Source organism: Nocardia anaemiae NBRC 100462 (assembly GCF_001612725.1).
GTDB lineage: Bacteria > Actinomycetota > Actinomycetes > Mycobacteriales > Mycobacteriaceae > Nocardia > Nocardia anaemiae.
The window spans coordinates 113,746-170,840 of sequence record NZ_BDAZ01000024.1; the positions used below are offsets into that span (position 1 = coordinate 113,746).

Below are 57,095 nucleotides of genomic sequence, written 5' to 3' on the forward strand. Positions count from 1 at the left end.
CGTTCGGCGCAGTTCACCGCGATCGTCGTGATTGCCGGTAACCCACACGATCGGCGCACGCAACTTGCGCGCGAACGGTTCTACTATTGCGCGGAGCTTCTCGTACGCGTCCGGCTCGCCCTGATCGGTGAGGTCACCGGTGAAGATCAGCGCGGTCGGGCGGATGCGGCTGGCCGCGGCCTGATCGAGCAACTGTCGAAGACGCTGATCCGCGTCCACGTCGCCGTACAGCGCGCCGTCGCCGATCAAATGGGTGTCGCTGAAATGGAACAGCACATGATTCGGTCGCGGGTGCTCCGCGACTCTGCTGGTGGGCACCGAACCGAACGTCCTTCCCCGGCGGATTCGCCCGCCATTGGCTTCGGGTTCCATCGCCAGGATAGCGAAGACCTATTGACAGACTGCCCGCCGCACGGTGACAACATGCTTGCGGGAAGGTGAGAGTTCGGTGTCATCGCACCGACCCGCCATATCACTACGCTCGGCGAGCTGCCGGAGGCGCGGCGCTAGCTGCCGAGGGTGTCGGCGGTGCGGAGGGCGTCCAAGACCATGGGGGTGTCGACGGTGAAGGGTTCGTTGTGGATGGTTTCGCCGGGGGCGGTGGCGCGTTCGGCGATGGCGGTCAGGGTTCGGTTGTCGGGATCGGTCAGCCCGAGTGCGGCGAAGGTGGTCGGCAGTCCGACCGAAGCGCAGAATTCGAGGACCGTCGAAATCTCTGCGGCGGCAGCGCCTTCCAGCACCAGCTGGGTGAGGACGCCGAAGGCTACCTTTTCGCCGTGTAGGTACGGGTGCGTTTGCGGGGCGGCGGTCAGGCCGTTGTGAATGGCGTGGGCGGCGGCCAGGCCGGAGGATTCGAAGCCGAGGCCGGAGAGCAGCGTGTTGGCTTCGACGATGCGCTCGAGTGCCGGGGTGACGGTGTGGTTGCGGACCGCGGCGAGGGCCTGGGTTCCGTCGGCGAGCAGAGTCTGGTAGCAGAGTTCGGCCAATGCGGTGGCGCTGCGGGTCGAGGCGCCGCCGCGCATATTGCGGACCCGCGCGGCACTGCAGGTCCGCGCCTCGAACCAGGTCGCGAGCGCGTCGCCCATACCCGCGGTGAGCAGCCGCACCGGAGCCTGCGCGATAGCGGACGTATCGACCAGCACCAATGCCGGATTCCGCCGAACCAGCTGATAGGCCTCGAATTCCCCAGCATCGGTATAGATCACCGACAACGCACTGCACGGCGCGTCACTGGACGCCGTCGTCGGACAACTGATCATCGGCAGCTCCAGATCATCGGCCACCGCGCGCGCCGTATCGAGCACCTTGCCCCCACCGGCGCCCAACACCACCGTGCTCCCACTCTCCTGCACGGCCGCGGTCACCCGCGCGATCTCCGCCCGACTGCACTCACCCCCGGACCGGTGCACCGAATACTCGATCTTCGCCTCGGTGAGCGAGTCCCGCCACGTCTGCGCCAACAACCGATACGCACTCGCCCCCGCCACAATCATCACCGGCCCCCCGATCCCCAACCGCGTCATCTCCGCCCCGAGCGCCGCCGTCGCATCCCGGCCCTGCACATAATGCCCCGGCGAAGAAAACACACTCAGCATCTGCCACCTCCCGATCCCGGGCACCGCCGATTCGCCCACACCGCCGCCCGACAGCCGACTCCGTACCCAAACGCTACGCGTCCGCCGCACCCTCCGACCACCACCCCGCGCGGCCTCGCCGAGGCGGTGGGGCGACGGCACGTCATCAAGCGACCGCACAAGCGCCTTCTCAGTGCGCACCCGCGATCGGGCATCTGCCGTGGTGAACAGAGGTGGTCACGACCGTGCGTCAATGGGTGGCGCTACGGCCAGTACTTGCGCCAATCGGCGGCCGACAGCGGCCCGCGCTCGCCGCGGGCAGCTTCGGCGGCATCCTCGGTGGCGCGGATTTCCGATGCGAAGGACAACGTGGCCTTGCGGAGGCGTTCTTCGGCGCTGTCTTCGCCGCCCAGCGCGACGGTGCGGAGGCTGTCGGGGATCAGGTCTTCGGGCAGGCCCGCTTTGAGGCTGCGGGAGCGGATCTTCTCGGCCAGTGCGAGGGCGGGTTGAGCCATGGCTATGCCGTCCAGGCAGGAGCGGCGGGACTTTTCCGCGGATTTGCGTTCCTCCCAGGCCTTTTCCTGGGCGGCGATTTTCTCCGCGACGGTGGCCGACGGGTCGATGGGTTCGTCGGCGAGATGCGGGCTGCGGTTGACGAGTTTGGCGACCAGTGCGGCGGCGACATCGTCGACGGTGAATTCGCCTGCGGCCTGGGCGATTCGGGAGTGGAACAGCACCTGCAGCAGTAGGTCGCCGAGTTCTTCCTTGATGGTTTCGGCGTCGTTGTGCTGGATGGCGTCGAGCAGTTCGTAGGTTTCCTCGAGCAGGTACGGGCGCAGCGAGTCGTGGGTTTGCGTCACCTCCCAGCCGCCGAAGTTCCACAGCCGGTCCATCACCTCGACCGCCCCGGTCAGACCCGCCGCCACCACGGCGGTATCGGTTCGGCCGGATTCGGCCGCAGCAGGTCCGGGTTCGAACACCGGATGATCGTCGGCACCATTGGCCCGCCCCGCCTCCGCCGCCGCATGCCGAGCGGCGCGCAGCACGGCTTCGTCGCGGTCCGAACTCATCGAGCCGCCGTGGCTTCGGTCGCGACCCGCAGCTCGACGAAACCTTTCGGCTTGCCATCCAACTGCAGCAACAGGTCGGCAACGAATTGCAACAGGACGACGTCGCGCACCCGGTCGGCACCCACACTGTCTTCCACCCGGGGCAGTGGCAGTTGCACAACACCACTTGCCGCGCGGTAGCCCGCGCTCGGGTACAGACGCTTCAACCGCATCTGCTTGGAGTCGGGCAGACTCATCGGCGAAACCTTCAATGTGGTTCCGGTGACCGCGATTTCGGTGACGTCGTATTCGCGCGCCAGCAGACGCAGCTTCGCAACCGACACCAACCTGCCGACCTCGACGGGCAGCGGCCCGTACCGGTCGACGAGTTCCTCGACGACCGATTCCAGTGCCGGATCATCTTGCGCCGCAGCGAGTTTGCGGTAGGCCTCCAACCGGAGCCGATCGCTGGTGATGTAGTCGGGCGGGATATGCGCATCCACCGGGAGGTCGATGCGAACCTCCTTGACCTCCTCGGTGGTAATCGGCTTACCGTCGGCGGCCGCCCGATACGCCTCCACCGCCTCACCGACCAGCCGCACATACAGGTCGAAGCCGACACCGGCCACATGCCCGGACTGCTCGGCGCCCAGCACATTTCCGGCACCACGGATTTCGAGGTCTTTCATGGCGACCGCCATACCCGCGCCCAGATCGGAGTTCTGGGAAATGGTGGCGAGCCGGTCGTAGGCCGTCTCGGTGAGCGGCTTCTCCGGCGGATAGAGGAAATACGCGTACCCACGCTCACGACTGCGGCCGACGCGCCCGCGCAACTGGTGCAGCTGCGAAAGACCCAGAGCGTCCGCGCGTTCCACGATCAACGTATTCGCATTGGAGATATCCAGCCCGGTCTCGATGATGGTGGTACAGACGAGCACATCGAATTCGCGCTCCCAGAACCCCTGCACGGTCTGTTCGAGCACGTCCTCGTTCATCTGGCCGTGCGCGACCACCACCCGCGCCTCGGGCACCAGATCCCGAATGCGCTTGGCGGCCTTATCGATCGACGAGACCCGGTTGTGCACGTAGAAGACCTGGCCGTCCCGCAGCAGCTCACGCCGAATGGCCGCGGTGACCTGCTTGTCGTTGTACCCGCCGACATAGGTGAGCACCGGATGCCGCTCCTCCGGCGGCGTGAGGATGGTCGACATCTCCCGAATGCCCGCCAGACTCATCTCCAAGGTGCGCGGAATCGGCGTTGCGGACATGGTCAGCACATCGACGTGCGTGCGTAGCGCCTTGATGTGCTCCTTGTGCTCGACACCGAAACGCTGTTCCTCGTCGACGACGACCAGGCCGAGATCCTTCCACCGCACACCGGTCTGCAGCAGCCGATGCGTACCGACCACGATATCGACCGAACCGTCGGCCATCCCCTCGAGCACGGCGCGGGATTCGGCCGGATCGGTGAAGCGGGACAGCCCCTTGACGGTCACCGGGAATCCGGCGACGCGTTCGGTGAAGGTCTGCAGATGCTGTTGCGCCAGCAGGGTTGTCGGCACCAGCACGACGACCTGCTTACCGTCCTGTACCGCCTTGAACGCGGCGCGCACGGCGATCTCGGTCTTGCCGTAGCCGACATCACCACAGACCACACGGTCCATCGGGACCGCCTTCTCCATATCGGCCTTCACCTCGGCGATGGCGGTCATCTGGTCGACGGTTTCGGTGAACGCGAACGCGTCCTCCATCTCCTTCTGCCACGGACTGTCCGGACCGAACGCGTGACCGGGCGCGGCCTGGCGCGCCGCGTACAGCTGCACCAGCTCACCGGCGATCTCGCGAACCGCCTTGCGCGCCTTGCGTTTCGTATTCGCCCAGTCCGAGCCGCCGAGCTTGGACAGACTCGGCATTTCACCACCGACATAGCGCGAGAGCTGATCCAGCGACTCCATCGGCACGAACAGCCGGTCACCGGGCTGACCGCGCTTACCGGGCGCATATTCGATGACCAGGTATTCCCGCCGCGCCCCGCCGACGGTGCGCTCGATCATCTCCACGAACCGGCCGATGCCGTGCTGATCGTGCACAACCATGTCACCGGCGTTCAGTGCCAGCGGGTCGACTTGATTGCGACGCTTGGCCGGTAGCCGCTTACCCTCCGCCGGTGCGGTGACCCGATTGCCGGTGAGGTCGGATTCGGCGACAACCACCAGACCGGCGTCATCGAAGACCAAGCCGTCGTGCAGCGAACCGCACAGCACACCGACCAGTCCGGGCGTCGGTTCGGCACCCGACGCCAAGAGCGCCGCGGGCACGTCGGCATCGGAGAGTCGTTCCAGAATGCGTTGCGCCGTACCGTGTCCCGCCACGACCACCACCGCGCGGCCACCGGTCAGCACATGTGCGCGCAATGACGCGAAGATCGTCGCCACCAGCTCATCGGATCCGCGCGCGGCCGGACCGGGCAGCACCGGCAGCACGACCTCGGCGGGATCACCCGAAGTCAGCGGGCTCAGCGTCCACCACGGCAGACCGTGTGCGTTTGCGCTGTCATGGATTTGGGGCAGCGCGCGGTACCCGGAGGCGGCGAGGTCGAGTCCGTGCCCGCCGAGCGGTGCCGCACCGCCGAACGAGGCGGCGGTCCACGATGCCTCCAGGAACTCCTCACCCGTGCGCACCAAATCGGCCGCACGCGTGCGGATCTTCTCCGGATCGCACAGCAATAACTGGGTGCCCTCCGGCAAAACCTCGGTGAGCAGCCGCAGTTCGCCGGGCTGCAGCACCGGCAGCAGGGCCTCCATGCCCTCGACCGGAATGCCCTCGGCCAGCTTCTCCAACATCTCGACCAGCGCCGCATCGGCGGCATTGGCCACCGCGACCTCGGCGGCGCGATCGCGAACGGCCTCGGTGAGCAACAGTTCCCGACACGGCGGCGCGACGACCACATCCACTGTCACATCGGTCAGCGAGCGCTGATCGGCGACCGCGAAGGGCCGCAGCTCGGTCACCTCATCGCCCCAGAACTCCACGCGCACCGGATGATCCGCGGTCGGCGGGAACAGATCGAGAATGCCGCCGCGCACCGCGAACTCGCCGCGCTTACCGACCATATCGACGCGGGTGTAGGCGAATTCGATCAGGCGCAAGAGCAATTCGTCGAAATCGAACTCCGCGCCGACGCGCAGCACAATCGGTTCGATATCGCCGAGGCTCGCGGCCATCGGCTGCATCAGGGAGCGAACGGTCGTCACCACGACCCGCAGCGGTTCCGGGAATACCGGATCTTCCGGATGCGCCAGCCGCCGCAGCACCTCCAGCCTGCGGCCCACGGTGTCGGCACCCGGCGACAACCGCTCATGCGGCAGTGTCTCCCACGACGGGAACTGCGCGACCGCCGCGCCGAGGATTTCCTCCAGTTCGACCGTCAGATCATCGGCTTCCCGCCCGGTCGCCGTCACCACCACCAGTGGCCGCTGGGCCGCGATCGTCGCCGCGACGAACGGCCGCACCGCCGACGGCCCGACCAATTCGACCGGCGACTTACCGACCAGGTCGGCGACGGTCCGCAGGGCCGAATCGGCCCCGGCCACCGCGGCCAGTCCGGCAAGGGGTGGACGGTGGGTGGACATCAAACACTCCTGAGCTCAGGCGGGCTTTTTAGTTCGGCGAACCGAGTCTAGCCACCACTACCGACACCCGAACTCCCCGCACTGGGCTCCCGCACATCTCGCAATGCCGTCGCATATCCAGTGGGTACGTCGCACAAGCTATGCCCTATGCGAGGCAGTCACACGCTATGCGTCAACTCGCCGAGCCGAAGGCTCGGGGCTAGGGGACGTAGCGGCGTAGACGGCGGGCGGCGAATTCGCGGAAGTAGGAGAGTTTTTCCGGTGGGACGATCGAGGGCAAGAAGAAGTACCAGGCGCGCTCCATGCGGGTCGCCATCTGATCGATCGAATCGGTGCCGACCGCGGTGATGTGCACGCCCGCGGTCATTTCCTGCAGCAGCAGGCCGATCACCTCGGCGTCCAGATCGGCCTCTAGGTCGCCCTGGGCGATGGCCCGCTCGGCTAGTACACGGTAGGTATCGCCCCAGGTCTTGGCGATATTGTCGCCCTGGGCGCCGCGATAGTCGCCGATCTGATGGGTCAGCTTGAGCATCGCGCCGACCATCGGATCGTTCATGGATAGGTCCGCGACGACATAGGTGATCCCGATGCATGCCTCGAGCGCGGGCACTCTGGGATCGAAGAAACCCTGGCACGAACTGACCAAGCGCTCATTGCCCTGGTCGACCACGGCGCGCGCTAGCTCTTCCTTCGAACCGAAGTGAAAGTACAAGGCGCCCTTGGTCACGTTCGACTGCGCGATGATCTCGCTCAGGCTCGCATTCGCATATCCCAAGCGCAGAAAGACATCGGCAGCGCCCGCCAGGACGGAATCGCGGGTGATCTCCGCGCGCGCTTGCCTAGCCATCAGATCCGCCTGTCATCCTAAAACCAGCCATCCTGAAGTAGACCGACATCCCGAAGTAGACCGACTTACCGCTCGAACAGCACCCTGAGGATGGGTGAACCGTACCACCAGGCGAGCGCCCGCCCGGGAATTCGAGCATTCGGACGGGCACACCGCGCAATTCACTGGCTACCAATGCGATCAGTCCCCAGTACCGGCGGGCCATTCCGAGCTCAGCTGCGGGTGGGCTTCCAAATGACTGAGTCCGTTCCAGCAGAGGTTCACCAAATGCGCCGCCACAACCTCTTTCGACGGTTCGCGCTCGTCCAACCACCAGGTCGCGGCGGTCGAGACCATGCCAACCAATGCCTGCGCGTACAAACCGGTCAGACTGGTATCGAAACCGCGGCGCTCGAAATCGCCGCCGAGAATATGCGCGACCTGGTTGGTGGCCTCGTTCAGCAGGCTCGAGTAGCGACCCTCCGCAGTGGCTGCGGGCTGGTCGCGCACCAGGATTCGGAAGCCGTCGGTGCGTTCCTCGATATAGGTCAGCAGTGCCAGCGCGACCCGTTCGAGCCGGATCCGGGACCGGTTCTGGGTGAGCGAGGAGGTGATCATGTCCAGCAGCATCGACATCTCGCGGTCCACGACCACCGCGTAGAGCCCCTCCTTGCCGCCGAAGTGTTCGTACACCACGGGTTTGGAGACCTGGGCCCGCTGTGCGATCTCCTCGATCGAGGTCGCGTCGTAGCCACGCTCGGCGAACAATGCGCGACCGATCTCGATCAACTGCTGCCGCCGCTGAGTTCCGGTCATCCGCGGCCGGGAGACCTTGGGCGGCTCACCCGAAGACACCGTCCCGCCTCCTCGCGCATGCCAATAGTCGTCGGCCCCAACTGTTCCAGACAGCTCCGGCTCCCCTGTCGTCACCCCCGTCTGGGGAGCATTCGCCCAGATAACGCGATCGGTGTGCAGAGATCGCGGTGACGGGTACCCCCTAATTCGCCGAAGCAGTTCGACTAACCGGAGGTCTTCATGCGAGGATTCATGCCGTGCCGCTGGCACAGCGGCGGATTTCGCAGATCCGCCGGTGTGACAATCCGCCGTAGTGTAATGGCAGCACCTCTGATTTTGGTTCAGATAGTTCAGGTTCGAGTCCTGGCGGCGGAGCACATCGGCACGATGGCTTATCGTTGGCCGCGCACATCGCTGAACAAGCACGACGACAGCGCTGACCAAGCACGACGACAGCCCCAAGCACGATGACAGGCAGCCGAGGGAGATCCATGCCACAGCAGACCGCCGTCGTCGTTCTCGCAGCCGGTGCCGGGACGCGAATGCGGTCTAAGACTCCTAAGGTGCTGCATTCGCTGGCCGGTCGAAGCATGCTCGCGCACGCGCTGCATGCGGCCAACGAGATCGACCCCGCGTTCCTCATCACCGTGGTAGGACACGATCGGGAACAAGTCGGCGCCGCGGTCGCCGCCGTCGCCGCCGACCTCGGCCGCGACATCGGCACCGCCATCCAGGAAGAACAGCTCGGAACCGGCCACGCGGTGCAGTGCGCGCTCGCGGCGGTTCCCGAAGATTTCACCGGTGACCTGCTGGTCACCTCCGCCGACGTGCCGCTGCTCGACGGGCACACACTGTCCGCGCTGCTCGACGAGCACCGCAGCTACGCCGAACGCTCCGCGGTCACCGTGCTGACCTTCGTACCGGACGATCCGAACGGCTACGGCCGCATCGTCCGCGACGCCGACGGGCAGGTCACCGAAATCGTCGAACATGCCGACGCTACCCCGGCGCAATCGGCGATCACCGAGGTCAACTCGGGTGTCTACGCCTTCGACGCGACCGTGCTGCGCACCATGATCGGACGCCTGTCCACCGCCAACGCCCAGCACGAGCTGTACCTGACCGATGTGCTGCGGCTGGCCCGCGAGGCCGGACATCCCGTGCACGGCGCACGGCTGCTCGATTCGGCCAAGGTCACCGGCGTCAACGACCGGGTGCAGATGTCGCAGGCAGCGCGCACCCTCAACCGCTACATTCTCGAACGGCATATGCGCGCCGGGGTCACGATCATCGATCCCGCGACCACCTGGGTGGACGCGAGCGTGAAAATCGCCAGGGATGCCGAAATCCGGCCGGGTGTGCAATTGCTCGGCGGCACCGTCATCGGTGAGGACGCGGTGATCGGACCGGATTCCACGCTCACCGATGTCATCGTCGGCACCGGCGCGCACGTTGTCCGCACCCATGGTGATCAGGCCGTGATCGGTCCCGGCGCGAATATCGGGCCGTTCAGCTATCTGCGCCCGGGCACCGTTGTCGGCGATTCCGGCAAGCTCGGCGCATTCGTCGAAACCAAGAACGCATCGATCGGCGCGCACTCCAAAGTGCCGCACCTCACTTATGTCGGCGATGCCACCATCGGCGAACACAGCAACATCGGCGCCTCCAGTGTTTTCGTCAATTACGACGGTGTGAAAAAGCATCACACCGTGGTCGGCTCGCACGTGCGGACCGGCAGCGACACCATGTTCGTCGCACCGGTGACGGTGGGTGACGGCGCGTATACGGCGGCAGGTACTGTGCTGCGTAGAAGCGTTCCGCCGGGGGCACTCGCGGTTTCAGGTGGGCCACAGAAAAACATTGAGGGCTGGGTGCAGCGCAACCGTCCGGGGACGGACGCGGCACGGGCGGCGGCGGAAGCCATCGCGAGCAAAGAGATGTCGGGTCAGGCAATCGAGCAAAAGGATGGCAAACAGCAGTGACCGCGTCATGGATCGACAACCAGAAGAACCTGATGCTCTTCTCGGGACGCGCCCATCCTGAGCTGGCCGAGCAGGTGGCCAAGGAACTCGACGTCCACGTCACCCCGCAGACCGCGCGCGATTTCGCCAACGGCGAGATCTTCGTCCGGTTCGAGGAGTCCGTGCGCGGCTCGGATGCCTTTGTGCTGCAGAGCTTTCCGGCTCCGCTGAACCAGTGGCTGATGGAACAGCTGATCATGATCGACGCGCTCAAGCGCGGGTCGGCCAAGCGGATCACCGCGGTGCTGCCGTTCTACCCGTACGCCCGTCAGGACAAGAAGCACCGCGGCCGCGAGCCCATCTCCGCCCGCCTGGTCGCCGATCTGCTCAAGACCGCGGGCGCGGACCGCATCATCACCGTCGATCTGCACACCGATCAGATCCAGGGCTTCTTCGACGGTCCGGTCGATCACATGCACGCGCAACTGCAGCTGGCCGAGTACGTGCGCAACAACTACAGCCTCGAGCACATCACCGTGGTCTCGCCCGATTCCGGTCGCGTGCGCGTCGCGGAGAAGTGGGCCGACTCGCTGGGCGGCTCGCCGCTGGCGTTCATCCACAAGACCCGCGACCCGCTGGTGCCGAACCAGATCAAGGCAAACCGCGTGGTCGGTGAGGTCGAGGGCCGCACCTGCATCCTGATCGACGACATGATCGACACCGGTGGCACCATCGCGGGCGCGGTCAAGGTGCTCGAGGCGGCGGGCGCCGGTGATGTGGTCATCGCGGCGACGCACGGCGTGCTGAGCGATCCGGCCGCCGAGCGCCTGGCCACCTGTGGCGCCAAGGAGGTCGTGGTCACCAATACCCTGCCGATCAGCGAGGAGAAAAAGTTCCCGCAGCTGACCGTGCTTTCGATCGCGCCGCTGCTGGCACGCACGATCCGCGAGGTCTTCGAGAACGGTTCGGTCACCGGCCTCTTCAACGGCAACGCCTAGACCGCACACTTCGTCGCGGCCCGGATTCGGATCCGGGCCGCGACGTTTCTGTTTGTGAGCCCGACTGCGGCGTGGTACCCATGGCGGATAAGGATCACCAACAGGGGGCGTGGCATGTCGGATTCGGAACCGCATATCAATCTCGGTAAGGCGCAGAACACACCGCCTGCCGAACCGCCGCAGGACAATGTGGACGCGACCAAGGTCTGGTCGCCGCAGCCGGGCAGCGATCCGGCACCGACTTATCAACCGGGACAACAGTTCTCGCCGGAAACCGCCGCACCATATACTCCGCCCGCCGGTTATCAGCAGCCCACTGCCTACCCGCCGCCCCCGTATCCGCCGAGCTACCCGCAAGCCGGTCCGTACGTCGGACCACCCGGCTATTCGCAAGCGCCCGGTGCTTACCCCGGTTATCCGTATCAGCCCTACATACCGCCACGGCAATCCGAGGTTCCGATCTTCTCGATCATCAGCTTCTCGTGTCTGGCGGCGACCGTACTGTCGGTGGTGATGTTCTGCGGGCTGCCGATCGTGGTCACCGGACCGGCGGGCATCGTCCTCGGCATCATCGGCCACAACAAGGGCGAATCGCTGGGCAAGTGGGCGGCAATCGCCAATGGCGCGGTGCTGGCGATCGCGGTCATCCTGGTGATCGCCTTCGTCGGGTTCATCGGAGGCTTCAGCTGAGCGGTTTCGCACGCCTCGGATCCCGTTTGCCGCCGACGTCGAGGGGGATACTGGGGGTATGGACCGAGACCCGCTTGATATGGACATGGGGGACGACGACCAGGAAGACGAGATCCGCGCATACCGGCGAAATGTCGAGGATCCGCCCAAAGACCTGCGCATTCGCTATCACGAAAACGAGGATGACGGCCGACTCGGCATCGGCGATGAACTCCAGCAGGAGTGGACCCGTCATCGCAAGGCCGCCGAACTCGCCGAAGAGGACGAACGCTCGGCCGAGGTCGCCGCGATCGAGATCGTCGACGATTCCGACCTATAGCCCGCTCCCCACCGACAGGAGAGTTCGATGAGCACGCCGCAGCAGGGATCCGAGCGAGGCGATGCGTCGCCCGAGAAACCGGTCGGCGAATCCGAGCCGGTCGAATCCTCGGATACGGACACTCCGGCCGCCAGCGGACCGTGGGAGTCGGAGCCGGTCGAACCTGCCGCGCAGACACCGCCCCAGCGGGCGGCCGCCGAAACCGCACCAGATCTGGTCGTACAACCGTCGCCGCCGGAGTCGGAGCAACAGGAACCGTGGAATGACACGGCCGCGGCACGCTACGACCAGGATCGGCCCGGCACCGTCTATCCGCCGATCACCGACGCCACCCCGCAAACCCCAGAGGGCGGCTATCCCGCCTACCCCGAACGCCCCGACATGACGCCGGAGCCGCGATCGGGATCGCAGACCCTGTCGATTATCGGCTTCGTCTGTGCGGGCATCTCATTGCTGTTCTGCCCCTACCTATTCGGCCCGGTCGGCATCGTCCTCGGCATCATCGGCCACAAAAAGGGCGAATCCCTCGGCAAATGGGCTGCCATCGCATCCGCCATTTCCCTGGTCATCGGCCTCATCCTCGTCTACGCCGTATTCAGCGGCAGCATGATCCCGGACTCCGAATGACGGTGGGTAAGGCTAGCGTGATCGGCATGAGTCGATTCGGTGGGTTCCCACTCGCGGGGCTGGACTTTTACGAAGATCTGGAAGCCGATAATTCGAAGGCATTCTGGACCGCGCACAAGGATGTCTACGAGGAGTCGGTCAAGGCGCCGATGGTCGCGCTGACCGCGGAATTGGAGGCGGACTTCGGAACCGCCAAGATTTTCCGGCCGTACCGGGATGTGCGCTTCGCCAAGGACAAGGCGCCCTACAAGACGGCGCAGGGCGCGGTGGTCAGCGTGGCTCCGGGTACGGGCTGGTATGTGCAGATCAGTGCGGCCGGACTCTTCGTCGGCGGCGGATTCTACGCGGGCTCCCCCGCCCAGATCGCCCAGTTGCGCGCCACCATCGATGACGAGGTCCGCGGCCCGGAGCTGGAGGCCATCCTGGCCAAGCTCACCAAGGCCGGATTCACCATCGGCGGCGAGCAGCTGAAGACCAGGCCGAAGGGTTACGACGCCGACCATCCGCGCATCGATCTGCTGCGGCACAAATCGCTGACCTGCAGTAAGGAATACGGCGCGCCCGCCTGGTTGGATAAACCCCGCGCCGCGAAGGAGGTCCGCACCGCCTGGGAGACGATGCGGCCCTTCATCGAATGGTTGGGCGCGGTGGTCAGTGGTGCGCCCGCTCGCGCTTAACGGCGGGCGGCGAGGACCAGGGCGAAGCGGTCGTCCGGATCGGTCCAGACCTGTTCGGTCTCGAATCCGGCGGCGGCCAGTTCGGCGTCGAGTCCGTCGATGCGGAATTTGGCCGAGATCTCGGTGCGCATCTGCTCGCCGCGCGCGAACTGGACGGTGAGGTCCAGTTCGCGGACCGTCACGGTCATATCCTCGGTGGCCTCCAGGCGCATTTCGATCCACTCGTGTTCGGTATCCCAGATGGCGACGTGCTCGAACTTATCCGGCTCGAAATCGGCGTCGAGGCGACCGTTCAAGACATGCAATACATTTCGGTTGAATTCGGCGGTGACACCGGCCGCGTCGTCATAGGCGGGCACCAGTACGGCCGGATCGATGACCAGGCCCGCGCCGAGCAGCAGCTGCTCACCTGGCTCGAGCACCTCGTGGATGCTGGACAGGAATTCGGCCCGCTCGGCGGGAACGAGATTGCCGATGGTGCCGCCGAGGAAGGCGATCATCCGGCGCCCGCCACCCGGCAGATTGTGCAGGGTGTCGGTGAAATCGCTGACCACGCCATGCACCGCGAGGCCGGGAAACTCCGCCGCGATCTGCTCGGCGGCGGCCCGCAGCGCCGAGGACGAGACATCCTGCGGAACATAGGTTTTCAGCGGTCCCTCGGCGGTCAGCGCGGAGAGCAGCAGCCGGGTCTTGGCGGCCGAGCCCGACCCTAGTTCGACCAGGACCTGCGCCTGCGCGGTGCGGGCGATCTCGCCGACGACCCGCTCCAGCAACGCGCGTTCGGTGCGGGTCGGGTAGTACTCGGGCAGTTCGGTGATCTGCTCGAACAGTTCACTGCCTCGGGCGTCGTAGAACCACTTGGGCGGCAACCACTTCGGGTCGGCGGTGAGGCCGAGCCCGGCATCCGTGCGCAACGCCGAGGTGAGGTCGTCTTCGGATAGATGGATCTCCAGCGTCGGTGCGGTCATAGCAGTGAGCCTTTCGTGCTTGGAACGTCGAGGAGGGGGGTGACGGACAACGCGCCGGGACGTGCGCTGACCAGCTGGCGATCCGGAATCGGCTGCCAGCGCGGGTCATCGTCGAAGGGTTCCGAGGACAGGATGGCGAAATCCTCGGTGACCAGGGCGGATAGCGAGTGGTAGACGGTGGTCGCCCACAGCTGCTTGCCGTCACCGAGCAGGAAGTTCAGTCGGGCGCCCGGTGCCTGGGCCAGTACGGCCGCGACCAGCAGACTCAATGCCGCCGGTGCCGCCGCCCACGAACCGTCGGGAGTGTCGGTCGAGAGCAGACTGCGCAGCAGCACCCAGAGCGTCGCCGAATCGGTCGCGGATTCGGCCTCCAGCAATCGCACCGAGTCGAACAGTTGGTCCGCGCCCAGTTCGGTTGCGGTGGAGCCGAATTCGTCGGCGACCGCGCTGAGCGCCCGCCGCCAGTCGGGCACCACGCCGTTATGGCTGAATGCCCACCGACCGTGTGTGAAGGGTGCACAGGCAGTCCGCTCGACCGGCATGCCTATGGTCGCCGAGCGCACCGCCGCCACTACCGCCCACGACTCCAGTTGCGGCAGTACCTCTTCCACCGCGGGATCGGTCCAGATGGGTGCGCAGTTGCGATACCGGCTGACGGTAACGCCATCCTGGTCACGCCACCAGGCCACCCCGAACCCATCCGCATTGATCGTCCCGCCCCCGCGCATATCCTTGGGCGCCCACGCCTGAGTCCGCAGGGAATGCGAACCGAGCGTCAACATGTCGCCCACGCGTACCGATGGGCCGACGTACCCGAGTTGACGGCACATCAGCGCCCACCTCCGCCGAGCACACGCCGGGCCGGTTGTGGCACTGCGGCCGACTGCCCGCCGATCGGATTCGGCGCGGCCACCGTCGATACCCTCACTCGCCCTCGCCTTTTCGCAGGTCGCGGGCCAGGCGGAAGCCGGAGAAGATCTGGCGGCGGATGGGATGGTCCCAGTTGCGGAAGGTGCTGCGGCAGGCGACCGGGTCGGTGCCGAAGGAGCCGCCGCGCAGAACTCGGTAGTCGCCGCCGAAGAACACATCGGAGTATTCGGCGTACGGGAAGGCCCGGAAGCCCGGATAAGCCTCGAACCCCGATGCGGTCCATTCCCAAACGTCGCCGATGAGCTGGTGCACACCGGCCGGGGAGGCACCGGCCGGATACGCACCGACCTCGGCGGGTTCCAGGTGCCGCTGACCGAGATTCGCGGTGCTGGAATCGGGTTCGGTATCGCCCCACGGATAGCGGCGGGATGCGCCGGTCTCCGGATCGAAGCGCGCCGCCTTCTCCCATTCGGCCTCGGTGGGCAGGCGCTTGCCAGCCCAGTTGGCGTATGCCTCGGCCTCGAACCAGCAGACGTGCACCACCGGCTGCTGCGCACGCACCGGCGTCATCACGCCGAATCCCCGACGCCACCAGTGCCCGGCCGGATCGCACTCCCAGAACTGCGGTGCCACCAGGTCGGCCTGCTGTCGGTGCGCCCAACCGCGCTCGGACCACAGCTCGGGCCGCTGGTAGCCGCCGTCGGCGATGAAGGCCTGGTATTGCGCATTGGTGATCGGTGCGACGTCGATGGCGAAGGCGGGCACGTGCACCGGATGCGCCGGGCGCTCATTGTCCAGTGCCCATGGGTCGGTCGAGGTACCCATGACGAATTCGCCTGCGGGAATGACGACTTCGCCACCGACCGGAGCCGTCGCCGATGGCGCGTCGGGTGCGGAGAGCACGGCGGGACCGGTGCGCAACTGATGGGTGGCGAGCATGGTTTCGTCGTGCTGCTGCTCGTGCTGAGCGATCATGCCGAATGCGAAACCGCCGTCGACCAGCGGGTCACCGCGTAAAGCGTTGGTTTCCAATACATCCCATACCTTGTCGCGCACGGCGCCGACATAGCCGCGGGCCTGGGTGGGATTGAGCAGCGGCAGTTCGGGGCGATTGGCGCGAGCGTGTTTGAAGGCGTCGTACAGCTCGTCGATATCGGCGCGCACCGCTTCGCGGCGGCCGACATCGCGGACCAGCCAGAGCTCTTCCTGATTGCCGATATGGGCGAGATCCCAGACGAGCGGGCTCATCAGTCGCGAATGCTGGGCGACCAGCTCTGCTTCGTCGAGGGTGGTGAGGCCGGTGGTGCGATCCCTTGCGCGGGTGAGCACTTCGGCGATCCGGTCACGCAATTGTTCGGTGCCGGAATTATCCGTTGCGGGGTGCTGAATGGTCACGATGGGTATCTCCCGAACTCGTTCTGGTCGGCGACTCGCGGCTGCGGCGCCGCGGTCACGGATGGTCCTCGGGCTGATCCGCACTGCGCGAAACGAGTTCATCGGTCGGGGTGCGACCGCTGCGACATCGTTCGGCCGCGGATTCGATCTCGCGCGCGGCCGCCGGACTCGTCGCATGTGCTGCGGCCAGTTCCAGCAATTCGACCGCGACAGAACGGATCTCCGGATCGGCCAGCCCGCAGCGCGCCGCATCGAGCCAGCGGCCCGCGAGTGGCGCGGCGAGCGCCGTCGCCTCTGCGACGACCGCGGGGGAAGACAGCAGGGCATCGAAGACATGGATCGGGACGGTCCAGTCGTTATCGGGTTGAGCGTCCAGATAGCGGACCTCGAGGTGTCCGGCAGCACGCACCGGCGGGAACAGCGTGGTCAGGTGATAGTCGAGATCGCCGACATCGGGCCGTCGGCCGATCTCGTCGTCCAGCGCACCGGACAACCAGTCCGCGAAGGTCGCCTCGGGCGGCGCTGACCAACCGACATCGCTGCCATTGCCGGATACGCCATCGGGGCGGCGAACGCACAGCAGCGGGACATCCAGGGCCCAGCGCGCGTAGCCGGTGACCGGATCCGGCCAGGACTCCACCGCGGGACGGGTGCGTGCGTGATCGAGACGCAACCAGGTGCGCATGCGCTGGGATGCCCACGCGCCCACCGGCGCGCCGTGCAACTCGGGTGAGCAGGCGAAGGCGGCCAATAGCGCGGGACCGATCGCGTATAGCGCGTTCCACCGGGCGGTGACCTCGGCACGGTCCGCACCGGCATCGACGCTGACCTGCGTCGCGGCGGTATTGCACATCATCAATTTGCCGAACGGGCCGATACCGCCGAAAGACTGTTCCATGGCGCGATAGCGCGGTAACCGCAGCACCCGTTTCGGGCGGCGATCCGCATCGGCGGCGGCGGAAACGGTGCGGATGGATCGGGATTCGAGCAGATCCCGCAGCATCCGAGCATCGGCGTGCAAACCCTCGCACAACTGCGCGGCAGCGGCGAACGGGGCGCTGGAGAGTTCGATCTGACCGCCGGGTTCGAGGGTGACCCGGCTGCCCCCTGGCAACGGAAGTGCCGGTGAATCGGGGGCGATGGACCGCGGCGCATAGGGTCCGAGTGCATCTGCGAGTGCAGCCAGTTGCGGGCGGGGGGCGGCCAATCGGCCGGACGACGAACACTCACCCTGCACGGTGAGCCACTCCAGTTCGGCGCCGATGAGCGTCGGTGGCCCCAGCTTGAAGCAGATTTTTTCGAGATAGGCCTCGGCCGCGGCCCGTGAGGACAGCTCGCCGTGCGCAAGCGCTATCACCCGCTCCGGATGTTCGAGCGTGACCGCCATACCAACCTCCACCGTGTGAAACCGGGTAACCGTAGCTATTGCTGTGTATGCGCTGCCGGTCGTTGTTCGGATAGTTCTGTATCGCCATCGATGCCGGTCGTATTCCAGTGCAACGACCCAAACCAGCGTAGCGAGGGGCACCGACAAGAAATGTGACAAGAATCTGAATTCGTGGTCATGCACAGCGGTGACTCGCGCAGCACGGCCCGGGACCTGCGTCGACTCGTGCGACGGCCCAATGCGCCGATTTCGGCGATACTGTCGATGCCATGCTCGACGAGAATCGCGTACGTGCCGACACACCGGGCTACGACACCGGGTCCGATCTGGTCTTCCTCGACAGCGCGGGCTCATCGTTACCGCCCCGAGTCGTCGTCGATACCGTTGTGGCGCATCTGCGACGCGAGGCCGAAATCGGCGGCTACCGCGCGGCAAACGAGCGACTCGGCGATCTCGCCGCGGTGAAAACCGATATCGGCCAGCTCATCAATGCCGATCCGGCCAGCATCGCGCTCAGCGATAGCGCGACCCGCGCCTGGGCCGACTTCTTCTATTCGGTCCCACTCGCACCCGGCGACCGCATCCTCATCTCCGGCGCCGACTATGCGAGCAATGCCATTGCGGCGCTACAGCGGGCCAGGGCGACCGGTGCGGTGGTCGAACAGATTCCCAGCGACGGCAGCGGACAGATCGACCTCGACGCGCTCGCCGATATGGTCGACGAACGGGTCAAGTTGGTGTCGGTGCTGCACGCCCCGACCAATGGCGGTCTGGTCAACCCGGCCGCCGACGCCACCAGGATCGCGCATTCGGTCGGCGCGCTGGTGCTGCTCGATGCCTGTCAGTCGGCCGGACAGCTGCCGATCGATGTCGCCGAACTCGATGTCGACGCGCTCTCGGTCACCGGCCGCAAATGGCTGCGCGGGCCGCGCGGCACCGGATTCCTCTATGTGCGGCCGGAATTGGCCGCCTCGATGGAGCCGCAGCGGCTGGACCTGCACAGTGCGCAGTGGACCGGCCCGCAGGAATTCGACCTCGTGCCCGACGCGAGTCGCTTCGAGTTCTGGGAGTGCGATGTCGCGGCGCGACTGGGTCTCGGTGCGGCTGTGCGCTATCTGCTCGAGCTCGGCCCGGAGGATGTCTACGAAGCGATCGCGGTCCGCGCGGAACATCTGCGCAAGTCACTGCCGGAGATCGACGGGGTCACCGTGCGCGACATCGGGATCCGGCACAGCGGCATCGTTTCCTTCACCGTCGACGGGAAATCCGCCGTCGAGGTGCGCGACCGCCTTGCGGCACAGAATATTACGGTGACGGCCAGCCATGCCAGCTCTACGCTGCTGGATATGACCGCCCGTGGCCTGGATTCGGTGGTGCGCGCCTCGCCGCACTGCTTTGTGAGTTTCGAGGAGCTGGACCGGTTCGTCGGCGCGGTCGCGGCGCTGTAGATGTCACCCCGCGAACTGGTCGTCCTCGGCACCGCGAGTCAGGTTCCGACCAAGCAGCGCAACCACAATGGATATCTGCTGCGCTGGGGTGCGGAAGGCATTCTCTTCGATCCGGGCGAAGGCACGCAGCGGCAGATGACGCACGCGGGCGTGTCGGTCACCGATATCACCCGGATCGCGGTGACGCATTTCCACGGCGACCACTGCCTCGGACTACCCGGAATCATTCAGCGGATCAATCTGGACAAGGTCGCCCATCCGGTCGACGTGTACTACCCCGCCTCGGGCGAGGTGTTCTTCGACCGGCTGAGCAATGCCAGCTCGTTCTATCGCACCGTCGAGCTCCGGCCGCATCCGATCGCCGATTCCGGTGTCATGGACGCACCCGGCGCACCGTTCGTCCTCGAAGCGGTCGCGCTATCGCATCCGGTCGACACCTTCGGCTATCGGCTCACCGAACCGAGCGGCGTGCGCATCCTGCCGGAGCGGCTCGCCGCATTCGGCCTGCACGGCCCGGCGGTCGGACAACTGCAGCGCACGGGCGGTATCGAATTCGACGGGCGCGCAATAACACTGGCCGATGTCAGCGAGCCGAGGCCCGGTCAGAGCTTCGCATTCGTGATGGACACCCGGCTGTGTCCAGGCGTGCTATCGCTCGCATCCGGCGTGGACATGTTGGTGATCGAGGCGACCTTCCTGGACACCGATGCCCAGCTCGCCGAGGAATACGGCCACCTGACCGCGGGCCAAGCCGCCCGCGTCGCCGCCGAAGCCGGTGTCCGCACCCTGGTCCTGACCCACTTCTCCCAGCGCTACCGCGACCTCGACACCCACCTAGCCGAAGCGGCGAAGTACTTCACCGGCGAGATCGCCATCGCCACGGACCTGGCGCGAATCCCCCTCCCGCCCCGCCACTGAGGCTCGCATCGCATAAGTAGTGGCTATGTCGCACAGGGTATTTGGTATGCGAGGTAGGCAGAAACTGTGCGCGATCGCTGATGTCGAGTCGATTGCGAGGGTGCGGGCGGGCCGATCGCCCCCGCCGCCGAGCGGACCTACGGCTTTCAGGCCAGGTGCAGTGCAAGAACCTGCGAGACGAGAGCGGGCGTCGCGGTCGCCGGGCCGACGAGGCGCAGACTGCGGTTGGCCTGGAGGGCCGCGATGCCATGCAAGTTGGTCCACAGCGCGATGGCGACGGCCCTCCGGTCGATCGCGGTCGGCGCGGCCGCAGCGACCAGCGCGGCGAAGCGCTCGAACAGCGGCAGGGTGATCCCGCGGAGATTCTCGCCGGAGCCCTCGAGCAGGTCGTGGCGGAACATCAGGGTGAACATTTCCGGGCGCTCGCCCGCGAATTCGACGTATTCGGCGGCCATCCGTTCCAGATGTTCCCTCGGTGTGCTCGCGCCCACCTCCACCTTCGCGAACCGCTCGATGAGATCGGCGAAACCGCGTGCGGCGATGGCGGCCAACAGTGCGCGGTGCGTCGGAAAATGCCTGCGCGGCGCACCGTGGGAGACCCCGGCCGCACGGGTGATCGCCCGCAGACCCAACTGGGCCGCGCCGACCTCTTCGAGCATGTCTACCCCGGCGCCGACCAAACGTTCCCGCAACGGCTCGCTCATGGAGACATTGTCTACGGCGCTCATGGCTCACTTCTTCCCGACTGCGTCACATAACTAGAAATTCTCTACCGACCACAGTAGACAATGTCTACGCTGCTTTGGTAGACATTGTCTACGGCGACTTTCTCGGAGGCTCATGTGTGGTACCGGTTGTTCAAGTACGTTCTGCTCGGCCCACTGCTGCGGCTGCTCGGCCGCCCCGAGGTGGAAGGGCTGCGGCACGTACCACGCACCGGACCGGTGATCATCGCGGCCAACCATCTCGCGATGCTCGACTCGATGTATCTCGCGCTGGCGCTGCCGCGTCGGGTCACCTTCCTGGCCAAGCAGGAGTACTTCACCGGGACCGGATTCAAGGGCCGGTTCAAGCGCTGGTTCTTCACCGTCGCGGGTCAGGTCCCGGTGAACCGCACCGGCGGCACCGCGGCCGCGGACGCACTGGCCGCCGCCACGAGAATCCTGGAATCCGGTGACGTCTGGGCAATCCATCCCGAGGGCACCCGCTCCCCCGACGGCCGCATCTACCGCGGCCGCACCGGCGCACTGCGAGTGGCCATGGCCACCGGCGCACCGGTTGTCCCAGCGGTGCTCTCCGGCACCAACAAGGTGAATCCGCGCGGCCGTCGATTGCCGCGCTTCGGCAAAGTGCGCATCAGCTTCGGCACTCCGCGCTACTACCCCGAGCTCACTCCGACCCACCCGGCACCCGACACATGCCAGGTTCGCGCCGCGACCGACGAACTGATGCGGGAATTGGCCGACCGCTCCGGCCGACACTACGTCGATCGCTACGCGGCCACCTTCTCGAATCGCCCATAACGCCACCGCGACACGGACACGGTCCTCGGAATGGTTAACACGGGGACGAATTGGCGGGATAGTTGGGAAGCAGGCCGGTGCACCCATGTCCGGCCACCGCATCGGGGTGACAAGGGAGTTGGACTTTGAGCAGGTTCACTGACGAGATGTACGCAACGGCACAAACCTCGAGTCGCGGATTGGTGACCGGGGAGCCCAACGCGCCGTTTCGGCAGACCTGGGGTGAGATCCATCGCATCGCACGACGAATGGCGGGCGGACTCGCCGAAGCCGGTATCGACCACGGTGACGCCGTCGGTGTGCTGGCCGGGATGCCGGTCGATATCGCACCGACCTGTCAGGGCATCTGGATGCGCGGCGCGTCGATCACCATGCTGCATCAGCCCACTCCGCGCACGGATCTGGTGGTCTGGGCCCGCGATACCGAGACCGTGCTGACGATGATCGAGGCGCGCGCGGTGGTACTCGGCGCACCCTTCGAGGCCGCCGAACCGCTGCTGCGCGAGCGCGGCATCACCGTGGTGCGCATCGATCAGCTGCGCGAGAGCCCGGAGACCGATCCGGTGCCGACCGTCGAGGCCGATATCGCCTTGCAGCAGTTGACATCCGGTTCGACCGGATCGCCGAAGGCGGTGCGGATCACGCACGGGAACTTCTACACCAACGCCTATGCCATGTTCGATCGAGTGAAGTTCCAGCTCGATGACGATGTGATGGTCAGCTGGCTGCCCCTGTTCCACGATATGGGAATGGTCGGATTCCTCAGCGTGCCGATGCAATTCGGCGCCGAAGTGGTCTGCGTGACGCCGATCGACTTCCTGATGCGTCCACTGCTGTGGGCCGAGCTGATCGACAAGTACCGCGGCACCGTCACCGCGGCACCGAATTTCGCCTACTCGCTGCTGGCCCGCCGACTCAAGCAGGCCGAGGACGGCGCCTACGATCTCAGCAGCGTTCGCTATATGTGGAACGGCGCCGAACCGGTCGATCCGGACACCATGGAGGCCCTGGCCGCGGCGGGCAAACGCTTCCGGCTCAATCCGATGGCGCTGACTCCGGTCTACGGCATGGCCGAAACCACACTGGCCGTATCGATTCCGGATCCCGGACACGGACAGATCCTCGATGTCATCGATGCCGATCTGCTGGAAGCGCTCGGCAAGGCCGTGCCCGCCCACGATCACCACGGCAATATCCGGCGGATGCCGACGCTCGGCTATCTGGTCGACAATCTGGAGGGTCGCGTCGTCGATGCCGAGCGCCAGCCGCTGCCGACCCGTTCCGTCGGCGTGATCGAACTGCGCGGTCCCGCGGTCACTTCCGGCTATGTCACGGTGAACGGGTTCCGCCCGGCACAGGATGCGGACGGCTGGCTGGATACCGGCGATATCGGCTACTTCACCGACGAGGGTCTGATCGTGGTGTGCGGCCGGATCAAGGACGTCATCATCATGGGCGGCCGCAATATCTATCCGACCGATATCGAGCGTGCCGCCATGCGCGTGCCCGGTGTGCGTCCCGGCAATGCCGTCGCGGTCCGCTTGGACGCGGGTGAGAAACGCGAAAGCTTCGCCGTCGTGGTGGAAAGCAATGACCACCAGAACGCCGACGAGGTCAAGCGCATCGAACGCGAAATCGTGCACGCGGTGTTCTCCGAGGTCGGCGCCCGTCCCCGCACCGTCGCCGTGCTCGGCCCCGGCGCCCTGCCCAAAACCTCCTCGGGCAAGCTGCGCCGCTCCGCCACCGCGATCCACCTGCGCTGAGCCGCAGTCGAATTCGGCCTAGTGCAGTTGGTTCTGTGCCGGTTCGAGCCCGACGCGCAGTAGCAGTTCCACCGCATCCGCGGCCTGTTCGACGATCACCGGCACTTCCTTGCGCTCCACCGACGAAAACGGTTTGAGCACATAGTCCGCCGGGTCCTGGCGACCCGGCGGACGGCCGATGCCGATGCGGGTGCGCAGATAGTCCTTGGTGGTCAGGGCACTGGAAACCGAACGCAATCCGTTGTGCCCACCCTCACCGCCGCCGCGCTTGAGCCGGACCTGACCGAACGGCAGATCGAGTTCGTCGTGCACGACGATCACCTCGGTCGGCGGCACCGAGAAGAATTTCGCCAGGGCAGCGACCGGACGCCCGGACAGATTCATGAACGAGCGCGGCTTGGCGATCAATACCTGACGCCCGTCCAGCCGGGCCTGCAGCAGATCCGCACCGGACTTCTTGTGCACAGCAAAACGGCCGCCGACGCGCTGTGCGAGCACGTCGGCGACCAGAAAACCGATATTGTGCCGGGTGCGCTCGTACTCGGGACCTGGGTTGCCAAGTCCGACCACGAGCGCGGGCCCGGTCGAGGATTCGGTCATCGACCAGATCCGGAGTTCTTACTCGGCGCTCTCGGCCTCGGCGGCGGCCGCGGCCTCCTCGGTCTCCTGCGCGGAGGCCGGGGCGGCGATGATGTTGACGATCAGCGCCTCCGGGTCACCGGCCAGCGTGGCGCCCTTCGGCAGCGTGATCGCGCCCGCGGTGATCTGGGTGCCCGCCTCGACGCCCTCGATCGAGACCTCGATGGCCTCCGGGATGTTGAGTGCGTCGGCCTCGATGGACAGCGTGGTGGATTCCTGGGTGACCAGGGTGCCCGGCCCGGCCTCACCGGTCAGCGTGATGTTCACGTCGGCGGTGACCTTCTCGCCGCGCTTGACGATCAGCAGGTCGGCGTGCTCGATGTAGCGGCGAATCGGGTGCACCACAACGGATTTGGTCAGCGCGAGCTGCTTCTTGCCGTCGATGACGAGGTTCAGCACCGCATTGGTGCCGTGCTCGCGCAGGATGGCGGCGAAGGCCTGGGCGTTGAGCGAGAGGTGCTGCGGGTCGGCGGCGTGGCCGTACAGCACGGCGGGTACGTTGCCCGCGCGACGGGTACGGCGGGCGGCGCCCTTGCCGAACTCCGTGCGGACGGCGGCTTCGAGAAGGTTGGCGTCGGACATGACTGGATCTACTCCCTACGGCTCTTCCGGGCTGTCAACAGTGCGCCAGGGACGGTTCCCCCCTGGCAAATGGTTGGTCTACTCGTCGGGCGAAGACCGAACGAGGACGGCCGAGAGCCGAGCCGCGTCGATCACGGTGAACGCATTACGTCTGCGGTCACCCTCGCCGAGACAACCCGAACACCATAGCGCAAGTGTTTATGTCCAGCTGAATCGGGTGGTCGGACTGGCCGGATCGCCGTCATACCGGTCGCGTACGCTGGATCGGTTGCCGATCGGCCGTGAAGAAAGGTTGTTGCAGTTGACCGCCTCCACTGAGGGTGTCGTCACGCCCGCCCCGCGTGGGTTGCCCGCCGAGGTCGCCCGGCGACGCACATTCGCGGTGATCTCCCACCCCGACGCGGGCAAGTCGACGCTCACCGAGGCGCTGGCATTGCACGCCAGAATGATCTCCGAGGCGGGCGCGATCCACGGCAAGGCCGGGCGCAAGTCCACTGTGTCGGACTGGATGGAAATGGAAAAGGCGCGCGGTATCTCCGTGAGCTCGACCGCATTGCAGTTCAACTACCGCGCCGCGGGCTCGGAGATCGATCACGTCATCAACCTGGTCGACACCCCCGGCCACTCGGATTTCTCCGAGGACACCTACCGCGTGCTCACCGCCGTCGACGCCGCGGTCATGCTCATCGACGCCGCCAAAGGCCTGGAGCCGCAGACGCTGAAGCTGTTCCAGGTGTGTCGCCATCGCGGCATTCCGGTCATCACCGTGATCAACAAATGGGACCGTCCCGGCCGCGCGCCGCTGGAACTGCTCGACGAGATCAGCGAGCGGATCGGTCTCACCCCCACGCCGCTATTCCTACCGGTCGGCATCGCCGGTGACTTCCGCGGTCTGCTGCGTCGCGGTCCGGACGGCGTGGCCGTCGAATACATCCACTTCACCCGGACCGCAGGTGGCGCGACCATCGCGCCGGAGGAATCGATCGACCCGGAATCGGCCGAGGCCCGCGAGGGTGCGGCATGGACGACCGCCGCCGAGGAGAGCGAACTGCTCTCCGCCACCGGGCAGGACCACGATCAGGAAATGTTCCTGGCCGGGCAGACCTCCCCGGTCATCTACGCCTCCGCGATGCTGAATTTCGGTGTGCGCCAACTGCTGGAGACGCTGGTCGCATTGGCACCGGCACCGGGCTCGCGCGCCGATATCGGCGGCACGCCGCGCAACACCACCGATCCGTTCAGCGCGGTCGTATTCAAGGTGCAGGCCGGAATGGACGCGGCACACCGGGATCGGCTCGCCTTCATGCGGATCGTCTCCGGTGAATTCGAGCGCGGGATGGTGGTCACGCACGCCCAGACCGGTCGGCCGTTCGCGACCAAATACGCGCTCACTGTTTTCGGCCGGGAACGCTCGACTGTCGACACCGCCTACCCGGGCGATGTGGTCGGCTTGGTGAATGCCACCGCGCTGGCGCCGGGGCACACGCTGTTCGTGGACAAGAAGGTGGAGTTCCCGCCCATCCCCTCGTTCGCACCGGAGCATTTCGCGGTGCTGCGGGCGCAGAGTGCGGGTAAGTACAAGCAGTTCCGCAAGGCCATCGACCAACTCGATTCCGAAGGCGTTGTGCAGGTTTTGCGCAATGACGCGCGCGGTGATGCCTCGCCGGTGCTCGCGGCGGTCGGTCCGATGCAGTTCGAGGTGGTCACCGCGCGGATGCTCGCCGAGTTCAATGTCGAGACGCATATGGAGCACCTGCCCTACACGCTGGCCCGGCGCACCGATGCGGAGTCGATGGCCGAACTCGATCGACAGCGTGGGGTCGAGGTGTTCACCCGCTCCGACGGGGCGCTGTTGGCGCTGTTCAGCGACAAGTGGCGGTTGCAGTACATCGAGAAGGAGCATCCGAAGCTCACGCTCGAGCCGCTGGTCGCGGCCGCGGACTAGCCGGAGTCGATGCTCGCGCCGGTGCGCTCACCCGGCCTCGGGCTCGGCCGCCTCCGGCACGGACTCCGGCTGCGGCGGGGCGGTGCCGGGATTGCGTTCCACCGACGCGATGCCGTCTTCGCGCGCGATCAGCCCCCAGCGACTCGATGTCAACCGCAGGCTCGGCAGATCGCTGAGCGAGAGCACCACCTCATAGGTGCGCTCGTATCCGGTATGCGCGATGCGCCAGCGTCCGTCCGTGCAGCGAACGTAGCGATCGGTATAGAACGCCGCGCCGCGCAGCAGCATATTGTGTGCCGGTATCAGCACGGTGTCGGCGAGATACCAAGTGCCGGTGGCGGTATCGCCTTCCACATCGATCTCCGGATGGTCGCATCGATGCTCGGTGATGACGTGCGGACCGAGGGTGTTGCGCATGAACGCCAGGAACGCGTCCCGCGACTCGAACTGCAGGTATTCGCTGTAGGTGGCGGTCGCCTCCGGGATCATGGTGTCCGCGAATTCGTCCCACGACTTGGTGTCGAGGGTGCGCAGATACCTGAACTTCAGGCGACTGATCGCTGACACAGCATCCCGGTCCATAACTCAACAATCCCATTCGAAGTCGCCGCGCTACAGAGATTGGGAGATTTGTATCAGATTGCTATCACTTCGAGCCGAAATCGGCGGTCCCGGCGTACGGGTCAGTTCCCGATGGTGAAGCAGGTGTTGCAGAAGTCGCTGCCGAATTCGGTCAGCCGCAGACTCTTGCGCACGATCTTGGGCGCGCGTCCGGCCTTCTTCAGCGCCGCCTCGACCACCGGCTGCACCTCGAGCACCATGTACCGACTGAGCACCACCGGATCATCGGAAACCTGGGTCAGGCCGAGGCGATTGAGGTTGATCAGATAGGTGCGGGCGCGGTCCGGATAACGCACACCGGCCTGTTCCGGTACCGATGTGAGATCACCGGTCACCAATTCCGAGCCGATGCCGAGCGGACGGTTGGTGCGCACATCGACCGACGGCTGCGGACCGTTCAATGCCATGAACCGCAGAATGCGCGCCTCGTCCGGAGCCAACTCGTCGAGGATCCGGTCGTAGGCCGGGTGCACGTCCTCGGTGAAGTAGACATCGGCCGAGCGGGCGAGCAGCGCATCACCGCGGCGGCGCAACTCTTCGCTGCTGGCCGAGTGCAGCGGCGCGCCGATGCCGATCGCCGTCGGCTGCGCCGCGCCGTTGGAAGTCGGTACGTAGCTGACGATTTCGCGCACCGACCCCTCGGTGACGCCGAGCGCGCTGCGCGCGATGGAGCGCAACGCGTTGCCGGTGCGCTCGGCGATATCCGCCGACGACTCACCGTCGAGTGCGGCCTGGGTGATCTCCTTGGTCACCTCATAGGTCGTCTCGACGGCCCACTGACTGCCGCGCACCACGGTGCCCGCCGCGAGCCCCGCCGCTCGGAACACACCGCGAATCAGCCTCGCCTCATTGCTGATCTGCCGCTGTTCGACATCCGAGCTGCGCTCCACCGAGCGGGAACCGGCCCGGGCTATGTCCTGTCCGGTCCTGTCGTCTGTCACGTTCTCTCCGATGTATTGCCAAGTGAACGAATACGCCCACAGATTATTGCCCGCCAGCCTTCCAGGTCTGCCTTACCGTGAGCCGATTGGGCCGGCAACACGCCGACCCCTGCTGTCGGACGCGTGATGGTCGCCATTGTCTCCGCCGCTGGTTGACACTACGACATTCTGGACACACAGTGTGACTGATGTCTCAGACAATCCGTCCTGGCCCAGGAACTCGCGAGACTCTCGACCGCACAGTAGGGTCCGTCTGCCGACCGGGTGCTAGTTTGGGTTGCCGGTGAGGCGGCGGTCACCGGTATATCGGCAGGAGGGTGTCGTGTTGGAGAGTGTTTTCGGTATTCATCCGACGGTCCTCCTGGAGTTAGTGACTATCCCCCTTTTCACTGGCGTCATCGGTTACATCACCAACTGGACCGGCATCCTGATGTTGTTCAAGCCGGTCGCCTTCCACGGTATTCGTTTACCCGGATTGCGTGCGCTGTTTCCCTTCCTGCCCAAGCGAATTCAGGTGCTGCCGCTGCTGAGCTACGACGGCCGAATCGGCTGGCAGGGCATCGTGCCCTCGCGCGCGGACAAAATGGCGAGCATCGCGGTCGACAAGGGCCTGGCGAAACTCGGCAGCGTCGCCGACTTCTATCGCGAACTGGAACCGGACAAGCTCGCCGAACACCTCGCCACTATCGCCGACGCGCAGATCAAGGACATAGTCGAAGAAATCCTGCGGCGCGAACATCCACAACTCTGGTACAACCTGCCGACCGGGGTGCGCGACATGATTCACGCGCGAGTCCGCCAGCAGCTGCCCGATATTCTGCGCGAGCTGACCGAGGAATTGGGCGCAAATATCGATCAGCTGCTCGACGTCAAGCAGATGGTCATCCGTTATTTCCAGGCGCGTCCGCATCTGCTGAACACCCTTTTCCAGGTGCTCGGCGCCAAGGAACTGCGTTTCATGCAGAACTTCGGTTTCTACTTCGGCGCGCCGATGGGTGTGGTGCTGGTCGCCGTTTTGCATGCGACCGGCTGGTCGACGCTGGTGGTGCTGCCGGTCGGCGGCGTCATCATCGGCTGGGTGGTCAACTGGATCGGCCTGAATATGATCTTCGCGCCCGCGTACCCGAAGTGGTGGTGCCCGTGGCGGCAGGGTCTGCTGATCAAGCGGCAGCTCGAAATCACCGACGGCTACGCGGAATTGGTGTCCAGTCAGGTGATGACCGTGGCCAATATCGGTGACGAGCTGCTGAACGGGCCGCGCTCGGACCGGACCATGCAGATGCTCGAGGACACGCTGCGCCCCGCCGCGGACCGGGCGCTCGGCCCGGCGCGACCGGCGGTGAAGTTCGTGCTCGGCAGCCGGGAGTACGACTCGCTGCAATCGACGCTGACCACCGAGGCGATGTCCATCGCGCCGATCGCCTTCGCGGATCCGGACTTCAACGTCCAGCAGGGTAGGCAGATCAACGACTACATCGCCAAACAGATGTCGGCGCTATCGCCCCCCGACTTCGTGGATATGCTGCGATCGGCCATCAAACAGGACGAATGGCTCCTTTTTCTGCATGGCGGCGTGTTGGGGCTCTTCGCCGGATACGCTCACATCCTGATCTTCGGAACGGGAGTGGCGACAACATGGCTATGACGGAAGCTGGCGGCGACGATCTGCGGGCCACCGGGCAGGGCTCCGAGCAAACCGAGCAGTCCGAAGTGGCCGAAAACGCAAGAACTTCCGAGTCATCCGAGATCGCGCGGCTGCCGGTCAGCGCGGTCGAGCCGAAGCGGCAGCCCAGCTCCGTACGCAAGACGGTTCGGGCGACCACCGGAGTCGCCCGGGTCGCGGTAAGCGCCGCGGCCGGAGTCACCGCCTGGGGCATCGACACCGCCCTCGGCGTCGGGGCCACCGTGGTGCGCGGCAGTATCGCCGGAAATCCCCCGCGTGAGGTGCTTGCCGAGGCGGAGGCCGAGGTTCGTGACGCGGTGCGGCGGGCATTGCGGCTGCCCGCCACGCCCGAACAGCCCACCCCGGATGCCGTTCCCACCTTGCGTGAGCAGGGCGCGGCGCTGCTGCGACTGTCGGCGAGCACACAGGGCGAGCACCACGAAACCCATCCGGCCTTCGCGCGCATGCTCGAAGAGCTGACCCCCGATGAGGCGCGCATCCTGCGCTTCCTGCACCTCGACGGCCCGCAGCCCTCGATCGATATCCGCGCCGGACGACCGCGCGGCATCGGAGTCGAGCGAATCATCTCCGGCCTCAACCTGATCGGTGAGCACGCGGGCCTGCGCTTCCCCAACCGCATCCAGCAGTACCTGCCCAACCTGCGCCGCCTCGGCCTGATCGAATTCGTCAAGGAACCGGTGGGCAACCCGAACCGCTACCAACTCCTCGAGGCCCAATCCCCGGTCCGAGAAGTGTTGAAGCGCTCCGGATTCGGCACCAAGGTCTACTACCGCAGCATCGCACTCACCGGCTTCGGCGCGGACTTCGTGCAGACCTGCCTGCCGGTCGTCGTCCAGGACGGGCGCGTCTCCGGCACCAGCTGATCAGGCGCCATCGGCCAGCTCCAGCCAGCGCTCTTCGGCGGATTCCTTTTCGGCCAGAATCTGTTTCAGCTCCGCGCCCAGCGTGATGAGTTTGTCCGGATCGGTTGCGGCATCGGCCAGGGCGGTGTGCAGGCGCTGCTCGCGTTCGGTGAGTTTGTCGATGGTGCGCTCGAGTTTGGCCAGCTCCTTGCGGGCGGCGCGGTAGGCGGCCGAGTCAGTGGCGGGCGCCTCGGCGGGCTTGGCGTCGGTGGATCGCATTGTGGCGGAGCTCGATGCGGCGCGCTTCTTCAGGTATTCGTCGATGCCGCCGGGCAGATTGGTGAGCTTTCCGTCGCCGAACAGGGCCCAGGTGGAGTCGCAGATGCGCTCGATCAGATAGCGGTCGTGGCTGATCACGACCAGCGTGCCCGCCCAGTTGTCGAGCAGGTCTTCCAGTTGTTGCAGGGTGTCGATGTCCAGGTCGTTGGTCGGCTCGTCGAGGAGCAGGACATTCGGTTCCGACATCAGGATTCGGGTCAGTTGCAGCCTGCGGCGCTCACCACCGGATAGGTCGCCGACCGGAGTGCGCTGACGGGCCGGGGTGAAGCCGAGGCGCTCGGCCAGCTGGCCCGCGGAGATTTCCTTATCGCCCAGCATGATTCGCTGCGCGATCTGCTGTACTGCCTCCAGCACCCGCAAGTCGGTAGGTAGGTCGTCGAGTTCCTGGCGTAGCCAACCGATCTGGACCGTCTGGCCCTGAATACGTTTGCCCGCAGCGGGTTCGACGGCACCGGCCAGTGTGCGTAGCAGGGTCGTCTTGCCGGAGCCGTTCACACCGACCAGACCGACTCGCTCCCCCGGCGCCAGGCGCCAGGTCAAGTCGCGCACCAACTCTCGACCATCCGGGGTGGTGAGGGTGGCGTCCTCGAGCTCGATGACAACACGGCCCAGGCGCTTTCGCGCGAAGGCGGCCAGCGAGACGCTATCGCGCGGCGGCGGGACATCGGCGATCAGCGCCTCGGCCGCCTCCACCCGATAGCGCGGCTTGGAGGTGCGCGCCTTCGCACCGCGACGCAACCAGGCCAACTCCTTGCGCGCCAGATTCGCGCGCCTGGCCTCGGAGGCGTCAGCCTGCCGCGCCCGCTCGGCGCGGGCGAAAATCCAGTCGCCGTAACCGCCCTCATAACTTTCGACCTTGCCGCCCACGACCTCCCAGGTGTCGGTGGCGACGGTGTCGAGGAACCAGCGATCGTGGGTGACCACCACCAGCGCGCTGCGGCGCTCGAGCAGATGCCGGGCCAGCCACTGCACACCCTCGACATCGAGATGGTTGGTCGGCTCGTCGAGGACGAGCAGATCAAGGTCGCGAACCAGTGCGGCGGCGAGTGCGACGCGGCGGCGCTCGCCACCGGAGAGATTGTCGACGGAAGTATCCAGGCCGAGGCCCGCGATCCCGATGCCTTCCATCACCGAACGGATGCGGGAATCCGAGGCCCATTCGTGTTCGGCCACATCGTCGGTCATCGCATCATCGGCCAGTCCGGCCAGCACAACGGATCCGACCGTCGCGCCGACGGGAAGTACGCCACGCTGGGTCACCACCGCCATGCGCAGCCCGCCGACCCTGCTCACCCGGCCGCTGTCGGGCGGTTCCAGGCCGGTCAGCACCTCCAACAGGGTGGTTTTGCCGCCGCCGTTCAGGCCGACGACACCGATCCGCTCGCCCGCGTGGATGCCGAGCGAAACATTGTCCAGGAGCGGTTTGATGCCGAAGCTCTTGGAGACCTGTTCGAGATTGATCAGGTTGGACATGGATCCTTCCGAGTCATGCGCCGGGCGAGCACTCGCCCCGCGCAAGCGTACCGAGCACGCCGAACCCGCCGTCGCCCCACCGAACGCGCCCCGCCCATGTGCTGTTGTCCCGGGGCGCGCCAGAGTGCCACCGACCAGCGCGGTCGTCCGCAGCCCCCGGGTCCACCGTCGGGTCCTGCGCGCGCCCATCCGCGTGGGCACGCCGCTACTTGCGCGACGAACGGCGTTCGTTTACAGTCATCACAGCGAACACCGTTCGTTACGAACGATGTTATGGCGCTCCTCAGACACAGCCGCAGAATGGGAGCCCACCTCGAGTCCGAGGCGAGTGGGGCGGCACGGTTCACCTACCCCTACCTGGAGGTTCTCATGCACGTCGGACTGGGTCTGCCCATCTCCGATCCCGCCGCCCTGCTCGACTGGGCCCGCCGCGCCGATGCGGGTCCGTTCTCCACGCTCGGCCTGCTCGACCGGCTCGTCTACGACAATCCCGAACCCCTGGTCGCGCTCGGCATGATCGCCGGTGCCACCAGCCGCATCAAGGTGCAGACCGAGGTGCTGATCGCGCCGCTGCGCGAGCCGACGCTGCTCGCCAAGCAGGCCGCCACCCTCGATCGCTTGTCGGGCGGCCGCCTGGTGCTCGGTCTCGGCGTCGGCGGTCGCGCGGACGATCACATCGCCTCCGGCACCGAGTTGCGCTCGCGCGGCCGTCGCCTGGACGAACAATTGGCGATCATGCGCCGCCTGTGGTCCGGCCAGCCGTACAGCACCGACTGCGGACCGATCGGTCCCGCGCCGCTGCGTCCCGAGGGGCCCGAACTGCTCTTCGGTGGATTCCAGCCCGCCGCCATCGATCGCGTGGGCCGTTGGGGCGGCGGCTTTCTCGCCGCCGCCGCACCCTCGTGGGCCGGTGGCCTCTTCGATACCGCTCGCCGCTCATGGAAGGAACACGGCCACGACGGCGAGCCCCGCATTGTCGCCCAGGTCAATGTCGCGCTCGGCGCACCCGACCTGATCGACGACGCCCGCGCCTCGATGGGCGGGTACTACGAATTCAGCGGCCGCGCCGACTTCATGCTCGCCGGAATGCTCACCACGCCCGCCGAGATCCGCACGGCCATAGGCCAGTTCGAGGATCTCGGCGCAGACGAGGTCATGCTCTACTGCTACGGCCGCGACGCCGACCAGGTGGACCGCCTCGCCGACGTCATCGGATAACCGGCGAAACGTCAGCGCTTGCCGGGCGCGTCGCTGCTGATGACCCGCGCGCCGGATACCGGTCCGCTGGCCGTGCGCACGCTGCGGCACACACCGGCACCCGCGAGTTCGGCCGCGACCGCCACCGCGCCGTCCGCACTGTCACAGAGGAATGCGCAGGTCGGGCCGGAGCCGGAGACCAGCCCGGCAAGCGCTCCGGCACCGACGCCCGCGCGCAACGTGCGCCGCAATTCGGGCTTCAGCGACAGCGCGGCCGCCTGCAAATCGTTACCGAGCAGGGGGGCAAGCTGTTTCGGATCACCGGAGGCCAGCGCCTGCATCAGCGCCTGCGGCTCGCCGAGCCGGGGCGGGCTGCCGATCTCGCGTAGTCGGTCGAGTTCGGCGAATACGGCGGGCGTGGACAATCCGCCCTTGGCCAGTGCGAGTACCCAGTGAAAAGTATTGCGGGACAACACCGGAAGCAGCCGCTCGCCCCGACCCGTACCGAGCGCCGTTCCGCCGTGCAATGCGAACGGCACATCGCTGCCGAGTTCGGTTGCCACCGCGAACAATTCGTCACGGGTCAGCCCGACGTCCCAGAGTTCGTTCAGGCCCACCAGTGCGGCGGCGGCATCCGCACTCCCGCCCGCCATGCCACCGGCCACCGGAATGCCCTTGTTGATGGCGATTTCGACCAGCGGCGCGCGGCCCGCCAGATGCGCGACCCGCACAGCGGCCTTCCACACCAGGTTGGTGCGATCGGTCGGCACATTGTCGGCGCCCTCACCGCTGACCCGCACGGTCAGCGAGGCGGCGGGTGCGAGTTCCAGATCATCGCTGAGCGAGAGTGCTTGGAACACCGTGGTCAGATCGTGATAGCCGTCCGCGCGCACGTCACCGACGCCTAGGTGGAGATTCACCTTGGACGGTGCGCGCACGATAACGGGACTTGGCACAACTGACAACACGGTGCTCAAGCCTATCCGGTGGGTACGACAGGTGCTCAGCTCGAGATGAGACATTCACCGCCCATGCGTCGGACGGTTACAACAGCGCCCCGCCGGTGGCATCGATCCACTGTCCGGTGACCCACCGCGAATCGTCGGAGGCCAGGAATGCGGTGATATCCGCGATATCACCGGGCTGGCCGACGCGATTCAGCGGCGACCATCCCGCCACCAACGCCTCGGTCTCGGCATTGCGCAACCAGTTGGCGTTCATATCGGTATCGATCACACCCGGTGCGACGGCATTGACGGTGATGCCGCGCGCGCCGAGTTCCTTTGCCAGCGTTTGGGTGAAGGTGTCGATCGCACCCTTGGTCATCGTGTAGGCGATCAGCTGCGGCATTTTCGCCCCGTGTGTGAGGCCGGTGGAGACATTGACGATGCGGCCGCCGTCGCGCAACCGAGCCAGCCCGAGTTTGGTGACGAAGAACGGCGCCTTCGCATTGACGGCGAAGACTCGGTCGAAGGCGGCCTCATCGGTGCCGCCGATCGGTTCGCGGATGCCATCGATGCCCGCGTTATTGACGATGACGTCCACGCCGTCGGCGTGCGCGTCGAATGCGGCCCACAGCGCCGCGGCATCGCCGGGTACGCCGAGTTCGGCCTTGATCGCGAAGGCCGAACCGCCCGCGGCCTCGATGGCGGCGACGGTTTCCTTCGCCGCCTGCTCATTGCCGTTGTAGTGCACGGCGACCCGCGCCCCCTCCCGGCCGAGCCGCTCCGCGATGGCCCGGCCGATGCCGCGACTCGCGCCGGTGACCAGTGCGGTCTTGCCGTCGAGCCGGGCGGTTTGCAGCTGTGCACCCATGACAGGTCCTTTCTCTAGTGGTCACTACAGAAAGGACGTTAGCACATTATCTAGCGAGCGCTATAAAATGTTCTCATGAGTGCACCGACCAGGGGCCGACCCCGCTCGTTCGACCGCGATGCCGCGCTGGAAAAGGCGCTGCGGCTGTTCTGGGCGCGCGGTTACGAGGCGACTTCGATCGGTGATCTGACCGCGGCGATGGGCATCGGGGCGCCGAGCCTGTATGCCGCATTCGGCGATAAGGCGACGCTGTTCAACGAGGTGGTGCAAGTCTTCGGCGCGCGCTACGGGAGCTTCATCGCACGCGCGCTCGCCGAGGAGCCGACCGCAGAAGCAGTGGTGTGCCGCATCCTGCACGAGGCGGCGAAGGAGTACACCAGACCCGATTGCCCGCACGGCTGCCTGGTGATCAGCGCGGGACTCAATACCACCAGCAGCGAGATCGCCGACATGCTGCGCGCGATTCGCAATCGGAATGTGGCGGCCTTCGCCGAGCGCATCCAAGCGGATGTCGACGCAGGCTTGTTGCCGCCGGACGCCGACGCGGCGACGCTCGCGCGCTATGTCGGCACCGTTATGCAGGGCATGTCACAGGCGGCTCGGGACGGCGCGAGTTCCGCCGAGTTGGAGCGGGTTGCCGAAATGGCCATGCACGGTTGGGCTTGCGCCGTCCGCGGCTGATTCGGCGCCATCGGGAACTTTCCGGGCCCTCGTAGCGACCAGTCAACGAAATACCGGAACGACAGCGAATTTTCCACTTGCGCTCTATACCTGCCGGGGGTATGTTCATCGATGTCGGGGATACCCCCACACGGTATGATCGAATGTGAGCGAAGGAGTCGGAGATGGCCACGAGCACCTACACCGTCACGGGGATGACCTGCGGACATTGCGTCAACTCGGTCAAGACGGAGATCGGCAAGATCGATGGCGTGACCAGCGTGGACGTCGACCTCGCCAGCGGCGCGGTCCGGGTGGACAGCACCGCACCGCTCGCCGACGCCGATATCGTCGCCGCGGTGGACGAGGCGGGATACCAGGTCGCCGTCTGATGCAGGCCCGACCGAGATTCGCCGCGCGGTCGGCGGTCTCGTCGCGCTGTTCGGTGTCGCGCTCGGTATCGGCGCCCTGGTGGGCGATCCGTCCGGGCCGACACCGGACCGGACGGCGCTCCGGTCACGCGATTCGCCACCCAGCACGACAAGAACCCGCACCCGAGGTGATGTTGCGCGCCAACGACCTTGCCTACCTGCACGTCCATCCGCAGGGCGAAATCGGTCGCACCCCAGCGGGTTCGGAAGTCGAGACCCCGAGTGCGGGCGCGTTTCGGCTGTATCTAGACTTCTCGCACGGCGGTGTCACACATACGGCCGAATTCACCGCGCGCGTCGAATCATCCACAGCGCCATCCACATCCGATGGTGGACACCACTCGGGTGACGGTCACCCCTGACCGCATGTGCTGCCCGGCGCGTGCCCGAGCTAACCTTCGGTGCGATGACCTGCGCCTTCCGCGCGAAACGCATCGCGTGGCGACACGCGTCGGTTATTGCCCGAACGCATGAATCGGGTTTCGCGACCAACAAGGCAAAAGTTGGTTATCCACAATCCGTTTCACCACTACGACGCCCCAGCAAGCGAACCGGGTGGATAACACGGTGCACGATCCCGCCTCACCCGCAACAGAAACCGACCAGTCCGACATAACAGCAGCGACGCCGATTCCAGTTACGTCTGGTTGGCCAGACGGACAAAGGCTGCGGTGTCGAGGGTTTCGCCGCGAGCGGTCGGATCGATTCCGGCGGCGACCAAGCGGCGTTCGGCTTCGGCGGGAGAACCGGCCCAATTGCCGAGGGCGGCGCGGAGGGTTTTGCGGCGCTGGGCGAAGGCGGCGTCGACGACCTCGAAGACGCGGCGGCGGTGTGCCTCGTCCATCGGCCAGGGCGGTTCGGCGTAGCGCTCGATGCGGACCAGGCCCGAGTCCACCCGCGGCACCGGCCAGAACACCTGGGTGCCCACCGCACCCGCGCGGCGCACGGTACCGAAGAAACCCGCCTTGACGCTCGGTACGCCATAGATGCGACTGCCCGGCTCGGCGGCGAGACGATCCGCGACTTCCGCCTGCACCATCACCAATGAGGTTGTGATGCTGGGCAATTCGGCAAGCAGGTGCAGCAGCACCGGCACGGCGACGTTGTAGGGCAGATTCGCCACCAGCGCCGACGGTGCCGCGGGCAGTTTGTCCGCACCCACTCGCAGCGCATCGGCTTCCACGACGGTCAACTGCCCGGCCAGTTCCGGCGCGCGATCCGCGACGGTCACCGGAAGATGTTCCGCCAGCACCGGATCGATCTCGATGGCGACAACCGAATCCACGACATCGAGCAGCGCCAACGTCAGCGAACCGAGCCCCGGCCCGACCTCGAGCACGGTGTCCCCGCGCCCCACTCCGGCCGCCGCGACAATCCGCCGCACCGTATTGGCGTCGTGTACGAAGTTCTGTCCGAGCTGCTTGGTCGGCCGCACGCCGAGTCGCTCGGCGAGCGCCCGCACCTCGGCGGGCCCGAGCAAAGCAGCACTCCCACGAGCGGAAATATCGGGTTCGGACACGTCCGACAACGTATCAACCACGCCGATCCGCGACCGACCGGCACACCCCTCGAAGACTCAGCCGATGCCAAGGCGGCTGGTGCAGGCGGGCCAGGCGCCCCAACCCTGCCGGGCGCGAGTCACTTCGGCGATGGCGATCTGTTCTTCGCGGGTGGCCAGGTCGGCGCGCGGGGCGTATTTGAGACCGCCCTGGCGCTCCCAGGTGCCCTGGTCGAATTGGATGCCGCCGTAGTAGCCGTTGCCGGTATTGATGGCCCAGTTACCGGTGGACTCGCAGCGGGCCAGCGCATCCCAGATATCGCCGTCGCGCACCGGCGGCACCTCGGTGCCGGGTTTGGCGCCCTTGCGGACCGTCTTCGGCTGCGCCGTCACCTTCACATTGGAAGCGATCGGCCGCCGACTGACCTCCTGGCCGTTGACCATGGTGACCGCGAACGTCACGTCCTGCACGCCGGGCGCACCCGGGCTCTCCACCACCGTCCGGCTCATATTCAGGGTCGGATCCTCGATCACATTCTCCGGCGGATCCAGCGGCACCGTCTCGGTCTTGTTCTCGATGCGCTGGCGGGTCACCACGATCCGCAGCCCATCGGTGAGCGGCGTGGTCGCCGCGGGCTCGACGGTGTCCTGCTCGATCAGCGGAATGCCCGCTGCGGTGAGGAATTCACCGACGGTCGGCGCGGCCAGTCGAACATCGACCGGATTGCCGATGCCATCGAGCAGCGAAACCGAACGCGGGGTGGCGATCCGCAGCGCGGCGCCCTCGAGCGGCAACTTCTCATTGCGGGCCGGGGAAACGAATACCTCGCGTGGCAGGTGCAGTTGGTCGACCACGTCTCCCGCGGTCAGACCGGTGGACCACACCTTCTCGGCCTTGCCGTCCAGCGATATCGCGACCTCACGCGCCCGGTTGTAGGTGATGGTCGCGCCATCGGTAATCGACGCGGCCAGCGCGGGCCGAACCAGGTCGCGGTCGTTCACATCGAAACCAGCGGCCTTCAGCACACCGCTGACATTGCGCGACATGGTGGTCTGGGTCATCTGCTCGCCGTCCACGACGACCGTGACCGTCTTGCGGTTCACGATTGCCATCGCGGCACCGACGATCAACGTCACCAGCAACGCCGCGACCGCCGCGTACAGCAGCGGCGAGCGGGACTGGTTGATCCTCGTGAATGGGGACATGGTCACAGTACGATAACGAAGGGGTCAGCGGTCGACAACCGTAGTGTTACGAGCGGCGGGTATCAATATCACAAACGGATATCGACGCCGCAGGTAAATCACAAAACGAACAGACCAAAGTGACCTAGGACACACTTACCCGACCAAATGTGAAACAAGATCAGGTGAAATTGCCCGCCGCTCACCCGAGCGTGAATTCAGATGCCGTAGACACGGCGGGCGTTGGCGGTAGTGATTTCGGCGAGCGCCGCCGGGTCCTGTTCACGCAATTCCGCTAGGGCACGCACGGTGTACGGAAGGCAATACGATTCGTTGGGTGCGCCACGGAATGGATGCGGCGTGAGATATGGCGCATCGGTTTCGACCAGGATCTGGTCATCGGGCACTACCTTGGCGGCCTCGCGCAATTCGTGCGCGTTCTTGAAACTCACGGTGCCGGAGAAGCTGAGGATGTATCCCTCGGCCACACACGACATCGCCATATTGGTGTCCGAGGAAAAGCAATGGAAGATCACCGTTTCCGGAGCGCCTTCGTCCAGCAATACCGTCAGCAGATCGTGGTCGGCCTCGCGGTTGTGGATCATCAGCGGTTTGCGCAGCCGTTTGGCCAGGTCGATATGCCAGCGGAAGCCTTCGACCTGATCCTCGATACCGGCGCATCCGTCCAATTTGCCCGGCCAGTAGTAATCCAGACCGGTTTCGCCGATCGCGACCACGCGCGGATCAGCGGCCAATCGCTCCAGTTCGGTCTTGGCCGCTTCGTCGAGCGCATTCGCCCGCGTCGGATGCAGTGCCACAGCGGCGAACACCCGCCGATCCCAGTTGGCTGCCCGCACGGCCCACTGCGCCGCGGCCAGATCATCGGCGACGGTCACCACCTGGCCGACGCCGACCGAGGCCGCGCGGTCAACGATCACCGCCGTCGACTCCGCATCGGTTGCCCCGCAGGCATCGAGATGGGTATGCGCGTCTACCAGCGGTGCGAGCGGTTCCGGGAGCTCGGGAGCGGACCGTTTCGGGCTCATCGGTGAACTCCGGCACACTGGATCGCGGGCGCACGACGGCGGTCGTCGCCCCGGGGGATATTCACGTGAGCCTCGGAATCCACGCGCATTACAGTAGATGCACCATGACCGCAGCTGACCGCCCCGCCTTCTACATCACAACGGCCATCGCATACCCGAACGGTGCGCCGCACATCGGGCATGCCTACGAGTACATCTCGGCCGATGCCCTCGCCCGCTTCAAGCGGCTCGACGGTTATGACGTCTTCTTCATGACCGGCACCGATGAGCACGGGCAGAAGATGCAGCAGACCGCGGTCGCCGAGGGGGTGCCGGTGGAGGAGCTCGCCGCGCGCAACTCGGATGTATTCGAGGCGATGGACAAGACGCTCGACATCTCCTACGACCGATTCATCCGCACCACCGATGACGACCATCAGGTGGCCAGCGCCGCGATCTGGGAGCGGATGCTCGCCAACGGCGATATCTACCTGGACAACTACTCGGGTTGGTACTCGGTGCGCGACGAGGCGTTCTACACCGAGGAAGAAACGACGCTGCTCGAGGACGGCAGCCGGATCTCGACCGAATCGAAGACGCCGGTCACCTGGACCGAGGAGTCGAACTACTTTTTCCGACTGTCGAACTATCAGGACAAGCTGCTCGCGCTCTACGACGAACATCCCGAATTCATCGCGCCCGCAACGGCTCGCAACGAGATGGTGAGTTATGTGAAGGCGGGTCTGAAGGACCTGTCCATTTCGCGTACCACCTTCGACTGGGGTGTGCCGGTGCCAGGACATCCCGATCATGTGATGTACGTATGGGTGGACGCGCTCACCAACTACATCACCGGCGTGGGCTTCCCGGATACGGAATCGCTCGCGTTCCAGCGGTTCTGGCCCGCCGACGTGCACATCATCGGTAAGGACATCACCCGGTTCCACACCGTGTACTGGCCCGCGTTCCTGATGTCGGCCGGGATCGAATTGCCGAAACGCGTTTTCGTGCACGGGTTCCTGTACAACAAGGGCGAGAAGATGTCCAAGTCGGTCGGCAATGTGGTCGACCCGCTGGCGCTGGTCGACGAATACGGCGTCGACGCGGTGCGCTTCTTCCTGCTGCGCGAGATCTCCTACGGTCAGGACGGCAGCTACAGCCACGAGGCGATCGTCGGGCGGATCAATACCGATCTGGCCAATGAATTCGGAAATCTGGTGCAGCGCAGCCTGAAGCTGGTGGCCCGCGACTGCGGCGGCGTGGTGCCGACGCCGGGTGAATTCACCGAGGCCGATCGCGCGCTGCTCGACCGCGCCAACGGTCTGCTGGAGCGCTGCCGCACCGAATTCGACACGCAGCAAATGCATTTGGCGCTGGAGGCGATCTGGCTGACGCTCGGTGAGGCCAACCGCTACTTCTCCGCGGAGGCGCCGTGGGCGCTGGCCAAGTCCGGCACCGAGGAGGCACTGGCCCGTGAGGCGACGGTGCTGTACGTGACCATCGAACTGCTGCGCATCGTGGCGATTCTGGTGCAACCGGTCATGCCCGAATCCGCGGGCAAGATCCTCGACCTGCTCGCCACACCGAACCGGGCATTCGCCGATATCGCGACACCGCTGGTCCCCGGCACCCCGCTGCCGGAGCCGGTTGCGGTCTACCCGCGCTACGTCGAGCCGAAGAAATAGCCTACCCACGACAGCGCCCCCGAACTTCGCGAGAAGGTCGGGGGCTCTTCGCGATTGCCTACTTCCAGCGATCGAGCAGCCGATTGATTTCGGCGGTCAGCGCCCACTGGAGCATGGGCCCGAAGCTGATCCGGCCGACGCCCTGATCGGCGAGCACGGCCCGATCCGACTCGCCGGGCACCGCGACCATGCTGATCGGCCGCGGCAGTTCACTCGTCAGCCGCCGGATATCGGCGTCGGCACGAGCCCCCGCCGGGAACAGTGCGTCGGCGCCCGCCTCGGCGGCCAGCCGCAGGCGCGCGATGGCACGGTCGACGCGGTCGCTGTCGTCGCCGTCCTGGCGCATGAACAGATCGGTGCGCGCATTGATGACCACGTGCACACCCGCCGCATCGGCGAATTGCCGCAATCCGCGCACGAAATCGGCATGCTCTTCGGCGGTGCGCAAGCGGCCACCCTCGCTGTGCACCGTGTCCTCGATATTGAGCCCGATCGCGCCCGCCTCCAGCAGCCCCTCGATCAACTGCGCGGGCCCGAGCCCGTAACCGGATTCGATATCGACGGACACCGGAACATCGACCGCGCCGGTGATCTGCCGAACGCGGGTCAACAGTTCCGCGAATGTCATCCCTTCCTTATCGCTGCGCCCGACCGAATCGGCGACCGGATGACTGCCCAGGGTCAGCGCCGAAAACCCCGCCTCCACAGCGACATTCGCCGACCACGCATCCCACACCGTCGGAAAGACACCGGGATCGCCCGGCACGTGCAATTCGAGAAACGCCTTGGCCTTACTTTCCAAAGAGGTCATGACACCGATCATCGTCGCGCCCGTGACCGATAGCACTATGACACTCCCCATCCGGCCGCCCGGAAGTGTCGGCGATGGCGAGTCGCGCTAGAAACTGTCACCGCCGTCGCGGCGCGCGGTCAGTACCGCGTCGTAGAGTTCGCGGCGGGAAACGCCGGTCTCGGCGGCCACCTGGGCGCACGCGTCCTTGAGGCGAATGCCCTCGGCCGTCAGCGATTCGACCTCGTCGACCAGATCGGCGGGATCGGCCACGACGGGTTGGGCGCCTTCAAGGACGACGGTGATTTCACCACGTGCCCCGTCGACGGCCCAGGCGGCGAGTTCGCCGAGACTGCCGCGCACGACCTCCTCGTAGGTCTTGGTCAGTTCCCGGCAGACCGCGGCCCGCCGGTCCGGACCGAGCACCTCCACCGCGTCGGCCAGGCAGTCGGCGAGCCGGTGCGGGGCCTCGAAGAATACGCAGGCTCGCGGCTCGGTGCGCAAGGTGCGCAACCACTCTCGACGCTGGCCGGATTTGCGCGGTGCGAACCCGTCGAAGCAGAAGCGTTCCACCGGCAGCGCGGACAGTGCCAGGGCGGTGGTCACCGCCGACGGTCCCGGCAGGCAGGTCACCGACAGCTCTCGCTCGACACAGGCCACCACCATGCGATAGCCGGGATCGCTGACCGACGGCATACCGGCGTCGGTCACCAGCAGCACCGTGCTGCCGCTCTCGATCTCATCGAGCAGCGCCGGAATCTTCGCGGACTCCACATGGTCGTCGAAGCGCACCACCCGCCCGGTGATCGCCACCCCCAGGGCCTTCGCGAGGGCACGGGTGCGCCTGGTGTCCTCGGCCGCGACGATATCGGCGGATCCGAGCGCCTCGCGCAGCCGCTGTGAGGCATCGCCGATCTCGCCCATCGGCGTGGCCGCGAGCACCAATCGCCCCACCTGGTCCGCCACACCACTCCTGTCCGCTCGACCGCATCATCTCGTTCCCAACGCAGCGTATCGGCACGGCGCGGCCGGAGCCGATATGCCCTGGATTTGGTCGGTGCGGCTGCTCAGGCTCGATCGTTCCCGCCGCCGCGCTGGACGGAAGGCGTGAGTCAGACGTCGGAGCGTGATGGTTGCCGCGTACCCTGCGTGCAACCGATTCGGCCTATTCGAGATGGGATCCGGTGTGCTTGGTTTGGGGCGCGGCAAGACAGTGCGGGATGCGAAGGTGCTCGTCACCGGGGCGGCGAGCGGAATCGGCCGGGCTACCGCCCTGGCATCCGCGGCGGCGGGTGCGGAACTGGTGCTGACCGATATCAATGCCGAGGGCCTCGAGGATACGGTTCGCACCATCAAGGAGGCGGGCGGTACCGTGCTCGTCGCGCGGGCCCTGGATATCACCGACTACGACGCGGTCACCGGCTTCGCCACCGACGTGCACGCCGAATTCGGCAGCCTCGATGTCGTCATGAATATCGCGGGCACCTCCACCTGGGGCACCGTCGAGAATCTCGAGCACCGCCACTGGCGCAAAATGGTGGAGGTCAATCTGATGGGTCCCATCCACGTGATCGAGAACTTCGTGCCGCCGATGGTCCGGGCGAAACGCGGTGGGGCGCTGGTGAATGTCTCCTCGGCGGCCGGAATCCTCGCGCTGCCATGGCATGCCGCCTACAGCGCGGGCAAATTCGGTATCCGCGGCGTCTCCGAGGTCTTGCGATTCGACTTACGGCACCATGACATTTCGGTGCATCTCGTGGTGCCCGGCGCGGTGAACACACCGCTGGTGCAGAGCGTCGAGCTGGTCGGCGTCGACAGGGAAGACCCGAAGATAAAGCGACTCGTCGCCGCATTCACCAAGCACGCCGTATCACCGGAACATGTTGCGGCGGAGATCCTTCGCGGCATCGAACGCAATCGGTTCCTCGTCTACACCTCCTTCGATATCCGCTTCGGCTATTGGTGGGCTCGCAAATTCGCCTACCCCTACGAATTCGTGATCCGCCGCACCAGCGATCGGTTCAGCAGGCTGCTGGCTTCGATGGGCAATTGAGCGTCACATCGAGCACGCGGGCGCCCGGGCCCTGTTCGCCGAGGCGGTCGTGTTCGTTGACCAGTCGGCAGCTGCCGAGGGACAGGCAGCCGCAGCCGATGCAGCCGGTCAGGTTGTCGCGCAGGCGAGTCAGCTGGGTGATGCGGTCGTCGAGGTCGGCCTGCCATGCGGTGGACAGGGTCTCCCAGTCGCGCCGAGTGGGGGTGCGGCCCTCGGGGAGTTTGTCCAGCGCGGCACGGATTTCGCTCAGCGGAATGCCGACCCGCTGGGAGATGCGGATGAAGGCGACGCGGCGCAGCGTTTCGCGGGCGTATCTGCGTTGATTGCCACTGGTGCGACGACTCGAAATGAGACCTTCGCGTTCGTAGAAGTGCAACGCGGAGACCGCTACTCCGCTACGCTCGGACAGCTGCCCGGGGGTCAGCTCCTTCGCTCGCCAATCGGTTGTCGACATCACGCTCCTCCATTCACCTGAACAATACTTCAGGTTAGGATGTGCTGGGGTCGGAATCGGCGACACCCAATTGCGTGCTCTTACGCCCTCGGCGAACTACGGTCGGATCATGGGAGCAGACGCGGTGCGGGCGGGGCACGATGGCGGTGCGGACGATGGGTTCGATGGTGTTGGCAATCCGGGCGGTCGACTGGCGGTCACCTCCGAGGTCGCGACTCTGCGCACGGTGCTGCTGCACCGGCCCGGCGACGAATTGCGGCGGCTGACCCCGCGCAATAACGATCAACTGCTCTTCGACGGCATTCCATGGGTCGAGCGGGCCCAGCAGGAGCACGACATCTTCGCCGGTGTGCTGCGCGAGCGCGGCGTCGAAGTGCTGCTGCTCGCCGATCTGCTCGCCGAAACCCTCTCGGTCAGCGGCGCGGCCCGCATCCAGGGCATCTCCGGCGCCGTCGACGCGCGCAAACTCGGCCATATGCTGGCCGACGAGCTCGCGGCATTCCTGCGCGGCGTCCGAGCCAGGGACCTGGCCAATATCCTGATGGCCGGGATGACCTTCGACGAGCTGCCCTTCGAAGGCGACAACACTTCGCTGGTGCGGCGCATGCACCACGGTGCGGATTTCGTCATCGATCCGCTGCCGAATCTGCTGTTCACCAGGGATTCGTCATTCTGGGTCGGCCCGAGAGTGGCGATCACCTCGCTCGCGCTTCCCGCCCGGATGCGCGAGACCTCGCTCACCGATCTCATCTACGCATTCCACCCCCGCTTCCTAGGCGTGCGGCGAGCCTATGAATCGCATACCGCGCCGATCGAGGGCGGTGATGTGCTGTTGCTCGCGCCGGGCGTGGTCGCGGTCGGCGTCGGCGAGCGCACCTCGCCAGCGGGCGCGGAAGCGTTGGCGCGCAGTCTGTTCGACGACGATCTCGCCCACACCGTGCTGGTCGTCCCGATCGCCCAGAATCGCGCGACCATGCACCTGGACACCGTCTGCACCATGGTCGACACCGATGCCATCGTGATGTATCCAGCGGTGCGGGATTCGCTGTGCGCGTTCACGATTCACCGCGAAGACGACTATGGCGGACGCAACGACCAGGCCCGGGTGAGTATGCGCGGCCCCGATCCGTTCCTGCCCGCGGCCGCGGAGGCGATGGGCATCGGCAAACTGCGGGTCATCGATACCGGACTCGATGGCGTCACGGCCGAACGCGAGCAGTGGGACGACGGCAATAACACCCTGGCGCTCGCGCCCGGCGTGGTCGTCGCCTACGAGCGCAACAATATGACCAATACCCGGCTCGAGGATGCCGGCATCGAGGTGCTGCGCATACCCGGCTCCGAATTGGGTTCCGGCCGTGGCGGTCCGCGCTGCATGTCCTGCCCGCTCTCCCGAGATGACGTGTGAGCGCGATGTTCACCATTATCGTGACCCATGATTCGTCTGTTCCGCCCTACGAGCAGCTGCGGCTCGGTGTCATCGCGCAGGTGCGCTCCGGCGAGTTGACGGCGGGGACGAAGATCCCCACGGTGCGAGCTCTGGCCGCCCAACTCGGGCTGGCGCCGAATACGGTCGCGCGGGCGTACCGCGAACTCGAGGCCGACGGGGTAGTCGAAACCCGGGGCAGGCAAGGCTCTTTCATCGCGTCCTCGGGTGACCCGACCAAAGACCTGGCAGGACGCGCCGCGACCGATTACGTCGCGACCATCCGACGGCTCGGTCTCGATGACGAGGCGGCCCTGCAGTACGTCAGATCGGCTCTGGAGAGTTAGTCATCAGCGCCAACTGGGCAGCCACAGGTGGTCGTGCCAGTTGCCGGGGGTGATCGGCAGCGCGGTCAGAATCGGCCAGAGCCAGATGAAATTCGCGATCACCAGGCCGAGGTAGATACAGACCGCGAGCAGTCCGAGGCTGCGCCGTTCACTGGGCACGGCGGGCAGATAGGTGCCCGCCGGACTGCGCGGTATTCGTACCGATCGGGCCGGGCCGAGAATATCGCCGCACACCAGCGCGATCCCCATCACCAGGAACGGCGCCAGCGGTACCGCGTAGAAGTAGTACATCTGCCGATCGAGGGTGAAGAACCAGGGAATGAGTCCGGCGCCGTAGCCGGTGAGCACCGCCGCATAGCGCCAATCGCGACGGACCACACTGCGCCACAGCATCCAGCCCAGCACCGGGAAGGCGATCCACCAGATCGCCGGGGTGCCGATCAGCATCACGGCCTTCACACACTGGGTCTGACCGCAGCCGGTGACACCGCTGTCGGCGTAGTAGTAGAGCATCGGCCGCAGGCCCATCGGCCAGGTCCACGGCTTGGATTCCCAGGGGTGATGGTTACCGGCCGAATTGGTCAGACCCTCGTGGAAGCGCAGTGTTTCGCCGCTGTAGTACCACAGCGAGCGCAGCGCATTCGGCAGGAACGACCACGGACCATCCCGACCGACCTGATTGCCGACCGCATAGCGGAAGACACCGTCCTCACTGGCGAACCAGGCCCAGTAGCTGGCCAGATACACCCCGAGCGGAATCAGCACCAACGAGTACAGCGCGGGCCCGACATCACGTACCGCCGTACCGACCCATGGCCGCCGCACACCATAGGCGCGCCGCGCGGAGACATCGAAATAGACGCTCATGAGCCCGAACGCGAGGATGAAATACATCCCGGACCACTTTGTGCCGCAAGAGAGTCCGAGCAGTACCCCGGCGCCGAAACGCCACCAACGCACTCCTAGTCGCGGACCCCATTCGCTCGCATCGATCCGCCCCGCGTAGTCCACCTCGGCGATTCGCGCCCGCACCTCGTCACGGTCCACGATCAGAGCGCCGAATGCCGCGGTGACCAGCACCGCCATGAAGATATCGAGCATGCCGATGCGCGAGGAGACGAAGGTGAGTCCGTCGGCGATCAGCAGAATGCCCGCAATCGCGCCGATCAGGGTGGAACGCGCCATCCGGCGCACGATCCGGATGACCAGCAGCACCAGGATCGTGCCCGCCAGCGCCGCGCTGAATCGCCAACCCCAGCCGTTGTAGCCGAACATCCACTCGCCCACCGCGATCAGCTGTTTGCCGATCGGGGGATGCACCACCAGTCCGTAGGCGGGATTGTCCTCGATGCCGCCGCCGGTGAGGATCTGCCAGGCCTGTGGTGCGTAATGCTTCTCGTCGAAGACCGGGGTATAGGCATCGGTCGGATAGTCCAACATGATGAAGCGCGTCAAGGCCGCGATCGCGGTGAGTACCGCGGTGACCACCCACCCCTGCATCTTGTCGAGCGGCCCGAAGTCGGGCGATGGACGCAGGGGCGCGGGGCTCGACCAAGAGGGCACGGCCCCGGCTACGGTCGCGCGCTGGTCGGTCACCTGTGTCACGCCCCGATCGTATGCTGTGCGTGGCCCCCTGACCCGCACCGGTGAGCGCGCCGCCGCGCGAATCACACCCTGAGCTGTACTCACGGACATTCCCGTGAGTATTACCTGTCGGCCCGGTGTGGCGTCGGAGTATGCGATGACTGCCACTACGCCGAAGTGGACGGGAGGGTCCGCCCCAGGACGTTCGGAGTCACCGTCCGAGCACTGCGAGCATCCCTGCCACCGCCCGAGGCCAGGTGAACTGCTCTGCCCGGCTGCGTGCTGCCTTCCGACGACCAGCGGTCGGCATCGCGAGCACATCGGTGACGGCCTGGGCGAAAGCGGACGGGCGGTCGGCGGCCACCGCGCCGCATTCGGCGGTAACGATATCGGCCAGCGCCGAGGATCGGCTTGCGACGACCGGCGTACCCGCGGCCAAAGCCTCGAGCGCGGCGAGGCCGAAGGTTTCGTGTGGACCCGGCGCAAGCGAAACATCTGCGGTGGCAAGCAGTTTCGCCACCATGGCACGGTCGGTGATGAAACCGGTGAAGTGCACCGCGGCCAGCCCGCCGGTCAGCGGCGGCAGCGCACGGGCGCGACGCTCCAGTGCTTCGCGCCGCGGGCCCTCCCCCGCTACCACCAGCCTCGCCTCGACGCCCGCCCTGCGCAGCGCGCCGATGGCTTCGATGCTGCGATCCACCCGCTTCTCCACCGACAATCTGCCGCAGTGCACCAGCAGTGGATGTCCGGGCACACCCAGATCGGCGCGCAGACGGTAGTCGCGGCGACGCGGGCTGAACAGCTCCAGATCCACTCCGAGCGGTACCAGTTCGACATTGGGCGCATCGATACGCAGGAACTCCGCGCGCGCGAATTCCGTTGTGCAGACCACGATGTCGTAGTCCTCTGCGGTGCGCCGATTGGCGATATCGGCACATCGGCGGGCCACCGGGCCCGGCATGATCTGGCCGAGTAGTCGGTCGAGGCGTTCGTGCGAGATCATCACACTCGCCACGTCGCGGGTGCGCGCCCAACGTCCGAACCCTCGCAGCGTCAGCCGATCCGAAACCTCGAGCACGTCCGGGCGCAATCCGGCCAATACATCGGCCACTCGACGCGGATCCGCCGCCCGATAACCACCGGTCCAGGGAATCGCCAAGGCGGGCAGGGTGATCCGCACCGCACCGGTCGGCAGGATCTCCTCGCTCCGGCGCGGTCCGGGCACGATCAGCACCACCTCGTGCCCGGCGGCCACATAGCCCTCGCCGAGGTGATGCAGTGCGGTGCGCAGCCCACCCGACCGCGGACCGTAGAAGTTCGCCAGTTGCACGATGCGCACATCGCCGATCGTGCAGCGAATCGGGTTCCCCCCGGAACCGATGCGCCCAACACCGCATGAACACCCGTGAAAGACCCTGCTAACGCGTGCGACGGCGCAGCGACCCAGGCACGCCGCCCGGTGTCTCGATCTGCGGCGATGGACCGGACATACCGGTCATGCGCGCGTGATACCGCGGCCCGCCCGAGGCAGATCCAGATCCAGCGGAATGCGCCCGACCGCCAGATGCGCCTCCACCTCATCGGCGGGCATCGGCCGGGCGATCAGAAACCCTTGCGCCCGATAGCAACCCAGCCCGACCAGGGTCCGTGCGGCCACCGGCGTCTCGACGCCCTCCCCCACCACACCGAGCCCGAACGACCCGGCCAACCCGATTATGGATTTCACGATCGCCAGATCGTCGGTGCTCGCACCGAGCCGCTGCACGAAGCCGCGGTCGATCTTCACCGCGTCGACCGGAAGCGCTTTCAGATGCGACAGCGAGCTGTATCCGGTGCCGAAATCGTCGATCGCGATCTGCACGCCCATCCGCTTGAGTCCGCGCAGCGTGACCTGGGTGCGCGCCAGATCCTGTACCACCACATGTTCAGTGATCTCCAGGCAGACCGAACTGCCATCGATCCCGAACAGCCGCAGAATATCCTCGATCCGCTCCACGAAATCCAGGCTGACCAGCTGAACCGGCGAAACATTTATCCGCATCACCACATTCGCCGCCAGCCCCCGCCTGCGCCATTCCGCGAACTGCGCACAGGCCGAGCGGATCACCCAGCGCCCCAGCTCACCCGCGAGATTGGTGGCCTCGGCGACGGTGACGAACGCACCGGGCGGCAGCAGCCCCCTGGTCGGATGCAACCAGCGCACCAGCGCCTCCAGCGCGACGACCCGCCCGGTGCGCAGATCGACCTCGGGCTGATAGTGCAGCAGCAGCGACCCGTCGGAGACCGCGCCGCGCAGATTCAGCTCCACATCGTCCTGCAGCTCGAACTGCGCGCGCATGGCGTCGGTGAAGACCGCGACGCCATTGCCGCCGCCGGATTTCGCCGACAGCAGCGCGTGATCTGCCCGGCGCAGCACATCCGCGACCGTGGTCTCGCCCGGAATGCCGACCGCGACACCGACGCTGGCGCCGCGGCTGACCGATTCCCCGCCGACAGTGACCCGCCGTCCGATGAGCTGCTGGATCCGCGTCGCTTCCAATTCGGCGGCCACCGCATCCATCGGTTTGGCGGGCACGATGACGAATTCGTCGCCACCGAGTCGGGCGATCATGTCATTGGGGTCGAGATTCTCCCGCAGTCGCGAGGAAAGCGTGCGAATGAAGTTGTCCCCCGCGGTATGTCCGAGAAAATCGTTGAGCGCTTTGAGCCGGTCGAGATCGAGGAAGAAGGCGGCCACCGGGCCGGGACTGCCCTGCCTGAGCCGTTCCTCCATATGTTCGAGCAGCGCCCGCCGGTTCGCCAGCCCGGTCAAATCGTCGTGCAGGGCGATATAGCGCAATCGCTCCTCGGCCACCACGCGCGCCTGCAACTGGGCGAAGAGTGCGGCGATCGCCTTGAGCACATTCAGTTCCCGGGTGCTCCAGTCCCGATCGCCCTGTTTGATGAATCCCAACACGCCGGTCGACTCGCCGCGCGACAGCAGCGGCACCGCGGCCATGGCGACCTGCGGTATGCCCGACGAGCGCCGGATCGTCTCCTGATAGTCGGCGGATTGCTGGGACGGCCGCACGATGATCGGCTCGGTGGCATGTTCCAATTCCCGGAATACCGAGTCGGCGTGCTCGAAATGCACGATCTTCAGCGGGTCCGGATCCGGTATGTCACCACGGTGCGGCCATTCCGCGATGAGCACGGTCGCCCGCTGCTCTCTATCGGTATGGCGTAGGTAGCTGAAATCGACGTCGAAATGCTCGACCAACCTGGCCAGCACACGTTCACTCGCCGCCACCATCGTTGTGGCGTCGACGCCCATCAACTCGGAGGCGACCTGGGTCACCAATGAGTCGAGCGTTCGCCGAGGCACCCTATCTCCGATCGCGCTAGCTGCGGTTGCCCGCGCCCGGCACTGGAAGCCGCCTGCTGCGGACCGTGGCTGCTACCGCGTAGCTCAGGCGAAGCACCAATGCCATGATCTCATGCCCAGGCACTCCCAGCAGGTCCAGGAAACGGCCCTGAAGTGAGGTAAGTGTATCCGCGAAATCCGGGGAAATCCCTTTCAGCTCGTCGGGGTGCCGCGCGTAAAGGAACAACGGCGAGACCGGTTGCACCGCGAGACCGAGCCGTTGCGCCGCGATCCAGACCCGCTGCACGGCCGCGCCACCGCGTGCGTAATCGGCGAGTGATACCGACTCTGCTCCGGATCGCCGCGGAAAAGTTATCGCGAGCAGCGCCGAACTCGACAGCACGCGGTCGCGCGTGTATTCGCCGAGCGCGGCGCCACCGGACCATTCGCGCAACCGATCCATCACATCCGAGCGCTCGCCGATTCGGATCTTGGCCTGCTCATCGGCGGCCAATTCCATACTCCGGATATCGATCCCGGTGCGCGGATCCTCGCCGGGCCAACGCAGTTCGCCGAACATCTCCTGATGCAGGCGCGGAGTCAGATAGCGGATGCGATCGGATTCGCCGAGCAGCGCGGCCGCGGCGGTGAGCTCATCGGGTTCGGTGATGGCACGGACCGACGCGTCGGTGGCAGCCGCGGCCAGGGCAGGCAGGACATGATCGGCCAGCGGCACGCCCGCGCCGAGGTTTCGATTCGTCTCGCGGGTCAGCGTGTACGGATAGTCCGCGGCCAGTGCGGGATCGGTGCGGTCGCCGAGATACAGCACCGCGGAAAAAGGGGTCGAGTTGTTCTCGATGAACTCGTGCGCGCCGAGTATGCCGTGCGCGGCGGCCGCGGCGCGGGCGTTGTAGAGCGCGGCGCCGATCGATACCGCGCTGGCGCGATAGCCGATATCCAGTGCTGAAGAGCGGGTTCGGACGAGATCGATGCGTAGCTCGTCGCCGTCGACACGCAGGTACCACGGTTGGGTGTTGCCGCCCGACGGCGCTCGCTGCGCGGATTCGAGCACCTTCTCGACGGCGGATCCCTCCGAACACGGCACACCACCTTCGGGCACCGGAAATTCGTCGGAGACCTTCTCGCATACCGGCTCCGGTTCGGCGAGCTCGTCGAGACCATGCTCCAGATCGAACCGGGTCCGGCCCGAGGACAACTTCTGGCCGAGCCCGATCCGGCGCACCGCCGCTGCCACGATGGCCGCGCCCAGTTGTACGTCACCGCCGAGTTGCGGCCAGGTCGTCACGGTTTCGTCGATCTCGACCAGACTCGCGGCCATCCGGGCCGATAGCTCCTTCGGATCGAGAATCCGCATGACGTGCGGCGCTTTATCTTTCGTGGACAACCCGCGTAGGTCCGCGCCGACGGTCGCGCCGAGCAGACCGTGGAACGAGGGACGGTCCGGTTCCAGGTCAAAGCGCTCGACATCGAGCAGGCCGCGATCGCTGGTGTCCATCAGCAGCGGAATGCGTTGTCGGCGTGCGCCTTCCCGGACGGCGAACTTGATATCGAGCGAATCGCATTCCTCCACGACCAGCGACAATCCGTGCAGGAATGCGTCGACGGTGGACTCGTCCACGCCCGCGGTGGCGACCTCGACCGGCAGATACGGATCGAGTTCGGCGATCCGGCGCGCGGTCACGATCGCTTTGTTCACACCGATATCGAAGATCCCGCCGGGCACCCGGTTCAGATTCGACAGCTCGATATCGTCGAAATCGGCCAGGCGCAATAGGCCACAGGTGCCCTCGAGGGCCAGCGCGTAGGCCACCGCGTGTCCGACGCTCTGTCCGACCACGCCGACCGCGAGACCGGCGCAACGTTCCTGTTCGGTGCGGGTGAGCTTGTTCTGGTTGCGGTCCAAGCGAATTGCCCGAAATGTCTTTTCACCGGGCAGCCCGACGAGTGTGCGCCGCCACGGGTAATAGACCCATCGGTCTGTCTCCGGGCCGCCGAGATCCGGTGGCGGCCGACGCACCTTGGCGAGTTCGGCGCGCAGCACATCGCGCAGATCGAGAATGCGGACCTGCGGCGATTTCCGTAATTGCACGAGGATTTGCGCGTCGGCTGTGGCATTTTCATCGAGAATCAGCGGGCGGTGGTCCGCGGTGAGGTCACCGTTCATGCCTGCGCCAATCCTCCGATCCCTGGTCCACTCGAGGACGCTCGACCATGCGGCGACAGCCAGGCATCGAGCGCCGCACGCTCCAGCGCTGTCAACGAACTCTGCAATTTTGTGGCTAATGACCGGTATGTCCGCGTATCCCACCACATCGGAATGGTCCGATAGCGATCGTCAGGATAGGGCACGGCCGGTATCCGATCGGCGACATACCCACCGCTCGACCGGTACAGACCGATATTTCGCGTGGCAGTGGTGACGAAACCGTACCTGGCGTCGAGCAGTCGGGCGGCGTGCACGACACAGCGGGAGACCGCGGCGGCGAGCGCGGCACGATGCTCGGCCGCTCGGGCGACCCAAACCGCCTTCACCTCGACCACACCTTCCGGTATCCGATCAGCAACCATCGCGCGCAACTCGGCGGCACCGGGCCGACCGGCCCAGGCGCGCAGTGCGTGCACTTCCTCGGCCACACCGTAGGGTCCCTGTGCCCGCAATCCCGCGACGACCGCGCCGGACGGATCTACAGCGGCGAAGAACAACGACGTCGAAAGGCCGTCGACAACACTGTCGTATTCCAAAGCGTGATCAACGCCGTAGTGCCGGTAAACCTGCAGCGCACCGCGCAGATAACGGCGCCACAGATCGGGATGAGCCTGCGGAGTAGCGACATGAAAGACATATCCGGAATGCATGTCGCGAAACCGCAACACCTCGGCATCGCGTGTGCCCCCGGGGCCGACTGCGATTGTTTCGACAGTCATTGGTGTTCCTACTCCGTTTGCTACCGCGCATCCGCACGGTCATCGAGCCGGTCTGACCGACTCGCCAGACGACTCGCCGATCAGGTGAGTTTGCCTAGGGCAGTATCCGTCATAGGACAATATTTGACCAGATATCTGGTTAATCTTCCGAAAACTGATTGCCTGTCCCGAAATTACCGCAGGTCAGACCACTCGAACATGCCATCGAATAGATCATGGAGACCAGTCGGTACTGAGACAGCAAACAGAAGGCAAACTTAAACCAGGATGGAGATGAACAGCTCGACCGACTCCGGCCCGCGCCAGATCTCGATCTCCTCCCGGTACGCACGGGTGATCTCGGCGGACGCCGTCGCATCGTCGACCTGGGCCCACACATCCTCGACCGGATCGTGGTAATCCCCGTTCGGCTCGAACCGAGCGTAGACACCCTTGGGCACCTTGACCAGTACGTCTCCGACCGGAACCGCGCCCGCGGCGGAGTACTCGAAACACACGACGGCGTTGTAGTTTCCGGCCGGATCCGGCACGTACACCGTGTACATCGGCTGGTCCGCGCCCGTGCGGTCGCGCAGCCGATCCTTGAGGAATTCGATCAGGTCGCTATTGCTGACCTTGAAGCTCGGACGTACCCGCGGCACCACCAGACCGCCGTAGATGGCCTCACGGCGCACCACGATCGCGTATGTCATCGCGCCTCGACCGCCAGGTAGAGATCGATCTTGTAGGCGTGCGGATAACACTCGAAATCGCCGGTATAGGTGCGTTTGATCTGGTTGTGCTCCTCGGCGTAGGCGATCTGCGTCCACAGGTCGGTCATCACCTGCGGAAAGTTACCGACCGAGGAGAATCTGGCATAGGTGCCGCGCGGCAGCCGCGCGACCAGGTGACCGCGGGTGACCTCGTCGAAGGACACACACTCATAGCCGACGATCTGGGTGTTGTAGGTGCCGAGTTCACCGGAGTAGTCGGTGTAGGCGCTGGCCAGCTGACCGCCGAGTTCCTGATGCAGTACCGCCGCCCACGCGGCCTCGAGGTCGTGGTCCCGCAGTTCCCCGAGCGCACGTTTCGGGCTGCGCACCGGGAGCCCGGCAACCCACGTTTCGTCTCGCTCGACGATTTCAAACTGCATGGAATGACTCTTTCGAGGTGAACCCGGGGGCGTTGCCCGCATCCGGTCGGCCAGAAAGGCCATGCTATCAACTCGACCACGTGGTCCGGCTCACATGTCCGGGTCGTTATGCACACCGCACCACCGCGTTGAACTGGTCGTGCGACCTGTACGCAAACCGATGGCTATCGATGCATAGTGGACCAGTTGACCGGCCTGCTCGCGCCGCAATGACCTACGGCACCATGTGATTGTGTGCGAGACCATCGCCGAACTCGACGCCGCGGTCGCGGATTGCTTCGCCTGTCCGCGGCTGGTTGCTTGGCGGGAACGAGCGGCCAGGGAGAAGCGCGCCGCATACCGTGACGAAACCTATTGGGGCAGGCCGGTTCCCGGCTATGGTCCGGATGACGCACGGCTGCTGGTCGTCGGGCTCGCCCCGGCCGCCCACGGCGGCAATCGGACCGGGCGAATGTTCACCGGCGACCGCAGCGGGGACTTCCTCTATGCCGCCATGTACAACGTCGGACTGACCAATCAACCGACCGCGGTGCGCCGCGACGACGGACTGCGGCTGATCGGCGCCCGGGTCACCGCGCCGGTGCATTGCGCGCCGCCGGACAATAAGCCGACGCCCGATGAGCGCGATCGCTGCAGTCACTGGCTGAAAACCGAATTGGGCCTGCTCACACCGACATTGCGGGCCGTGGTCGTGCTCGGTGCGTTCGGCTGGCAGGCGCTGCTTCCGGTGCTTGCCGGATCGGGTTGGACGGTACCGCGTCCACGGCCCAAGTTCGGGCACGGCGCACACGTTGTGCTGCCGCCGAACGTCGACGATCGAGCGCCGCTGCACCTGTTCGGCTGCTACCACGTCAGTCAGCAGAACACCTTCACCGGACGGCTGACCCCGGAAATGCTGGAGACGGTGCTGGCCGCCGCGGCCACCGCGGCTGGTCTCCCTGCCCGCCGGAGCTGAGCAGTCAGGACGGCGCGGTGATCCTGGTGATGACGGTAATGCCCTCGTGGGGCGCGACGGTGACGAACTGTCGGTAGGTGCGC

Annotated in this window: 54 protein-coding genes and 1 tRNA gene (2 of these 55 only partly in view); 23 read left to right on the plus strand and 32 right to left on the minus strand. The window is 66.0% G+C overall.

Annotated features, from left to right (window positions below):
• From NA5_RS15670 to NA5_RS15695, 6 genes are all read right to left on the minus strand, one after another.
• On the minus strand, positions 1–372 hold the start of the coding sequence (locus tag NA5_RS15670) for a phosphodiesterase (protein WP_084484162.1). It extends 630 nt beyond the left edge of the window; only the first 372 of its 1,002 coding nucleotides appear in the window; its start codon is at positions 370–372; its stop codon lies beyond the left edge, outside the window.
• Between the two features lie 134 nt (positions 373–506).
• A complete protein-coding gene (locus NA5_RS15675; RefSeq protein WP_062986607.1) occupies positions 507–1,595 on the minus strand; it encodes a glycerol dehydrogenase in 1,089 nt (362 codons plus the stop codon).
• A 242-nt stretch (positions 1,596–1,837) separates the two neighbouring features.
• Positions 1,838–2,644, minus strand: coding sequence for a nucleoside triphosphate pyrophosphohydrolase (locus NA5_RS15680; protein ID WP_084484163.1), 807 nt, complete (start codon positions 2,642–2,644; stop codon positions 1,838–1,840).
• Positions 2,641–6,255, minus strand: coding sequence for a transcription-repair coupling factor (mfd, locus tag NA5_RS15685; protein WP_062986426.1), 3,615 nt, complete (start codon positions 6,253–6,255; stop codon positions 2,641–2,643). Before mfd ends, NA5_RS15680 begins: the two co-directional genes overlap by 4 nt.
• Before the next feature lie 199 nt (positions 6,256–6,454).
• Positions 6,455–7,102 (minus strand): TetR family transcriptional regulator, encoded by a 648-nt coding sequence (locus tag NA5_RS15690; RefSeq protein WP_062986428.1) that lies wholly within the window; start codon positions 7,100–7,102, stop codon positions 6,455–6,457.
• A 180-nt stretch (positions 7,103–7,282) separates the two neighbouring features.
• Positions 7,283–7,897: a TetR/AcrR family transcriptional regulator gene (locus NA5_RS15695; RefSeq protein WP_062986430.1), complete on the minus strand. Its 615-nt coding sequence runs from the start codon at positions 7,895–7,897 to the stop codon at positions 7,283–7,285.
• A 283-nt stretch (positions 7,898–8,180) separates the two neighbouring features.
• Between NA5_RS15695 and NA5_RS15700 the strand changes: the two genes are divergently transcribed.
• From NA5_RS15700 to NA5_RS15730, 7 genes are all read left to right on the plus strand, one after another.
• Positions 8,181–8,251: transfer RNA gene (locus NA5_RS15700), tRNA-Gln, on the plus strand.
• Between the two features lie 116 nt (positions 8,252–8,367).
• Positions 8,368–9,858: a bifunctional UDP-N-acetylglucosamine diphosphorylase/glucosamine-1-phosphate N-acetyltransferase GlmU gene (gene glmU, locus NA5_RS15705; RefSeq protein ID WP_062986432.1), complete on the plus strand. Its 1,491-nt coding sequence runs from the start codon at positions 8,368–8,370 to the stop codon at positions 9,856–9,858.
• Positions 9,855–10,835 (plus strand): ribose-phosphate diphosphokinase, encoded by a 981-nt coding sequence (locus NA5_RS15710; RefSeq protein ID WP_062986434.1) that lies wholly within the window; start codon positions 9,855–9,857, stop codon positions 10,833–10,835. Before glmU ends, NA5_RS15710 begins: the two co-directional genes overlap by 4 nt.
• Before the next feature lie 114 nt (positions 10,836–10,949).
• On the plus strand, positions 10,950–11,525 hold the full coding sequence (locus tag NA5_RS15715; protein WP_062986436.1) for a hypothetical protein: 576 nt from the start codon (positions 10,950–10,952) through the stop codon (positions 11,523–11,525).
• 58 nt (positions 11,526–11,583) lie between these two features.
• Positions 11,584–11,844: a hypothetical protein gene (locus NA5_RS15720; protein ID WP_062986438.1), complete on the plus strand. Its 261-nt coding sequence runs from the start codon at positions 11,584–11,586 to the stop codon at positions 11,842–11,844.
• Positions 11,845–11,871: 27 nt separating this feature from the next.
• Positions 11,872–12,471 (plus strand): DUF4190 domain-containing protein, encoded by a 600-nt coding sequence (locus tag NA5_RS39280; protein WP_062986440.1) that lies wholly within the window; start codon positions 11,872–11,874, stop codon positions 12,469–12,471.
• Between the two features lie 26 nt (positions 12,472–12,497).
• A complete protein-coding gene (locus NA5_RS15730; RefSeq protein WP_062986442.1) occupies positions 12,498–13,148 on the plus strand; it encodes a DUF2461 domain-containing protein in 651 nt (216 codons plus the stop codon).
• Here NA5_RS15730 and egtD read toward each other — a convergent pair.
• The 4 genes from egtD to egtA form a co-directional block, all read right to left on the minus strand.
• Positions 13,145–14,116: an L-histidine N(alpha)-methyltransferase gene (gene egtD / locus NA5_RS15735; RefSeq protein WP_062986444.1), complete on the minus strand. Its 972-nt coding sequence runs from the start codon at positions 14,114–14,116 to the stop codon at positions 13,145–13,147. The genes NA5_RS15730 and egtD overlap by 4 nt on opposite strands.
• The gene (egtC, locus tag NA5_RS15740) at positions 14,113–14,946 is read right to left on the minus strand and encodes an ergothioneine biosynthesis protein EgtC (RefSeq protein ID WP_062986446.1); all 834 of its coding nucleotides are present in this window, start codon (positions 14,944–14,946) and stop codon (positions 14,113–14,115) included. Before egtC ends, egtD begins: the two co-directional genes overlap by 4 nt.
• 94 nt (positions 14,947–15,040) lie before the next feature.
• Positions 15,041–16,381 (minus strand): ergothioneine biosynthesis protein EgtB, encoded by a 1,341-nt coding sequence (gene egtB / locus NA5_RS15745; protein WP_062986448.1) that lies wholly within the window; start codon positions 16,379–16,381, stop codon positions 15,041–15,043.
• 55 nt (positions 16,382–16,436) lie between these two features.
• Positions 16,437–17,768: an ergothioneine biosynthesis glutamate--cysteine ligase EgtA gene (gene egtA / locus NA5_RS15750; RefSeq protein ID WP_062986450.1), complete on the minus strand. Its 1,332-nt coding sequence runs from the start codon at positions 17,766–17,768 to the stop codon at positions 16,437–16,439.
• A gap of 269 nt (positions 17,769–18,037) precedes the next feature.
• On the opposite strand from egtA, the gene NA5_RS15755 reads away from it, so the two are divergent.
• Together NA5_RS15755 and NA5_RS15760 are read left to right on the plus strand one after the other, a co-directional pair.
• Positions 18,038–19,216, plus strand: coding sequence for an aminotransferase class V-fold PLP-dependent enzyme (locus tag NA5_RS15755; protein WP_062986451.1), 1,179 nt, complete (start codon positions 18,038–18,040; stop codon positions 19,214–19,216).
• The gene (locus NA5_RS15760) at positions 19,217–20,134 is read left to right on the plus strand and encodes a ribonuclease Z (RefSeq protein WP_062986452.1); all 918 of its coding nucleotides are present in this window, start codon (positions 19,217–19,219) and stop codon (positions 20,132–20,134) included.
• 146 nt (positions 20,135–20,280) lie between these two features.
• On the opposite strand, the gene NA5_RS15765 is transcribed toward NA5_RS15760, so the two are convergent.
• Positions 20,281–20,862 carry a TetR/AcrR family transcriptional regulator gene (locus NA5_RS15765; protein ID WP_062986453.1) on the minus strand — a complete coding sequence of 194 codons (582 nt, stop codon included), beginning with the start codon at positions 20,860–20,862 and terminating at the stop codon, positions 20,281–20,283.
• Between the two features lie 114 nt (positions 20,863–20,976).
• Here NA5_RS15765 and NA5_RS15770 point away from each other — a divergent pair, with 114 nt between their 5' ends.
• Together NA5_RS15770 and NA5_RS15775 are read left to right on the plus strand one after the other, a co-directional pair.
• Positions 20,977–21,657: a lysophospholipid acyltransferase family protein gene (locus NA5_RS15770; protein WP_062986454.1), complete on the plus strand. Its 681-nt coding sequence runs from the start codon at positions 20,977–20,979 to the stop codon at positions 21,655–21,657.
• Positions 21,658–21,782: 125 nt separating this feature from the next.
• Complete coding sequence (locus tag NA5_RS15775; protein ID WP_062986456.1) at positions 21,783–23,420, plus strand: fatty acyl-AMP ligase; 1,638 nt, start codon at positions 21,783–21,785, stop codon at positions 23,418–23,420.
• An 18-nt stretch (positions 23,421–23,438) separates the two neighbouring features.
• On the opposite strand, the gene pth is transcribed toward NA5_RS15775, so the two are convergent.
• Positions 23,439–24,020, minus strand: a complete 582-nt coding sequence (gene pth / locus NA5_RS15780) for an aminoacyl-tRNA hydrolase (protein WP_062986458.1) — start codon at positions 24,018–24,020, stop codon at positions 23,439–23,441.
• Between the two features lie 18 nt (positions 24,021–24,038).
• A complete protein-coding gene (locus tag NA5_RS15785) occupies positions 24,039–24,641 on the minus strand; it encodes a 50S ribosomal protein L25/general stress protein Ctc (RefSeq protein ID WP_062986461.1) in 603 nt (200 codons plus the stop codon).
• 301 nt (positions 24,642–24,942) lie between these two features.
• Between NA5_RS15785 and NA5_RS15790 the strand changes: the two genes are divergently transcribed.
• Positions 24,943–26,586, plus strand: coding sequence for a peptide chain release factor 3 (locus NA5_RS15790; RefSeq protein WP_062986609.1), 1,644 nt, complete (start codon positions 24,943–24,945; stop codon positions 26,584–26,586).
• A 27-nt stretch (positions 26,587–26,613) separates the two neighbouring features.
• Here NA5_RS15790 and NA5_RS15795 read toward each other — a convergent pair whose 3' ends face one another.
• The gene (locus tag NA5_RS15795) at positions 26,614–27,168 is read right to left on the minus strand and encodes a nuclear transport factor 2 family protein (RefSeq protein WP_062986462.1); all 555 of its coding nucleotides are present in this window, start codon (positions 27,166–27,168) and stop codon (positions 26,614–26,616) included.
• A 101-nt stretch (positions 27,169–27,269) separates the two neighbouring features.
• The gene (locus tag NA5_RS42210) at positions 27,270–28,148 is read right to left on the minus strand and encodes an Abi-alpha family protein (RefSeq protein ID WP_084484165.1); all 879 of its coding nucleotides are present in this window, start codon (positions 28,146–28,148) and stop codon (positions 27,270–27,272) included.
• Between the two features lie 322 nt (positions 28,149–28,470).
• Here NA5_RS42210 and NA5_RS15805 point away from each other — a divergent pair, with 322 nt between their 5' ends.
• Complete coding sequence (locus NA5_RS15805) at positions 28,471–29,793, plus strand: DUF445 domain-containing protein (protein ID WP_084484166.1); 1,323 nt, start codon at positions 28,471–28,473, stop codon at positions 29,791–29,793.
• Positions 29,790–30,695, plus strand: coding sequence for an Abi-alpha family protein (locus tag NA5_RS15810; RefSeq protein WP_084484167.1), 906 nt, complete (start codon positions 29,790–29,792; stop codon positions 30,693–30,695). The genes NA5_RS15805 and NA5_RS15810 overlap by 4 nt, the downstream gene beginning before the upstream one ends.
• Here NA5_RS15810 and NA5_RS15815 read toward each other — a convergent pair whose 3' ends face one another.
• Complete coding sequence (locus tag NA5_RS15815; protein WP_062986464.1) at positions 30,696–32,486, minus strand: ABC-F family ATP-binding cassette domain-containing protein; 1,791 nt, start codon at positions 32,484–32,486, stop codon at positions 30,696–30,698.
• Positions 32,487–32,786: 300 nt separating this feature from the next.
• Here NA5_RS15815 and NA5_RS15820 point away from each other — a divergent pair, with 300 nt between their 5' ends.
• Complete coding sequence (locus tag NA5_RS15820; protein ID WP_245672250.1) at positions 32,787–33,704, plus strand: LLM class flavin-dependent oxidoreductase; 918 nt, start codon at positions 32,787–32,789, stop codon at positions 33,702–33,704.
• A gap of 11 nt (positions 33,705–33,715) precedes the next feature.
• Here the strand turns inward: NA5_RS15820 and NA5_RS15825 are convergent, their stop codons facing one another.
• Together NA5_RS15825 and NA5_RS15830 are read right to left on the minus strand one after the other, a co-directional pair.
• Positions 33,716–34,651: a 4-(cytidine 5'-diphospho)-2-C-methyl-D-erythritol kinase gene (locus NA5_RS15825; protein WP_062986624.1), complete on the minus strand. Its 936-nt coding sequence runs from the start codon at positions 34,649–34,651 to the stop codon at positions 33,716–33,718.
• A gap of 76 nt (positions 34,652–34,727) precedes the next feature.
• Entirely contained in the window at positions 34,728–35,498 is a 771-nt protein-coding gene (locus NA5_RS15830) for an SDR family oxidoreductase (RefSeq protein WP_062986466.1), read from the minus strand.
• Positions 35,499–35,573: 75 nt separating this feature from the next.
• On the opposite strand from NA5_RS15830, the gene NA5_RS15835 reads away from it, so the two are divergent.
• The 3 genes from NA5_RS15835 (at position 35,574) to NA5_RS43560 (ending at position 36,951) form a co-directional block, all read left to right on the plus strand.
• Positions 35,574–36,179: a TetR/AcrR family transcriptional regulator gene (locus NA5_RS15835; protein ID WP_062986468.1), complete on the plus strand. Its 606-nt coding sequence runs from the start codon at positions 35,574–35,576 to the stop codon at positions 36,177–36,179.
• A 164-nt stretch (positions 36,180–36,343) separates the two neighbouring features.
• Entirely contained in the window at positions 36,344–36,550 is a 207-nt protein-coding gene (locus NA5_RS15840; protein ID WP_062986469.1) for a heavy-metal-associated domain-containing protein, read from the plus strand.
• A 170-nt stretch (positions 36,551–36,720) separates the two neighbouring features.
• Positions 36,721–36,951 (plus strand): DUF8832 domain-containing protein, encoded by a 231-nt coding sequence (locus NA5_RS43560; protein WP_503826373.1) that lies wholly within the window; start codon positions 36,721–36,723, stop codon positions 36,949–36,951.
• A gap of 275 nt (positions 36,952–37,226) precedes the next feature.
• On the opposite strand, the gene rsmA is transcribed toward NA5_RS43560, so the two are convergent.
• From rsmA to NA5_RS15860, 3 genes are all read right to left on the minus strand, one after another.
• Positions 37,227–38,108, minus strand: a complete 882-nt coding sequence (gene rsmA / locus NA5_RS15850) for a 16S rRNA (adenine(1518)-N(6)/adenine(1519)-N(6))-dimethyltransferase RsmA (RefSeq protein ID WP_062986471.1) — start codon at positions 38,106–38,108, stop codon at positions 37,227–37,229.
• A 57-nt stretch (positions 38,109–38,165) separates the two neighbouring features.
• Positions 38,166–39,293 carry a resuscitation-promoting factor gene (locus tag NA5_RS15855; RefSeq protein ID WP_062986472.1) on the minus strand — a complete coding sequence of 376 codons (1,128 nt, stop codon included), beginning with the start codon at positions 39,291–39,293 and terminating at the stop codon, positions 38,166–38,168.
• A gap of 197 nt (positions 39,294–39,490) precedes the next feature.
• A complete protein-coding gene (locus NA5_RS15860; protein WP_062986474.1) occupies positions 39,491–40,318 on the minus strand; it encodes a TatD family hydrolase in 828 nt (275 codons plus the stop codon).
• 77 nt (positions 40,319–40,395) lie between these two features.
• Here NA5_RS15860 and metG point away from each other — a divergent pair, with 77 nt between their 5' ends.
• Positions 40,396–41,982: a methionine--tRNA ligase gene (metG, locus tag NA5_RS15865; RefSeq protein ID WP_281201718.1), complete on the plus strand. Its 1,587-nt coding sequence runs from the start codon at positions 40,396–40,398 to the stop codon at positions 41,980–41,982.
• 58 nt (positions 41,983–42,040) lie between these two features.
• Here metG and NA5_RS15870 read toward each other — a convergent pair whose 3' ends face one another.
• Positions 42,041–42,793: an isocitrate lyase/PEP mutase family protein gene (locus NA5_RS15870; RefSeq protein ID WP_062986628.1), complete on the minus strand. Its 753-nt coding sequence runs from the start codon at positions 42,791–42,793 to the stop codon at positions 42,041–42,043.
• A gap of 87 nt (positions 42,794–42,880) precedes the next feature.
• A complete protein-coding gene (gene rsmI / locus NA5_RS15875; protein WP_084484168.1) occupies positions 42,881–43,738 on the minus strand; it encodes a 16S rRNA (cytidine(1402)-2'-O)-methyltransferase in 858 nt (285 codons plus the stop codon).
• Positions 43,739–43,946: 208 nt separating this feature from the next.
• Between rsmI and NA5_RS15880 the strand changes: the two genes are divergently transcribed.
• Positions 43,947–44,825 carry an SDR family oxidoreductase gene (locus tag NA5_RS15880; protein ID WP_062986476.1) on the plus strand — a complete coding sequence of 293 codons (879 nt, stop codon included), beginning with the start codon at positions 43,947–43,949 and terminating at the stop codon, positions 44,823–44,825.
• Here the strand turns inward: NA5_RS15880 and soxR are convergent.
• On the minus strand, positions 44,794–45,279 hold the full coding sequence (soxR, locus tag NA5_RS15885; protein WP_040695381.1) for a redox-sensitive transcriptional activator SoxR: 486 nt from the start codon (positions 45,277–45,279) through the stop codon (positions 44,794–44,796). The genes NA5_RS15880 and soxR overlap by 32 nt on opposite strands.
• Positions 45,280–45,388: 109 nt before the next feature.
• Between soxR and arcA the strand changes: the two genes are divergently transcribed.
• Both arcA and NA5_RS15895 read left to right on the plus strand, forming a co-directional pair.
• Positions 45,389–46,687 carry an arginine deiminase gene (gene arcA, locus NA5_RS15890; RefSeq protein ID WP_245672251.1) on the plus strand — a complete coding sequence of 433 codons (1,299 nt, stop codon included), beginning with the start codon at positions 45,389–45,391 and terminating at the stop codon, positions 46,685–46,687.
• 5 nt (positions 46,688–46,692) lie between these two features.
• Positions 46,693–47,052 (plus strand): GntR family transcriptional regulator, encoded by a 360-nt coding sequence (locus NA5_RS15895; protein WP_062986478.1) that lies wholly within the window; start codon positions 46,693–46,695, stop codon positions 47,050–47,052.
• A 3-nt stretch (positions 47,053–47,055) separates the two neighbouring features.
• On the opposite strand, the gene NA5_RS15900 is transcribed toward NA5_RS15895, so the two are convergent.
• The 7 genes from NA5_RS15900 to NA5_RS15930 all read right to left on the minus strand — a co-directional run bounded on the left by NA5_RS15900 (position 47,056) and on the right by NA5_RS15930 (position 56,057).
• The gene (locus tag NA5_RS15900) at positions 47,056–48,657 is read right to left on the minus strand and encodes a dolichyl-phosphate-mannose--protein mannosyltransferase (protein WP_062986480.1); all 1,602 of its coding nucleotides are present in this window, start codon (positions 48,655–48,657) and stop codon (positions 47,056–47,058) included.
• A gap of 190 nt (positions 48,658–48,847) precedes the next feature.
• The gene (locus NA5_RS15905; RefSeq protein WP_062986482.1) at positions 48,848–49,975 is read right to left on the minus strand and encodes a glycosyltransferase; all 1,128 of its coding nucleotides are present in this window, start codon (positions 49,973–49,975) and stop codon (positions 48,848–48,850) included.
• 156 nt (positions 49,976–50,131) lie between these two features.
• A complete protein-coding gene (locus NA5_RS15910; protein WP_062986634.1) occupies positions 50,132–51,949 on the minus strand; it encodes a putative bifunctional diguanylate cyclase/phosphodiesterase in 1,818 nt (605 codons plus the stop codon).
• Between the two features lie 67 nt (positions 51,950–52,016).
• On the minus strand, positions 52,017–54,164 hold the full coding sequence (locus NA5_RS15915; protein ID WP_062986484.1) for an Rv1355c family protein: 2,148 nt from the start codon (positions 54,162–54,164) through the stop codon (positions 52,017–52,019).
• Positions 54,161–54,925 carry a hypothetical protein gene (locus NA5_RS15920; protein WP_063813416.1) on the minus strand — a complete coding sequence of 255 codons (765 nt, stop codon included), beginning with the start codon at positions 54,923–54,925 and terminating at the stop codon, positions 54,161–54,163. Before NA5_RS15920 ends, NA5_RS15915 begins: the two co-directional genes overlap by 4 nt.
• 257 nt (positions 54,926–55,182) lie before the next feature.
• Positions 55,183–55,617: an effector binding domain-containing protein gene (locus NA5_RS15925; RefSeq protein ID WP_062986486.1), complete on the minus strand. Its 435-nt coding sequence runs from the start codon at positions 55,615–55,617 to the stop codon at positions 55,183–55,185.
• Entirely contained in the window at positions 55,614–56,057 is a 444-nt protein-coding gene (locus NA5_RS15930) for a GyrI-like domain-containing protein (RefSeq protein WP_062986487.1), read from the minus strand. Before NA5_RS15930 ends, NA5_RS15925 begins: the two co-directional genes overlap by 4 nt.
• 232 nt (positions 56,058–56,289) lie before the next feature.
• On the opposite strand from NA5_RS15930, the gene NA5_RS15935 reads away from it, so the two are divergent.
• A complete protein-coding gene (locus NA5_RS15935; RefSeq protein ID WP_062986636.1) occupies positions 56,290–57,012 on the plus strand; it encodes a uracil-DNA glycosylase in 723 nt (240 codons plus the stop codon).
• Positions 57,013–57,016: 4 nt separating this feature from the next.
• Here the strand turns inward: NA5_RS15935 and NA5_RS15940 are convergent, their stop codons facing one another.
• Positions 57,017–57,095: the final stretch of a DUF8176 domain-containing protein gene (locus tag NA5_RS15940; RefSeq protein WP_245672252.1), read on the minus strand. 377 nt of this gene lie beyond the right edge of the window; only the last 79 of its 456 coding nucleotides appear in the window; its start codon lies off the right edge, out of view — the gene reads right to left on this strand; the stop codon is at positions 57,017–57,019.

What these genes read in the sequence shown, in the direction of transcription:
- NA5_RS15680 (WP_084484163.1), bottom strand. Translation starts at nt 2,644, where the DNA reads ATGAGTTCGGACCGCGACGAAGCCGTGCTGCGCGCCGCTCGGCATGCG.
- egtC (WP_062986446.1), bottom strand. Translation starts at nt 14,946, where the DNA reads ATGTGCCGTCAACTCGGGTACGTCGGCCCATCGGTACGCGTGGGCGAC.
- NA5_RS15795 (WP_062986462.1), bottom strand. Translation starts at nt 27,168, where the DNA reads ATGGACCGGGATGCTGTGTCAGCGATCAGTCGCCTGAAGTTCAGGTAT.
- NA5_RS15925 (WP_062986486.1), bottom strand. Translation starts at nt 55,617, where the DNA reads ATGACATACGCGATCGTGGTGCGCCGTGAGGCCATCTACGGCGGTCTG.
- NA5_RS15785 (WP_062986461.1), bottom strand. Translation starts at nt 24,641, where the DNA reads ATGTCCGACGCCAACCTTCTCGAAGCCGCCGTCCGCACGGAGTTCGGC.
- NA5_RS15820 (WP_245672250.1), top strand. Translation starts at nt 32,787, where the DNA reads ATGGGAGCCCACCTCGAGTCCGAGGCGAGTGGGGCGGCACGGTTCACC.
- NA5_RS15695 (WP_062986430.1), bottom strand. Translation starts at nt 7,897, where the DNA reads ATGACCGGAACTCAGCGGCGGCAGCAGTTGATCGAGATCGGTCGCGCA.
- NA5_RS15930 (WP_062986487.1), bottom strand. Translation starts at nt 56,057, where the DNA reads ATGCAGTTTGAAATCGTCGAGCGAGACGAAACGTGGGTTGCCGGGCTC.
- NA5_RS15765 (WP_062986453.1), bottom strand. Translation starts at nt 20,862, where the DNA reads ATGAGCGCCGTAGACAATGTCTCCATGAGCGAGCCGTTGCGGGAACGT.
- NA5_RS15835 (WP_062986468.1), top strand. Translation starts at nt 35,574, where the DNA reads ATGAGTGCACCGACCAGGGGCCGACCCCGCTCGTTCGACCGCGATGCC.
- NA5_RS15910 (WP_062986634.1), bottom strand. Translation starts at nt 51,949, where the DNA reads ATGGGCGTCGACGCCACAACGATGGTGGCGGCGAGTGAACGTGTGCTG.
- NA5_RS15840 (WP_062986469.1), top strand. Translation starts at nt 36,344, where the DNA reads ATGGCCACGAGCACCTACACCGTCACGGGGATGACCTGCGGACATTGC.
- egtA (WP_062986450.1), bottom strand. Translation starts at nt 17,768, where the DNA reads ATGGCGGTCACGCTCGAACATCCGGAGCGGGTGATAGCGCTTGCGCAC.
- arcA (WP_245672251.1), top strand. Translation starts at nt 45,389, where the DNA reads ATGGGAGCAGACGCGGTGCGGGCGGGGCACGATGGCGGTGCGGACGAT.
- NA5_RS15860 (WP_062986474.1), bottom strand. Translation starts at nt 40,318, where the DNA reads ATGAGCCCGAAACGGTCCGCTCCCGAGCTCCCGGAACCGCTCGCACCG.
- NA5_RS15720 (WP_062986438.1), top strand. Translation starts at nt 11,584, where the DNA reads ATGGACCGAGACCCGCTTGATATGGACATGGGGGACGACGACCAGGAA.
- NA5_RS15895 (WP_062986478.1), top strand. Translation starts at nt 46,693, where the DNA reads ATGTTCACCATTATCGTGACCCATGATTCGTCTGTTCCGCCCTACGAG.
- soxR (WP_040695381.1), bottom strand. Translation starts at nt 45,279, where the DNA reads ATGTCGACAACCGATTGGCGAGCGAAGGAGCTGACCCCCGGGCAGCTG.
- NA5_RS15760 (WP_062986452.1), top strand. Translation starts at nt 19,217, where the DNA reads ATGTCACCCCGCGAACTGGTCGTCCTCGGCACCGCGAGTCAGGTTCCG.
- NA5_RS15810 (WP_084484167.1), top strand. Translation starts at nt 29,790, where the DNA reads ATGACGGAAGCTGGCGGCGACGATCTGCGGGCCACCGGGCAGGGCTCC.
- glmU (WP_062986432.1), top strand. Translation starts at nt 8,368, where the DNA reads ATGCCACAGCAGACCGCCGTCGTCGTTCTCGCAGCCGGTGCCGGGACG.
- NA5_RS15870 (WP_062986628.1), bottom strand. Translation starts at nt 42,793, where the DNA reads ATGACCTCTTTGGAAAGTAAGGCCAAGGCGTTTCTCGAATTGCACGTG.
- NA5_RS15755 (WP_062986451.1), top strand. Translation starts at nt 18,038, where the DNA reads ATGCTCGACGAGAATCGCGTACGTGCCGACACACCGGGCTACGACACC.
- egtD (WP_062986444.1), bottom strand. Translation starts at nt 14,116, where the DNA reads ATGACCGCACCGACGCTGGAGATCCATCTATCCGAAGACGACCTCACC.
- NA5_RS39280 (WP_062986440.1), top strand. Translation starts at nt 11,872, where the DNA reads ATGAGCACGCCGCAGCAGGGATCCGAGCGAGGCGATGCGTCGCCCGAG.
- NA5_RS15675 (WP_062986607.1), bottom strand. Translation starts at nt 1,595, where the DNA reads ATGCTGAGTGTGTTTTCTTCGCCGGGGCATTATGTGCAGGGCCGGGAT.
- NA5_RS15830 (WP_062986466.1), bottom strand. Translation starts at nt 35,498, where the DNA reads ATGGGTGCACAGCTGCAAACCGCCCGGCTCGACGGCAAGACCGCACTG.
- NA5_RS15690 (WP_062986428.1), bottom strand. Translation starts at nt 7,102, where the DNA reads ATGGCTAGGCAAGCGCGCGCGGAGATCACCCGCGATTCCGTCCTGGCG.
- NA5_RS15855 (WP_062986472.1), bottom strand. Translation starts at nt 39,293, where the DNA reads ATGTCCCCATTCACGAGGATCAACCAGTCCCGCTCGCCGCTGCTGTAC.
- NA5_RS15815 (WP_062986464.1), bottom strand. Translation starts at nt 32,486, where the DNA reads ATGTCCAACCTGATCAATCTCGAACAGGTCTCCAAGAGCTTCGGCATC.
- pth (WP_062986458.1), bottom strand. Translation starts at nt 24,020, where the DNA reads ATGACCGAATCCTCGACCGGGCCCGCGCTCGTGGTCGGACTTGGCAAC.
- NA5_RS15730 (WP_062986442.1), top strand. Translation starts at nt 12,498, where the DNA reads ATGAGTCGATTCGGTGGGTTCCCACTCGCGGGGCTGGACTTTTACGAA.
- NA5_RS15920 (WP_063813416.1), bottom strand. Translation starts at nt 54,925, where the DNA reads ATGACTGTCGAAACAATCGCAGTCGGCCCCGGGGGCACACGCGATGCC.
- NA5_RS43560 (WP_503826373.1), top strand. Translation starts at nt 36,721, where the DNA reads ATGTTGCGCGCCAACGACCTTGCCTACCTGCACGTCCATCCGCAGGGC.
- NA5_RS15715 (WP_062986436.1), top strand. Translation starts at nt 10,950, where the DNA reads ATGTCGGATTCGGAACCGCATATCAATCTCGGTAAGGCGCAGAACACA.
- NA5_RS15880 (WP_062986476.1), top strand. Translation starts at nt 43,947, where the DNA reads ATGGGATCCGGTGTGCTTGGTTTGGGGCGCGGCAAGACAGTGCGGGAT.
- mfd (WP_062986426.1), bottom strand. Translation starts at nt 6,255, where the DNA reads ATGTCCACCCACCGTCCACCCCTTGCCGGACTGGCCGCGGTGGCCGGG.
- NA5_RS15915 (WP_062986484.1), bottom strand. Translation starts at nt 54,164, where the DNA reads ATGAACGGTGACCTCACCGCGGACCACCGCCCGCTGATTCTCGATGAA.